The sequence below is a fragment of the Xanthomonas arboricola pv. guizotiae genome (assembly GCF_002940205.1).
GTDB lineage: Bacteria > Pseudomonadota > Gammaproteobacteria > Xanthomonadales > Xanthomonadaceae > Xanthomonas > Xanthomonas arboricola_C.
The window spans coordinates 1-51323 of sequence record NZ_MDSK01000035.1; the positions used below are offsets into that span (position 1 = coordinate 1).

47 protein-coding genes, 2 other RNA genes and 4 pseudogenes are annotated in these 51323 nt (G+C 66.8%); 29 read left to right on the forward strand and 24 right to left on the reverse strand.

The window, feature by feature from the left end; translation table 11 throughout:
• Nucleotides 1-90: 90 nt before the first annotated feature.
• The gene (locus tag XarbCFBP7408_RS17760) at nucleotides 91-702 is read right to left on the reverse strand and encodes a TetR/AcrR family transcriptional regulator (RefSeq protein WP_104564081.1); all 612 of its coding nucleotides are present in this window, start codon (nucleotides 700-702) and stop codon (nucleotides 91-93) included.
• Between the two features lie 217 nt (nucleotides 703-919).
• Here XarbCFBP7408_RS17760 and XarbCFBP7408_RS17765 point away from each other — a divergent pair, with 217 nt between their 5' ends.
• The 5 genes and pseudogenes from XarbCFBP7408_RS17765 (at nucleotide 920) to XarbCFBP7408_RS17785 (ending at nucleotide 7104) form a co-directional block, all read left to right on the forward strand.
• Nucleotides 920-2131 (forward strand): MFS transporter, encoded by a 1212-nt coding sequence (locus tag XarbCFBP7408_RS17765; protein WP_181106839.1) that lies wholly within the window; start codon nucleotides 920-922, stop codon nucleotides 2129-2131.
• A 132-nt stretch (nucleotides 2132-2263) separates the two neighbouring features.
• Nucleotides 2264-2476 (forward strand): ParD-like family protein, encoded by a 213-nt coding sequence (locus tag XarbCFBP7408_RS17770; RefSeq protein WP_104564083.1) that lies wholly within the window; start codon nucleotides 2264-2266, stop codon nucleotides 2474-2476.
• The gene (gene map, locus XarbCFBP7408_RS17775; RefSeq protein ID WP_104564084.1) at nucleotides 2473-3249 is read left to right on the forward strand and encodes a type I methionyl aminopeptidase; all 777 of its coding nucleotides are present in this window, start codon (nucleotides 2473-2475) and stop codon (nucleotides 3247-3249) included. Before XarbCFBP7408_RS17770 ends, map begins: the two co-directional genes overlap by 4 nt.
• A gap of 167 nt (nucleotides 3250-3416) precedes the next feature.
• A complete protein-coding gene (locus tag XarbCFBP7408_RS17780) occupies nucleotides 3417-5216 on the forward strand; it encodes a chloride channel protein (RefSeq protein WP_104564085.1) in 1800 nt (599 codons plus the stop codon).
• A 417-nt stretch (nucleotides 5217-5633) separates the two neighbouring features.
• Nucleotides 5634-7104 (forward strand): annotated as a pseudogene (locus XarbCFBP7408_RS17785) (SulP family inorganic anion transporter).
• Here XarbCFBP7408_RS17785 and XarbCFBP7408_RS17790 read toward each other — a convergent pair.
• The gene (locus tag XarbCFBP7408_RS17790) at nucleotides 7057-7302 is read right to left on the reverse strand and encodes a hypothetical protein (RefSeq protein ID WP_104564086.1); all 246 of its coding nucleotides are present in this window, start codon (nucleotides 7300-7302) and stop codon (nucleotides 7057-7059) included. The pseudogene XarbCFBP7408_RS17785 and the gene XarbCFBP7408_RS17790 overlap by 48 nt on opposite strands.
• A 176-nt stretch (nucleotides 7303-7478) precedes the next feature.
• Between XarbCFBP7408_RS17790 and XarbCFBP7408_RS17795 the strand changes: the two genes are divergently transcribed.
• The 4 genes from XarbCFBP7408_RS17795 to XarbCFBP7408_RS17810 all read left to right on the forward strand — a co-directional run bounded on the left by XarbCFBP7408_RS17795 (nucleotide 7479) and on the right by XarbCFBP7408_RS17810 (nucleotide 8667).
• On the forward strand, nucleotides 7479-7685 hold the full coding sequence (locus XarbCFBP7408_RS17795) for a hypothetical protein (RefSeq protein WP_104564087.1): 207 nt from the start codon (nucleotides 7479-7481) through the stop codon (nucleotides 7683-7685).
• A gap of 123 nt (nucleotides 7686-7808) precedes the next feature.
• Nucleotides 7809-8042 (forward strand): DUF1653 domain-containing protein, encoded by a 234-nt coding sequence (locus XarbCFBP7408_RS17800; RefSeq protein WP_054592652.1) that lies wholly within the window; start codon nucleotides 7809-7811, stop codon nucleotides 8040-8042.
• 51 nt (nucleotides 8043-8093) lie between these two features.
• Entirely contained in the window at nucleotides 8094-8435 is a 342-nt protein-coding gene (locus tag XarbCFBP7408_RS17805) for a hypothetical protein (RefSeq protein WP_104564088.1), read from the forward strand.
• A 156-nt stretch (nucleotides 8436-8591) separates the two neighbouring features.
• Nucleotides 8592-8667: non-coding RNA, sX9 sRNA (locus XarbCFBP7408_RS17810), on the forward strand.
• Nucleotides 8668-8706: 39 nt separating this feature from the next.
• Here the strand turns inward: XarbCFBP7408_RS17810 and XarbCFBP7408_RS17815 are convergent.
• Entirely contained in the window at nucleotides 8707-9444 is a 738-nt protein-coding gene (locus tag XarbCFBP7408_RS17815) for a DNA/RNA non-specific endonuclease (RefSeq protein WP_104564089.1), read from the reverse strand.
• A 579-nt stretch (nucleotides 9445-10023) separates the two neighbouring features.
• Here XarbCFBP7408_RS17815 and XarbCFBP7408_RS22475 point away from each other — a divergent pair.
• Complete coding sequence (locus tag XarbCFBP7408_RS22475) at nucleotides 10024-10347, forward strand: hypothetical protein (protein WP_146093786.1); 324 nt, start codon at nucleotides 10024-10026, stop codon at nucleotides 10345-10347.
• 153 nt (nucleotides 10348-10500) lie between these two features.
• Here XarbCFBP7408_RS22475 and XarbCFBP7408_RS17820 read toward each other — a convergent pair whose 3' ends face one another.
• The gene (locus XarbCFBP7408_RS17820; RefSeq protein ID WP_104564090.1) at nucleotides 10501-10902 is read right to left on the reverse strand and encodes a Rid family hydrolase; all 402 of its coding nucleotides are present in this window, start codon (nucleotides 10900-10902) and stop codon (nucleotides 10501-10503) included.
• Nucleotides 10903-11029: 127 nt separating this feature from the next.
• Here XarbCFBP7408_RS17820 and XarbCFBP7408_RS17825 point away from each other — a divergent pair, with 127 nt between their 5' ends.
• Entirely contained in the window at nucleotides 11030-11956 is a 927-nt protein-coding gene (locus XarbCFBP7408_RS17825; RefSeq protein ID WP_429001410.1) for a LysR substrate-binding domain-containing protein, read from the forward strand.
• A gap of 148 nt (nucleotides 11957-12104) precedes the next feature.
• On the opposite strand, the gene XarbCFBP7408_RS17830 is transcribed toward XarbCFBP7408_RS17825, so the two are convergent.
• Nucleotides 12105-13952, reverse strand: a complete 1848-nt coding sequence (locus XarbCFBP7408_RS17830; protein ID WP_429001411.1) for a M14 family metallopeptidase — start codon at nucleotides 13950-13952, stop codon at nucleotides 12105-12107.
• Between the two features lie 418 nt (nucleotides 13953-14370).
• On the opposite strand from XarbCFBP7408_RS17830, the gene XarbCFBP7408_RS17835 reads away from it, so the two are divergent.
• The 4 genes from XarbCFBP7408_RS17835 (at nucleotide 14371) to XarbCFBP7408_RS17850 (ending at nucleotide 20057) form a co-directional block, all read left to right on the forward strand.
• Nucleotides 14371-15111 carry an ABC transporter ATP-binding protein gene (locus tag XarbCFBP7408_RS17835; RefSeq protein WP_104564092.1) on the forward strand — a complete coding sequence of 247 codons (741 nt, stop codon included), beginning with the start codon at nucleotides 14371-14373 and terminating at the stop codon, nucleotides 15109-15111.
• Entirely contained in the window at nucleotides 15108-16559 is a 1452-nt protein-coding gene (locus tag XarbCFBP7408_RS17840; protein ID WP_104564093.1) for an ABC transporter permease, read from the forward strand. The genes XarbCFBP7408_RS17835 and XarbCFBP7408_RS17840 overlap by 4 nt, the downstream gene beginning before the upstream one ends.
• Nucleotides 16559-17827 carry a DUF3526 domain-containing protein gene (locus tag XarbCFBP7408_RS17845; RefSeq protein ID WP_104564120.1) on the forward strand — a complete coding sequence of 423 codons (1269 nt, stop codon included), beginning with the start codon at nucleotides 16559-16561 and terminating at the stop codon, nucleotides 17825-17827. The genes XarbCFBP7408_RS17840 and XarbCFBP7408_RS17845 overlap by 1 nt, the downstream gene beginning before the upstream one ends.
• Before the next feature lie 85 nt (nucleotides 17828-17912).
• Nucleotides 17913-20057: a TonB-dependent siderophore receptor gene (locus XarbCFBP7408_RS17850; RefSeq protein ID WP_104564094.1), complete on the forward strand. Its 2145-nt coding sequence runs from the start codon at nucleotides 17913-17915 to the stop codon at nucleotides 20055-20057.
• 193 nt (nucleotides 20058-20250) lie between these two features.
• Here XarbCFBP7408_RS17850 and XarbCFBP7408_RS17855 read toward each other — a convergent pair whose 3' ends face one another.
• The 5 genes from XarbCFBP7408_RS17855 to XarbCFBP7408_RS17880 all read right to left on the reverse strand — a co-directional run bounded on the left by XarbCFBP7408_RS17855 (nucleotide 20251) and on the right by XarbCFBP7408_RS17880 (nucleotide 26481).
• Nucleotides 20251-20901 carry a DUF2894 domain-containing protein gene (locus XarbCFBP7408_RS17855; RefSeq protein ID WP_104564095.1) on the reverse strand — a complete coding sequence of 217 codons (651 nt, stop codon included), beginning with the start codon at nucleotides 20899-20901 and terminating at the stop codon, nucleotides 20251-20253.
• Nucleotides 20898-21572, reverse strand: coding sequence for an OmpA family protein (locus XarbCFBP7408_RS17860; RefSeq protein WP_104564096.1), 675 nt, complete (start codon nucleotides 21570-21572; stop codon nucleotides 20898-20900). The genes XarbCFBP7408_RS17855 and XarbCFBP7408_RS17860 overlap by 4 nt, the downstream gene beginning before the upstream one ends.
• Nucleotides 21569-24241, reverse strand: a complete 2673-nt coding sequence (locus XarbCFBP7408_RS17865) for a DUF802 domain-containing protein (RefSeq protein ID WP_104564097.1) — start codon at nucleotides 24239-24241, stop codon at nucleotides 21569-21571. The genes XarbCFBP7408_RS17860 and XarbCFBP7408_RS17865 overlap by 4 nt, the downstream gene beginning before the upstream one ends.
• Before the next feature lie 10 nt (nucleotides 24242-24251).
• Nucleotides 24252-25001 (reverse strand): DUF3348 domain-containing protein, encoded by a 750-nt coding sequence (locus XarbCFBP7408_RS17870; protein WP_181106843.1) that lies wholly within the window; start codon nucleotides 24999-25001, stop codon nucleotides 24252-24254.
• Between the two features lie 280 nt (nucleotides 25002-25281).
• Nucleotides 25282-26481, reverse strand: a complete 1200-nt coding sequence (locus XarbCFBP7408_RS17880; protein WP_181106845.1) for an MFS transporter — start codon at nucleotides 26479-26481, stop codon at nucleotides 25282-25284.
• 103 nt (nucleotides 26482-26584) lie between these two features.
• On the opposite strand from XarbCFBP7408_RS17880, the gene XarbCFBP7408_RS17885 reads away from it, so the two are divergent.
• On the forward strand, nucleotides 26585-27496 hold the full coding sequence (locus XarbCFBP7408_RS17885) for a LysR family transcriptional regulator (RefSeq protein WP_104564100.1): 912 nt from the start codon (nucleotides 26585-26587) through the stop codon (nucleotides 27494-27496).
• Between the two features lie 277 nt (nucleotides 27497-27773).
• Nucleotides 27774-27986, forward strand: a complete 213-nt coding sequence (locus XarbCFBP7408_RS17890; protein WP_104564101.1) for a hypothetical protein — start codon at nucleotides 27774-27776, stop codon at nucleotides 27984-27986.
• A gap of 170 nt (nucleotides 27987-28156) precedes the next feature.
• On the opposite strand, the gene XarbCFBP7408_RS17895 is transcribed toward XarbCFBP7408_RS17890, so the two are convergent.
• Nucleotides 28157-28423, reverse strand: coding sequence for a hypothetical protein (locus tag XarbCFBP7408_RS17895; RefSeq protein WP_104564102.1), 267 nt, complete (start codon nucleotides 28421-28423; stop codon nucleotides 28157-28159).
• Nucleotides 28424-28433: 10 nt separating this feature from the next.
• Entirely contained in the window at nucleotides 28434-28685 is a 252-nt protein-coding gene (locus XarbCFBP7408_RS17900) for a YkgJ family cysteine cluster protein (RefSeq protein WP_016900936.1), read from the reverse strand.
• A 430-nt stretch (nucleotides 28686-29115) separates the two neighbouring features.
• Between XarbCFBP7408_RS17900 and XarbCFBP7408_RS22835 the strand changes: the two genes are divergently transcribed.
• Nucleotides 29116-29283, forward strand: a complete 168-nt coding sequence (locus XarbCFBP7408_RS22835) for a hypothetical protein (protein WP_181106847.1) — start codon at nucleotides 29116-29118, stop codon at nucleotides 29281-29283.
• 75 nt (nucleotides 29284-29358) lie between these two features.
• Here the strand turns inward: XarbCFBP7408_RS22835 and XarbCFBP7408_RS17910 are convergent, their stop codons facing one another.
• Entirely contained in the window at nucleotides 29359-30522 is a 1164-nt protein-coding gene (locus XarbCFBP7408_RS17910) for a zinc-dependent alcohol dehydrogenase (protein ID WP_104564104.1), read from the reverse strand.
• 267 nt (nucleotides 30523-30789) lie between these two features.
• Between XarbCFBP7408_RS17910 and XarbCFBP7408_RS17915 the strand changes: the two genes are divergently transcribed.
• Nucleotides 30790-31437 carry a DUF4142 domain-containing protein gene (locus XarbCFBP7408_RS17915; protein WP_104564105.1) on the forward strand — a complete coding sequence of 216 codons (648 nt, stop codon included), beginning with the start codon at nucleotides 30790-30792 and terminating at the stop codon, nucleotides 31435-31437.
• 252 nt (nucleotides 31438-31689) lie between these two features.
• Here XarbCFBP7408_RS17915 and XarbCFBP7408_RS17920 read toward each other — a convergent pair whose 3' ends face one another.
• A complete protein-coding gene (locus tag XarbCFBP7408_RS17920) occupies nucleotides 31690-32556 on the reverse strand; it encodes a glucose 1-dehydrogenase (protein WP_104564106.1) in 867 nt (288 codons plus the stop codon).
• A 212-nt stretch (nucleotides 32557-32768) separates the two neighbouring features.
• Between XarbCFBP7408_RS17920 and XarbCFBP7408_RS17925 the strand changes: the two genes are divergently transcribed.
• The 3 genes from XarbCFBP7408_RS17925 to XarbCFBP7408_RS17935 all read left to right on the forward strand — a co-directional run bounded on the left by XarbCFBP7408_RS17925 (nucleotide 32769) and on the right by XarbCFBP7408_RS17935 (nucleotide 35016).
• Nucleotides 32769-32954, forward strand: a complete 186-nt coding sequence (locus XarbCFBP7408_RS17925; protein WP_104564107.1) for a hypothetical protein — start codon at nucleotides 32769-32771, stop codon at nucleotides 32952-32954.
• A 554-nt stretch (nucleotides 32955-33508) separates the two neighbouring features.
• Nucleotides 33509-34789, forward strand: coding sequence for a sigma-54-dependent transcriptional regulator (locus tag XarbCFBP7408_RS17930; RefSeq protein ID WP_181106849.1), 1281 nt, complete (start codon nucleotides 33509-33511; stop codon nucleotides 34787-34789).
• On the forward strand, nucleotides 34789-35016 hold the full coding sequence (locus XarbCFBP7408_RS17935; protein WP_181106851.1) for a hypothetical protein: 228 nt from the start codon (nucleotides 34789-34791) through the stop codon (nucleotides 35014-35016). Before XarbCFBP7408_RS17930 ends, XarbCFBP7408_RS17935 begins: the two co-directional genes overlap by 1 nt.
• A gap of 2 nt (nucleotides 35017-35018) precedes the next feature.
• On the opposite strand, the pseudogene XarbCFBP7408_RS17940 reads toward XarbCFBP7408_RS17935, so the two are convergent.
• The 3 genes and pseudogenes from XarbCFBP7408_RS17940 to XarbCFBP7408_RS17950 all read right to left on the reverse strand — a co-directional run.
• A pseudogene (locus tag XarbCFBP7408_RS17940) lies at nucleotides 35019-35234 on the reverse strand (response regulator); the annotation flags it as partial.
• 67 nt (nucleotides 35235-35301) lie between these two features.
• A complete protein-coding gene (locus tag XarbCFBP7408_RS17945) occupies nucleotides 35302-36201 on the reverse strand; it encodes a manganese catalase family protein (RefSeq protein WP_104564109.1) in 900 nt (299 codons plus the stop codon).
• A gap of 134 nt (nucleotides 36202-36335) precedes the next feature.
• Nucleotides 36336-36842, reverse strand: coding sequence for a ferritin-like domain-containing protein (locus XarbCFBP7408_RS17950; RefSeq protein WP_104564110.1), 507 nt, complete (start codon nucleotides 36840-36842; stop codon nucleotides 36336-36338).
• A 536-nt stretch (nucleotides 36843-37378) separates the two neighbouring features.
• Here XarbCFBP7408_RS17950 and XarbCFBP7408_RS17955 point away from each other — a divergent pair.
• Nucleotides 37379-37573: a hypothetical protein gene (locus tag XarbCFBP7408_RS17955; RefSeq protein ID WP_104564111.1), complete on the forward strand. Its 195-nt coding sequence runs from the start codon at nucleotides 37379-37381 to the stop codon at nucleotides 37571-37573.
• A gap of 23 nt (nucleotides 37574-37596) precedes the next feature.
• Here XarbCFBP7408_RS17955 and XarbCFBP7408_RS17960 read toward each other — a convergent pair whose 3' ends face one another.
• A complete protein-coding gene (locus XarbCFBP7408_RS17960) occupies nucleotides 37597-38811 on the reverse strand; it encodes an FAD-dependent oxidoreductase (RefSeq protein ID WP_104564112.1) in 1215 nt (404 codons plus the stop codon).
• A 313-nt stretch (nucleotides 38812-39124) separates the two neighbouring features.
• Between XarbCFBP7408_RS17960 and XarbCFBP7408_RS17965 the strand changes: the two genes are divergently transcribed.
• The 5 genes from XarbCFBP7408_RS17965 to XarbCFBP7408_RS17985 all read left to right on the forward strand — a co-directional run bounded on the left by XarbCFBP7408_RS17965 (nucleotide 39125) and on the right by XarbCFBP7408_RS17985 (nucleotide 43656).
• On the forward strand, nucleotides 39125-40420 hold the full coding sequence (locus XarbCFBP7408_RS17965; protein ID WP_104564123.1) for a sensor histidine kinase: 1296 nt from the start codon (nucleotides 39125-39127) through the stop codon (nucleotides 40418-40420).
• Nucleotides 40417-41193 (forward strand): LytR/AlgR family response regulator transcription factor, encoded by a 777-nt coding sequence (locus XarbCFBP7408_RS17970; protein ID WP_104564113.1) that lies wholly within the window; start codon nucleotides 40417-40419, stop codon nucleotides 41191-41193. The genes XarbCFBP7408_RS17965 and XarbCFBP7408_RS17970 overlap by 4 nt, the downstream gene beginning before the upstream one ends.
• 35 nt (nucleotides 41194-41228) lie before the next feature.
• On the forward strand, nucleotides 41229-41600 hold the full coding sequence (locus XarbCFBP7408_RS17975; RefSeq protein WP_065032928.1) for a hypothetical protein: 372 nt from the start codon (nucleotides 41229-41231) through the stop codon (nucleotides 41598-41600).
• A gap of 162 nt (nucleotides 41601-41762) precedes the next feature.
• On the forward strand, nucleotides 41763-43358 hold the full coding sequence (locus XarbCFBP7408_RS17980; RefSeq protein ID WP_104564114.1) for an APC family permease: 1596 nt from the start codon (nucleotides 41763-41765) through the stop codon (nucleotides 43356-43358).
• Between the two features lie 220 nt (nucleotides 43359-43578).
• A non-coding RNA gene (locus XarbCFBP7408_RS17985) (sX9 sRNA) lies at nucleotides 43579-43656 on the forward strand.
• Nucleotides 43657-43759: 103 nt separating this feature from the next.
• Here the strand turns inward: XarbCFBP7408_RS17985 and XarbCFBP7408_RS17990 are convergent.
• Nucleotides 43760-44478 (reverse strand): annotated as a pseudogene (locus XarbCFBP7408_RS17990) (hypothetical protein).
• Nucleotides 44479-44917: 439 nt separating this feature from the next.
• On the opposite strand from XarbCFBP7408_RS17990, the gene XarbCFBP7408_RS17995 reads away from it, so the two are divergent.
• Nucleotides 44918-45844 (forward strand): oxygenase MpaB family protein, encoded by a 927-nt coding sequence (locus XarbCFBP7408_RS17995; RefSeq protein ID WP_104564115.1) that lies wholly within the window; start codon nucleotides 44918-44920, stop codon nucleotides 45842-45844.
• Nucleotides 45845-45947: 103 nt separating this feature from the next.
• Here XarbCFBP7408_RS17995 and XarbCFBP7408_RS18000 read toward each other — a convergent pair whose 3' ends face one another.
• From XarbCFBP7408_RS18000 to XarbCFBP7408_RS18020, 5 genes and pseudogenes are all read right to left on the reverse strand, one after another.
• Nucleotides 45948-48017, reverse strand: coding sequence for a M13 family metallopeptidase (locus XarbCFBP7408_RS18000; protein WP_181106853.1), 2070 nt, complete (start codon nucleotides 48015-48017; stop codon nucleotides 45948-45950).
• A gap of 150 nt (nucleotides 48018-48167) precedes the next feature.
• The gene (locus XarbCFBP7408_RS18005; RefSeq protein WP_104564117.1) at nucleotides 48168-48863 is read right to left on the reverse strand and encodes a glycosyltransferase; all 696 of its coding nucleotides are present in this window, start codon (nucleotides 48861-48863) and stop codon (nucleotides 48168-48170) included.
• A 118-nt stretch (nucleotides 48864-48981) separates the two neighbouring features.
• A complete protein-coding gene (locus XarbCFBP7408_RS18010; RefSeq protein ID WP_104564118.1) occupies nucleotides 48982-49977 on the reverse strand; it encodes an aldo/keto reductase in 996 nt (331 codons plus the stop codon).
• Nucleotides 49978-50253: 276 nt separating this feature from the next.
• Nucleotides 50254-50823 carry a flavodoxin family protein gene (locus XarbCFBP7408_RS18015; RefSeq protein ID WP_039518741.1) on the reverse strand — a complete coding sequence of 190 codons (570 nt, stop codon included), beginning with the start codon at nucleotides 50821-50823 and terminating at the stop codon, nucleotides 50254-50256.
• A gap of 93 nt (nucleotides 50824-50916) precedes the next feature.
• Nucleotides 50917-51231, reverse strand: a pseudogene (locus tag XarbCFBP7408_RS18020) (LysR substrate-binding domain-containing protein); the annotation flags it as partial.
• Nucleotides 51232-51323: the final 92 nt, after the last annotated feature.

A 51323-nucleotide genomic window follows, 5' to 3' on the forward strand; every position in this document is an offset into this window, starting at 1 on the left:
CCATTCTTCGTCGGAAATATCGGTCGGATATGGCTTACGAGGCTTCATCCGTATACGTTAGCGTGACAAGAGCAAAGTTCATAACACGCTCTAGCGCGCCTGGGCGTCCCAAAGGCCCAAGAGCTGCGTGATCGCGGCATCCATCGCCTTGAAGCTCATGCCATCCCGGGCGAGCGTGGATAGCCCGAGCAGGAAACTGTCGAACACGCAGGTCAGTGCGGCGGCGTCCACGGCGGGCCCGAGTTCTCCTCCGGCGATGGCGCGGTCCACGCAGGCGCGGATGCCGGCGCGCGTGCGTGCGCGCGAGCGCGTCAGCGGTGCGCACAGTGCCGAGAGCTCCGGTGACGGCGCGCTCATCACTCCCAGCGTGACCATGCAGCCTTTCGGGTGGCCGCGCTCGCACTGCATCTTGGCGGAGCGGCGCAGCGCAAGCTCCACCGCCTGCCTGGGGCCGAGCGCGGCGTCCCACAAGCAGTGGGTCACCCTGGCGTAGGTCGCCAGGTAGCGGTCCATGCATTCCTTGAAGAGCGCTTCCTTCGAGCCGAAGGCGGCATAGAAGCTGGGCGCGGTGATGCCGCCACCAATCGCGGCCTTGAGCTGGCTCAACGAGGTGGATTCGTAGCCCTGTTCCCAGAACAGGTGAAGCGCCTCTTCCACCGCGGCGTCACGGTCAAAGCTGCGCGGCCTTCCCATTTGCGCCATGGCGCCCTCCGATGTCTACATCAAGACTAGTCGATACGGATGTCATTGACAACGCGGTTGCCCTGCAGATATATATACCGAGCGATACATATACAAACACTCAGTGGTGCCGGTAGGCAGGTCTCAGGACGGAGACCTGTTTTTCTGGTCTTGATGTGTATCGATCGATATATATGTAAAAACCTGGCCGGCATTCCCCCCCAACGAAGGACAGCGTGTGACCTCTCCAACTGCATCCACTGCCAGCGCGATCCCGCCGCCATTGCCCGTCGCCGCGCTGTTGGCGCTGGCCATGACCGGTTTCATCTGCATCGTGACCGAAACCCTTCCGGCAGGACTGCTGCCGCAGATGTCCGCAGGCCTCGGTATCAGCCCGGCACTGGCCGGGCAGACGGTGACCGCCTACGCGCTTGGGTCGGTGATTGCCGCAATTCCGCTGACCATTGCGACCCAGCAGTGGAGGCGGCGTAACGTCCTGTTGCTCACCATCGTCGGCTTCCTGCTGTTCAACTCGGTCACCGCACTGTCGACCAGTTACGGGCTGACCCTGGTGGCGCGCTTGTTTGCCGGCGCAGCGGCAGGCCTGGCGTGGAGCCTGCTTGCCGGTTACGCGCGGCGCATGGTGCAGCCGGCACAGCAGGGCAGGGCCATGGCGATTGCGATGGTGGGCACGCCGGTTGCGCTTTCCCTCGGCGTGCCGCTGGGCACCTGGATGGGCGGCATACTGGGCTGGCGCAGCGCGTTCGCCGCGATGTCCGGACTGACGCTCATCCTGATCGTGTGGGTGCTGCTGGAGGTGCCCGACTACCCCGGCCAGTCCGCAGCGCAGCGGGTACCGCTGCGCAAGGTGCTCGGCACGCCGGGCGTGCGCCCGGTGCTCGCCACCGTGATGGCGTGGATGCTGGCTCACAACATCCTGTACACCTATGTGGCGCCGTTCGCCGCACACGCGGGGCTGGCACATCGCGTGGACGTGTTGCTGTTGATCTTCGGCGTTGCGGCACTGGTCGGCATCGGCGTGGCGGCAAGGTTGGTGGAGCAGCACCTGCGTGGCACGGTGTTGGTGTCGTTGGCGACGTTCCTTGCGATCTCAGTGGTGCTGGCGTTGCTGCAAAACGTGCAGCCTGTGGTCTACGGATGTGTGGCGGTGTGGGGCCTGACCTTTGGCGGCGCGGCGACCCTGCTGCAGACCGCGCTTGCCGACAGCGCAGGCGAAGGCGCCGATGTTGCGCTGTCGCTCAACGTGGTTGCCTGGAACAGCGTCATCGCCGGCGGTGGCGTGGTGGGCGGTGTGCTGCTGGACCGATGGGGCGCGCAGACCTTTCCGGTTGCCATGGCCTTGCTGCTGGCAATCGGGCTGCTGATTGCATGGCGTGCCCGACAGCATGGCTTTGCGGCGGGCGCACGCTCGCCGGTTGCCGGTCACTAGCGTTGCTCGGCCTCAAGTCTTCCCAGCTGCGTTTGCCTGGCGCTCAGCGAGCGCGGCTGCAGGCGACTGCCGGCACTGTGTGTGGATATACGTTTCATATGCGATCCGCATATTCATGACATTGGAGCTTGCATGGGCATCGTCACTATCGATGACGAACTGCACGATCAGCTGCGCCGCGCGTGCACGGTGACCAGCCGGTCGATCAACGCGCAGGCCACGTTCTGGATCAAGGTCGGCATGCTGTGCGAGATGCATCCGGAATCCTCGTTCCAGGACATCGTGGCGCAGGAACTGCGCGCGGCAGGCGTGCGGCCGCAATCCCTGAAACCGGCGCGGACATGATCAAGCAGCCGGCGGAGATTGCGTTGATGGCCAACGCCGGTGCGCTGCTGGCGCAGGTGTTCCATGCGCTGGATCAGCTGCCGCTGGCAGGCCGCAGCACGCTGGAACTCAACGACGTCGTCGAGCGGATGATCGTCGACGAGCTAGGCGCGCGGCCGGCCAGCAAGGGCCAGTACGACTTTCCCTTCGTGCTCAACGCCTCGATCGATGATGTGGTGTGCCATGGCGTGCCCGCGGCCGCGGACGTGCTGCGGAGCGGGCAGATCGTCAATCTGGATATCACGCTGGAAAAGGACGGCTATATCGCCGACTCCAGCACGACGTATATGGTGGGCGAGGTGGCGTATCCGGCGCGGCGGCTGGTGCAGGCCACCTATCAGGCGATGTGGAAGGGGATTGCCGCGGTGCGTCCGGGCGCGCGGCTAGGTGATATCGGTCATGCGATCGCGCGGCATGCGCGTGAGCAGGGCTATAGCGTGGTGAAGGAATATTGCGGGCATGGCATCGGCCGGCAGATGCATGAAGAGCCGCAGATCCTGCACTACGGGCATGCCGGCACCGGGATGCAACTGCAGGAAGGCATGGTGTTCACCATCGAGCCAATGATCAATCAGGGCAGCGCGGCGATCCGCGCCGAGCCGGATCAATGGCCGGTGCATACGCGCGACGGCAAGTTGTCGGCGCAGTTCGAGCACACCGTGGCGGTCACGCGTACCGGTGTGCGTGTGCTGACCTTGCGCCCCGGGGAAAAGCCGCTGTGTGCACTGGGGTGAGAGTGTCGTCCCCCGGCGCGTGGCCTGCGCCCGCTGCCGTCGCTGTGTTCGTTGCGTGCACTGTCGCGGCCAGACTGCGGCAGGTCAGCCAGGTTGCTGCACACTAGGCCGCATCGCTGACGTCTCCCGTGCGCCGGCACCCTGATCCGGCGGAGCGCTGGTCTTCCATGCAGCCACTTCCTCACAACCCCACGCACGCCGTGCACCCGGCGGCAGCATCCTGGCGACGGCCGCTGGAGTGGTTGCGCCGGCAGTTGCGTGCCAACGATCTGTGGTTCATCGGGCTGGCAGCCGTGGTGGGGCTGATCGCCGCAGCACTGATGGTGATGCAGGCCGGCATGGCGCACGCGCTGCAGGCCTGGCTGTACGCGCTTGCGCCGGGCGAGCGGCTCAGTACCGCCGAATCGATCACCGCCACCCAGTTGCTGGTGTTGCCGTTGGGCGGCCTGCTGGTGGGCCTGGTGGCCTTGCTGGCGCGGCGGCGCAAGCGGCCGCTGGTGGATGCGGTGGAAGCCAATGCCCTGCACGGCGGGCGCATGTCGATGCGCGACAACCTGATCGTTGCGGTGCAGACGCTGCTGTCCAACGGTTTCGGCGCATCGGTGGGGCTGGAGGCGACCTATACGCAGATGGGCGCAGGCGCCGGTTCGCAGCTGGGCCGTGTCCTGCGGGTACGCCGGGCCGACATGCGCACGCTGGTCGGTGCCGGCGCGGCGGGCGCGATCGCCGGTGCGTTCGGGGCGCCGCTGGCCGGTGCGTTCTACGCGTTTGAGATCGTGATCGGCGCCTATACGCCCTCGGCGCTTGCGCCGGTGGCCGCAGCGGCGCTGGCCGGCGCGTTCATGGCCAACGCGCTCGGTGCCGCGCCGTATTCGTTGCCGGCGGCGGTCGCCTATCAATTGCAGCCGCGTGACTATGCGATCTACATCGCGCTGGGGCTGACCTGCGCGTTGATCGGCATCGCGGTGATGCGGCTGGTGGCCGGTATCGAACGCGCCGTGGGGCGGATCGAGCTGCCGCTCTGGGGGCGCCCGGTGGTGGGCGGGTTGCTGCTGATACCGTTGGCGATGTATTCGCCGCAAGTGCTGTCGTCGGGACATGGCGCCCTGCATCTGGACCTGACCAGCAGCAGCACGCTGCAGGTATTGGCCGGTTTGCTGGTGCTCAAATGCATCGCGTCGGGCATCTCGCTGGGTTTCGGCTTCCGTGGCGGGCTGTTCTTCGCTTCGCTGTTCATGGGCTCGCTGGTGGGCAGCCTGTTTGCGGTGTTCCTGAACCTGCTGGTCGGCGCCGCGGCGGTGGACATCACCAGCGCTTCGTTGGTGGGCATGGCCGCGTTGGCGGCAGCCATTGTCGGCGCGCCGATGACGATGGCCATGCTGATCCTGGAAGGCACGCACGACTTTGTACTGGCGAGCGCGGTGATGGTGGCGGTGCTGGTGGCCAACACCGTGGTGCGCCAGGTGTTCGGCTATTCGTTCTCCACCTGGCGCCTGCATCTGCGTGGCGAGAACATCCGCAGCGCACGCGACGTGGGGTGGGTGCGCAATCTGTCGGCCGGCAAGATGATGCGCAAGGACGCCAACCACACTGCGCACGACACCACGGTGAGCGAGTTTCGCCGGCGGTTTCCATTGGGGTCCACGCAGCGCGTGGTGCTGGAAGACGCCGCCGGCCATTACGCCGGTGTGGTGCCGCTGGCAGTGCTGTATGCGGACAACGTGCAGGCCGATGCGCCGGTGAGCGACTACGCCAAGCACCGCGATGCGGCGTTGCTGGCAGACACCGACATCGTGGCGGTGATGAAGGTCTTCGACGCCACGCAGGCCGACGAGCTGGCGGTGATCGATGCACAACGCAAGGTGCTGGGCGTGTTGTCGGAAAGCTTCGTGCGCAAGCGCTATGCCGAAGAATTGGAAAAGCGCGAACGCGAACTGATGGGCGAGCGTGTGCTCGGCGACGACTGAGCCACGCGCTGCCGGCAGCGGCTGAAGCGACGGGGCGCGTGCTGGCCCGGTAGATCCACTGCGTGCAGACGGTGTCTCACGCAACGCCCTGCGCCCGCGACGCATGCAGCTGGCCCATCGCCAGCGGTAGCACGCGATGCCAGCACGCAGCTTCCAGCGGCCTGCGCGTTGGTGGTGCTCACGCATTGGCAGCGTTGCTCATCCTCCACTATTCGACGCGCGTGCGCAGCAGCATGCCATCGGGTTGTGCAGACCGATAGCAGCGCGTTAGCATGAAGACTCTTCCAAAACGATCTCTTCCGACACATGACACCACCCTGACCTGAGGCATCACGCGCTCGCAGTTGCTGCGAAGGTCCAGGTGTTCGACGTTCATGTATTCGCGCCGTGTGTTTGCCGGTGCGCGGAGTCGTTTCAATGTCCAGAGTTTTCTCATTGCGCCAGCAATGGCTTGGCAACGTGCGTGGCGATGTGCTCGCCGGCATCGTGGTCGCGCTTGCGCTGATTCCCGAAGCCATTGCCTTTTCGATCATTGCCGGCGTCGACCCCAAGGTCGGGCTGTACGCGGCGTTCTGTATTGCGGTGGTGACTTCGATCGCCGGTGGCCGGCCCGGCATGATTTCGGCCGCCACCGGCGCAATGGCGTTGTTGATGGTGGACCTGGTCAAGGACCACGGCCTGCAGTACCTGCTGGCGGCCACCGTGCTGGCCGGCGTGCTGCAGCTGATCGCCGCGGCGTTGCGCCTGGGCGCATTGATGCGCTTTGTCTCGCGCTCGGTGATCACCGGTTTCGTCAATGCGTTGGCGATCCTGATCTTCCTGGCGCAGTTGCCGGAGCTGGTCGGCATGCCATGGCCGGTGCATGCGGTGTGTGCAGCGGGCCTGGCCATCATCTATCTGCTGCCGCGCTTCACCACGGCGATTCCCTCGCCGCTGGTCGCCATCGTGGTGCTGACGGCGGTGTGCGCGTATTGGCATATCGACATCCGCAGCGTGGGCGACATGGGCCGTCTGCCCGACAGCTTGCCGGTGTTCCTGCTGCCGGACGTGCCGCTGACGTGGGACAGCGTGCGCATCCTGCTGCCGGTGTCGACGACGTTGGCCGTGGTGGGCCTGCTGGAGTCGTTGATGACCGCGCAGATTGTCGAAGACCTCACCGACACCCCGTCGCAGCGTCACCGCGAATGTGCAGGGCAGGGGCTGGCGAACTGGCCGGGTGCTTCGGTGGCATGGCCGGCTGCCTGATGATCGGGCAATCGGTGATCAATGTGCGCTCGGGCGGGCGCGGTCGCCTGTCGTGCCTGGTGGCCGGCTTCGTCCTGCTGCTGATGGTGGTGTATGGCGCGCCCTGGGTGCGCCAGATCCCGATGGCGACATTGGTGGCGGTGATGATCATGGTCAGCATCGGCACCTTCAGCTGGGGCTCGCTACGCGATCTGCGCACGCACCCGGGGAGTTCGTCGGTGGTGATGCTGGGCACCGTCGTGGTCACGGTATGGACGCACGCTCTGGCCCGCGGCGTGCTGGCCGGAGTGCTGCTGTCGGCGCTGTTGTTTGCGCGCAAGGTCGGGCGCATGTTGCAGGTGCAGGCCAGCGAGCGTGACGACGGGGGGTGCGTGTATGCGGTGCGCGGCCAGGTGTTCTTTGCATCGGCCGGGCAGTTCGTGGCCAGCTTCGATTTCCCGGGCACGCCGGAAGGTGCTGATCGATCCGAGCCACGCGCACTTCTGGGACATCAGTGCGGTGGCGGCGCTGGATCGGGTGGTGCTCAAGCTGCGCGCGCACGGCGCCAAGGTCGAGGTGATCGGCGTGAGTCAGGCCAGATACGCTGATCGAAACCCTAGGAACCCATCGGCGCGATGACGCGCGCCTGCAGCTGGGGCACTGAGCTCGGCTGCTCGTGCGCGGCCAGTTCGGCCGTCGCCGCCGCGGCGTGGCATGCATGTTCGTCCAGCAACGCGGACAGGCGACGGTGGCAGTCGCGGAAGGCCAGCGCGGAGGCCGGCATGTCGCAGGCATCGAAGGTTCCGGCCTCGGCCTTCCAGGCGGCGAGCAGGTCTTTCAGGTCGCAGATCAGGCTCGGCATGCGGGTGACTCCGTGGGCGTTCTCATCACTACGGCCACAGGCGCCGGCCGGATGCAGTCGCGCTCGTTCGTCTCACGCGTGGTCGCACGGGGGCGCTGCAATCGTGCAGGACACACGTGCGCGTCACATCGGTGGGAGGAGGGTGGTTGTGCGGTCTTTTACCGCTGGAGCAGACCATGAGCAACGACGAAAACGGCAACCGCGGCGTAGACGATCCGACCCCGCCCGATGGCGTCAAGGCGCCGGGCCGGGAGAATGCGCCGATCCAGGAAGGGCCTGCGCAGGACAGCGAGATCGATGACGACGATGGCATCGAAGACCCGGTCGACGACGACGACGACCTGGGCGCGGAAGACGACGAAGAAGAAGAGAACGACCAGTAGGCGCGTGGCAGCGTTGCACGCAGCCGTGCATCGCTGAACCGGCAGGATGCCGGTTGCGCGGCATGTGCTGGCTGCGGCCGGCCATGCTGCCTAGACTTGCGGATTGCCCATCCTGTGACATCCATGGACACCTCCCTGTCGCCATTGCCCAGCATCGCGCTGGGCCAGTACCGCCACTTCAAGGGCGGCCGTTATGACGTGCTCGGCGTCGTGCGCTGCAGCGAAACGCTGGCCCCGCTGGTGCTCTATCGCCCGTTGGACAGCGAGGTCGGTCTGTGGGTGCGGCCGTATGCGATGTTCGTCGAGCAGGTCGAGGTGGACGGCGTTGCGCGTCCGCGCTTTGCGCGGGTCGAGTAGGCACGGCTTGGTCTGCCCGACGTTACAGGGCCGTTTGCGAGTGCGTTGGCAATGACGGCCGCCGCCGCTGCACCGGTCACCACGCCCGATGGCCGGTATCTGATCGTGCGTGGCCGGCTCTGGCGTACCGCCAACCCGCATCTGCGCGAAGACGTGCGTGCCGGGCTGGTCGGCGCCTTGATGGACGCGCGACGCGCGGTCAAGGCGGCCAGGCGCGACGAGGATGCCGGGCGGCTGGCTGCAGCGCGTGCGGCGGTCGATCGTGCCAAGACGGCGCTGGGAGAGCGCGGCCCGGTGTGGTGGAGCGATGGTGCCAAGGACTTCAATCGCCATCTGGTCAAGAACACGCCGTACGCTGACTGGTTTGCGGCGCTTGCCGCGCCCGATGCCTGAGTGCGCGTTGCCGCAGGCCAGGCGTGCCGCTGCCTGCAACGACAAGGCCCGGGAATCCCGGGCCTTGTCTGCTGGATCAATGCCCAGCGATGTAGAGCGGCTGGCCAGGCTGCTGCGCTCAGCGCCAGGCGGGCATGGCCGGTGCCCGGCATCGGCAAGGGCCATTCGGGCACTCTGGTTTCGGACGCGCCATCCGCACCCACCTGACGACTGCTCGCAAATGGCGTCAGCCGCTCTTCATCGACGTGGCTGGAGAAGCGGGCAGCCGCCCTCAACCCAGGTCGCAATTGCTCGGCTGCGGCCAGGTGGTGGCGGGCAGCATGGCCTTGACGGCGGCCGGTGCGGTGATGCCGATGGTGCTGGCGCCGTGGAGGTCTTCCAGTTCGTCGATGCTGAGGATGTAGCTGTCCAGCGAACCGAGGTTGGCGCTGTTGGGAATCAGCCAGCTGATCGCGCGGGTGCCGCCGCCCGGGTTGGCGGTGATGATCGTCTTCCAGAAGAAGTCCGGGGTGCGGATGCCGTGGCTGCTTAGGAAGTAATCGTTGGTCGTGTCGCTGTAGATCACACCGCCGTAGACCTGCACGCTGGCGATGTCGCGGTAACACTCGGCCACGTTTTCGGCGCGCACCCAGATGCCCTGGTTGAAGCTGGACACCTGCGGCACGATGTTGGACATCAGGTTGGCGCGACGGATGTAGGTCGCGTTGTAGTCCATGTGGTTGGAGGTCACCAGGTGCCCGCGATCGTAGCCGGTGCGCACGCTGGCGTAGGAGGCGGTGGAGGTCTGGCCGGCGCAGCCGCTGGGCAGTTCGGTGTCCAGATTGAAACTGGACGGGCGCGCGGCCGAGCCGGTATCGGCCTGCAGCACGTACTCGTAGCTCAACGCGGTGTGGTTGGTGCAGTCGTAGCGCAAGGTGTAGCCGCCCTTGTTGAGGGTGACGACCTGGGCGTTTGCGCTGGCACTGGCAGCGGTGAACAGCAGAACGGCGAAGAAAGTCCGGAAGCGCATGGGCAGTGAATCTCCTGGAAAATCAATCGGACGCACGACGCCATCGCCGGCTGCCGGGGGCAGATCGACGCTCAGCGGAACGCGCGCTGATGGGGGACAGTTGGCTCGCTGTCTTAGCGAGCGCGACAGCTATCGCATGCAAATGCTGCTTGGTGGTGACGTAGGCGTGAGGAATGTGCGGCCGCGCCAGTTTTTCCGGCAAAACTGTGACCAGTTTTGCGCATTGGTTGGCATACGGCTGTCAGGCAATAAGCGAGTGGTTATGCCTGGAGCGCACCAATGCGCCGGCCGCGTCGGTCTTTTGCGATGGCGCATAGCTGCGCCATCAGCAGGGCGCGGTCGCTGCTGTCGGACAAGCACCCGCGTGGAGGTCGGGGTATGCCGGCACCCGCGGTCAGATAGACGGCTGCGGGGATGCAGTCGCGAACACCGTAGTGCCGGTCCTCGGCACAGGACGCGCGTGGCTCGCTTTGCAACGGTGCCGGGCCTGCGCTGCGTTCGCCACCGGCGGACACAAAAAACCCCCCCTCCTGCAGTCCATGCAGAAGAGGGCATCGGATACGTCGCGAGACGATCCGCTTGGTCGACTATGCGACCTCTTTTTCCAGTCGCGGTGCGCTCGCAGGCTGCAGCTGGAACAACGAGACCAGCTGGGTCAGGGGGCTGGAAAAACCGGTTAAGCATCGACAGCGCCACAAGCGTTTGACGATAGTTTTGCCCTATCGAGGCGCCCGATTTGCGTGTTTGAAACAGCTGCCATCAGCATCTTCGGACATAATCGTCCGCACCCAGGGCCTGCCGATGACCGGCGCAACCGGTGAGGGGAGAGGCAAGGAAAAGCCGAATTTTTCAGCTGGAAATGGACAAACGCCGCGTTTGCTCTGGGTGCACGCACAAAAATAAAGCCACGCACTGGCGAGCCAGGCGTGGCGTTTTCTTGAGTTACTTCGAGCGGGCGTGGCAGTTACTTATTGCCAGCGCGTTGCGGCCAGCGAAGATTTTGGTTCGGCTGCATGCAGAGGCGACGCGAGACAACCGGCAAGTTACTGGAAACGTTTACTGCTGTCGTGTTGGGAGTTTTACCACGACCTTGATCTCGAGCCGGAAGCCGGCCAGCCAGGTCACGCCCACTGCGGTGACGGTGGGGTAGGGTGCCGGGCCCCAGTAGCTCACCCATGTGTCCCACATGGCCTCGAACACCACGTCGGGGTCGAGCATGAACAGCGTGACGTCGACGACGTCCTGCGTGCTGCAGCCGGCTGCGGCGAGGATGGCATCGAGATTGGCGAAGGCGCGGGCGATCTCTGCCTCCAGCTCCGGTTCCGGCGAGTCGTCTTCGCGGCTGCCGACCTGGCCGGCGACGAACAGCAAGCCATCGGCGCGGACTGCCGGCGAATAGCGGTGGCGCTCGTACAGGGCGTGCCGCCCCTGCGGAAAAACTGCCTCACGTGTTGCCATGGTGACCTCCGTCGGGTGTCGAATCGGAACAGGCAGGCAGCGTAGGTGCTTGCCTGCGCGCGATAAATCGGCGATGCCGACCAGCACTGTTTGTAGAATCCAAACAATCTTGGAGTCGGGAGTGGCGATGGACCGGTTCGACGCGATGCAGGCGTTTGCGCGGGTGGTGGAGACCGGCAGCTTTACCAAGGCGGCCGAGACCTTGCACATGAGCCGGGCCAGCGTGACCCAGTTGGTGCAGCAGCTGGAGGCACGCCTGCGCGTGGGGCTGCTCAACCGCACCACGCGGCGGGTGCATGTCACTGCCGATGGCGCGGCGTACTACGAGCGCGTGCTGCGGCTGCTGGCGGACATGGACGATGCCGAGACCAGCCTGTCCGATGCATCGGCGCTGCCGCGCGGCCGCCTGCGCGTGGATGTGCCCAGCCCGCTGGCGCGCCTGATCCTGATGCCGGCACTGCCGGCCTTTCATGCGCGTTATCCGGATATCCAGCTGGACATGGGCGTAAGCGATCGCCGCGTGGACCTGATCGGCGAGCACGTGGATTGCGTGGTGCGCGGCGGCACCATCACCGATCAGTCGCTGATCGCGCGCCGCGTGGGCGACCTGCAGGCGGGCATATACGCGGCGCCGGCGTATCTGCAGCGGCTGGGCATGCCGGCACATCCGCGCGAACTGGAAAACACCCGGCACCGCTGTGTCGGCTTCATGCGCTGGCGCAGCGGCAAGACCGTGCCCTATGTCATGCAGCGCGGCAGCGAAGCGGTGCACCTGCAAGGGCGTTACGTGGTGGCGTCCGACGACGGCAATGCCTATCTGGCCGCGGGGCTGGCCGGCATGGGCGTGCTGTGGTTGCCGGTGTACATGGCCAGGGCGCATGTGGCCAGTGGCGAACTGGTGCCGCTGTTCGAGGACTGGCGGATGCAGCCGATGCCGCTGTCGATCGCGTTCCCGCCCAACCGGCATGTCAGCGCCAAGCTGCGTGTGTTCATCGAGTGGGTGAGTGCGTTGATGGCCGAGCATGCGCCGGTGGAAGCGCCGGCGCTGCGCTGAGCGCGCTGCGGTGCGTGGCTGATGTGATCGATGCCGATGCGGTCGCCTTTGCCGTCGCCACTGGCCTTGCACGATGCGCGATGCGCGATGCGAAAGAAACTCGAGCCGCATTGCCGATCCCACAGCGTGCAATCGGCAATGCGCAGGGTCACTCCGCCAGCTGACGCCGCACCGGATAACGCCAGCCGGTGATCGCCGCATACGGCGAGCGCGCATAGATCCATTGCAGCCGCGCATCGCCATCGGCGCGGAATGCGGCATCGTCTGCGAGCTTGCGTTCGAAGGCGGCGCGCAGGGCGGCATCGTTGCGCAGCACGCGCTCGCTGACGTCCACCAGCTCGGCGCCGTACAGGCCGCTGTCGGGGCTGCCGGCATTGCGGAAACGTCCGCTGGCCAGCAACGAGTCGCTGCTCTGCGGCTCCAGCAACGCGGCCGCCAGCATGCGCATCGGTTGATCGGCAGGTACGCGGACGCTGCCGGCGGCGAAGGTTTCTTCCACGTGCTCGGCATGCGGCGTTTGCATGCCGGCATCCTTCACTACGCGGATCTGCTGCACCTGGAGCTGGCGCGGCTGCTGCAGGCGTTCGTAAGTGATGCCGTGCGCCTTGAGCAGTTCCACCACATCGTCGTTGCCGGGCGGGATCCACCAGGCCAGCGGGTAGCGCACCGCCTGGGTCTGGCGATAGCCGATCACCGGCATGGTCCAGGTTTCATCGCGACCCTCCCAGCGCAGTTCCTGCCGCCCGGACACCGGCGACAACGCGCGGGTGTGGCTCACGCCCTTGAACGGCACCTGGGCAATCGGCTGTGGCAGGCGTTCCCAGGCCACCATCAGTTCCTGCGGGCCGGCGGCGCGATCGGCGCGCTTGGCCGCATCGATGTTGCCTGCATCGCGGGCAACCACGCGCAGTGCTGCTTCCAGCAGCACATAGTCGCCCAGCACGCGCTGCCGGTACGGCTTCAGGCGATGGTTCTCCACCAGCACGGTGGGGATGCCGGCGAAGTCGCCATACCCGGTGGAATAGCGCGGGCCTTCCGGCGCGTAGCGCAGGCCCGAGCGCGGCTCGTCCTCGTCGATCAGGCTCGGGTAGATGGCCGGTTCGTGGCCCTGTTTGCGTAATGCGGTGTTCACCGCCGGCGTAAAGCCTTGCCGCAGCCAGTCGGCAGTGGCGCGCGAGCGCGCATAGGTGCCCCAGCCGGCGAAGGTGAAGGTGATGTCGTACTGATGATCCAGCCCACCGCTGACATGCAGGTCGATATACAGCGCCGGATCCAGGCGATGCAGCAACGCGACCATCGCGCGCGTTTCCGGCGCTTCCAGGGTGAGGTAGTCGCGGTTGAGATTGATGCCGCGCGTGGTGGTGTTCCAGCCCAGTTGCTGCGGGCCACGCAATGCGGCGCCAATCAGCGGGCCGCGCTGCTCGTGGCCGTCGGCATTGAAGATCGGCACGAACACCAGATCCACCTGGTCGAGCAGGTGATCCTTGCCGCGTTGCGCGATATCGCGCAGCAGCATCAGGCCGGCCTCCTTGCCATCGATCTCGCCGGCGTGGATGCCGGCCTGCGCCAGCACCACCGGTTTGCCGGGCGCGCCCTTGTGTGCGCGGACCAGCAGCAGGTCGCGGCCCTCGCTGCTCTTGCCGAACACCTCCAGCGACAGCAGCGGCGAGGCGGCGACCAGGCGTTCCAGCCACGCGCGCGTCTCGTCATAGCTGGGGGTGCTGGCGAAAGCGTTGCGCTCTGCCGGCGTGCTCCACGGATCGTCCGGTGTGACGATCAACGCCTCGCTGGCCCCGTGCCAGGCGCGTACCGGCGGCAGTGGCGCGCGGGTGTCGATGGGCTGCGCGCTGGCCTGTGCAGCGCTGAACAGGGTTGCGGCGAGCAGGCCGGCAGCGGCACGCGTGGTGCTGCGGCTGGCGGGCCCGGCGGCGTTGTCGGAAGCGGGTGCGGGAGGGTGCGAGGCGTGTGGGGCAAAGGGGCGTGTATCGGAGGTCATGTGGGACGTACGGGATCTCGATTGAGGGGGAACGTGGCAAGGCTTGCTGCTCCTGGGTGGCGGCACCGGCAGCGGCGTTCGGCGGGCGGCATGCCGCATCGATCTGTTGCAGCGGGCTGCGTGGGTCGGAGGGCTGGTCATTCCCTGGGCGCGGGTCGCGCGGTGCAGGGAGTTCCCTGTCTCCGGCGCTGCAGCAACAGCAGGACATTTTCGTAATACAGTAACGTTTGACGGGCCGCGCCCGCGTCGACGGTCGCGCAGCCGCACCGGGCAGCCTGCTTCCTGTGGTGCTGTCGTCCGAGCGGGATCGCACCGCGCGTTCGCCGCTCCGGTTGGCGCTTACGCGGCGTCGCCCGGTTTACTGCAAGCGTTGAAAGCAATGTGATAACGTATCATTTTGTTAAGCCATTGCCTTGCCATGCTTTCCAGTTCTCAAGCCGCCCCCGCCATCTCGATCAGCAACCTGCACGTGGCCTACCGCGGCCGCGCCGTGCTGCAGGGGCTGGATCTGCAGGTCGCCCCTGGCAGTGTCTACGCCTTGCTGGGCGGCAATGGCGCCGGCAAGTCCTCCACGCTTTCCAGCTTGCTCGGCTTCGTCAAACCCACCTCCGGCAGCCTGCGGGTCGATGGCATCGACCCGGTCGCCGACCCTGGCGGCGCGCGTGCGCGGCTGGCCTATCTGCCGGAAAACGTCGCGCTCTACGAGCACCTGAGCGCGCTGGAAAATGCCGACTACCTGCTCGCGCTGGCCGGCCAGCGCCGCGGCCAGGCCGAGATCGGCCAGGCGCTGGCCGCTGCAGGTCTGCAGCATGAGGCCTGGCGCCAGCGGCTGGCGGGGTTTTCCAAGGGCATGCGCCAGAAGGTGGCGATTGCGGTGGCCACACTGCGCCAGGTGCCGGTGCTGCTGCTGGACGAGCCCACCTCTGGTCTGGACCCGCGCGCCATTGGTGACTTCAACCGCTTGGTGAGCAGCGTGCGCGAGCGCGGTGGCGCGGTGCTGATGGTGACGCATGACCTGCTCGGCGCAGTGGATGTCGCCGACCGGATCGGGTTCCTGGAACACGGGCGCATTGCCGAAGACATCGGTGCCGGCGACAGCGGCTTCGACGTACGCAGCTTGCATGCGCGCTTTGCGCGTGAGCAGGATCGGGCTGCATGAGTCCTGTGCTGTTGGTCGCGCGCGAGGAACTGCGTTTCATGGCGCGCAACCGTTCCGCTGCCATCGGTGTGGTGCTGCTGATGCTGCTGACGCTGGTGGCGGCATTGACCGCCGCGCATCATCAGCGCGAGGTGGCCGAGTTCCGCGCGCGCCAGCAACTGGCCGCGCAGCAGTCCTTCGACGCGCAGCCGGACCGCCACCCGCATCGGGTGGTGCATTACGGCCATTTCATCTATCGCCCGTTGCCGGCGCTGGCCGCCTTCGATGCCGGCGTGGATGCGTTCACCGGCAACAGCATGTTCCTGGAAGGCCATCGTCAGAACACCGCCAACTTCGGCGACGTGCGTCAGAGCTCGCTGCTGGTGCGCTTCGGCCAGCTCACCCCGGCGTTCGTGTTGCAGGTGCTGGCGCCATTGCTGCTGGTGTTTCTCGGCTATGGCGCGGTGGCGCGCGAGCAGGAGACCGGTACCTTGCGCGCGCTGCTGCTGCAGGGCGCCACGCGGGGGCAATTGCTCGGCGGCAAATATCTCGCGCTCGCGGTGGTGGCCGCTGCCTGCCTGTTGCCGGCCCTGGTCGGGCTGCTGCCGATCGCGTCGTTGCCGATCGCGTCGTTGCCGGGTCAGGCGCTGCGGGTCGCGCTGCTGGTGCTGGCGTACGCGGTGTATCTGCTGGTGTGGTGCGCGCTGGTGCTGTCGGTGTCGATGCTGTGCCGGCGCGGCCGCGACGCGTTGCTGGTGTCGCTGGCAGTGTGGGTGTGGCTGGCCCTGCTGGTGCCGCGCGTGGCGCCGGATGTGGCCAGTGCGGGGTACCGCCTGCCGACGCGGCTGGAGACCGACGTGGCGATCCAGCGCGACCTGCGCACGCTCGGCGACAGCCACAACCCGGATGATCCGCACTTTGCGCAGTTCAAGCAGCAGACGCTGGCGCGCTATGGGGTGCAGCGGGTGGAACAGCTGCCGGTCAACTACAAGGGCCTGCTGGCGCTGGAAGGCGAGCGGCTCACCGCGAGCCTGTTCGAGCGCTATGCCGCGCGTGATTCGGCCATCCAGCAGCGACAGCATCTGCTGGTGCGCACGTTCGCCTTGCTGAGCCCCACGGTTGCGCTGCGCGAGCTGTCGATGACGCTGGCAGAAACCGACCTGCGTGCGCACGAGCGGTTTCTCGCCCAGGCCGAGCATTACCGCTACACGCTGGTGCAGCAGCTCAACCAGCTGCAGGCCGATGCGGTGAGCATGGCCGACGACACCGCGCAGGATGCCGGTGCCGACCAACGCAAGCGCATCTCCTCCGCGCATTGGCGTGCGATCCCGGTGTTCGTATTCCAGCCGCCGGCCAGCACCGAGGTGCTGCGCGCCGCAGGCGCGGCGCTCGGCCTGGTCGCTGCCTGGCTGCTGGCGGCGCTGTGCATGCTGGTGGTGGCCGGCCGGCGTGTGGGAGTGGCGCGCTGATGCTGCTGTGGAAATACGAACTGCTGCTGTTGCTGCGCGCACGCGCCGCGCTGGCCGGCCTGCTGTTGCTGGCGGTGTTGACGGTGTGCAGCCTGCTCTCCGGCCAGCACCTCATCGCTGCGCAGCGCGCCAACATCGCCCGCATTGCAGCGCTGCAGCAGGAGGACAGCGCAGCGGTGCAAGACGATGTGGCGCGCTCCAACGACGCCGGCAGCGCGGCCTACTACAGCTTCCATCCGACCTGGGATGTGCCCACGCCACTGGCATTTGCCGCGGTGGGCATGCGCGATGTGTCGCCCTACATTTTGCGTGTCCGCGCGCTGGGCCTGGAAGCGCAGATCCACGATGGCGACAGCTACAACCCGGAGCTGGCACTGGCCGGGCGCTTCGACTACGCCTTCGTGCTGGTGTTCCTGCTGCCGTTGTTCGTGATCGCGCTGCTGTTCGATCTGCGTTCGGGCGAACGCGAGGCCGGGCGCGCACGCATGCTCGCCGCATTGCCGGGCGCGGGCACCGCGTTGCTGGTGCGGCGCGTGGCGGTGCGTGCCGCTGCGGTGCTGGTGTGTCTGAGCGTGCCGTTTGTCATTGCCGCAACCCTCAATGCGGTGCCGCTGCTGCAACAGCTCGCGGTGCTGGCATTGACCTGCGCCTACCTGCTGTTCTGGGTGCTGCTGTCGGTGCTGGTCGGGCGCCTCCACTGGCGCCCTGCCGCGCATGCCACCGCCCTGGCGACCTGCTGGGTGGTGCTGGCGCTGGTTGCACCGGCGTTGGCGCATGTGGCGATCAATCAGGCAGTGCCGGTCAACCAAGGCAGCGAGATCGCGCGGCTGCAGCGCGAGGCGGTCAACCACGCCTGGGACATTCCGCGCCAGGACACCATGCGGGCCTTCTACGCGCAGAATCCGCAGTGGGCAGACTCGGCGCCGCTGACCGGCGCGTTCCATTACAAGTGGTATTTCGCCTTCCACGAAAACGGCGACCAACAGGTGGCCGCGCAGGTCGCGGCCTATCGCCAAGGTTTGCAGCGACGCGAAGCACTGGCGCAGCGTGTTGCCGGCGCGTTGCCGCCGGTGGCGTTGCAGGCCGCGTTGACGCGCCTGGCAGGCACCGACCTGCGCGCGCAACTGGCGTACCAGGACCGCATCCGCGCCTATCACCAGGCACTGCGGACGTTCTATTACGGCTATCTGTTCCGCGACCGCCCATTCACGCGCGAGGACTTCGGGCGCGCGCCACGTTTCGACGCAAGCGCCGGTCCTGCGTCATAGCGGCAGCCGCGTGTCACCCCTCACCTTCGTTGTCTCACTTGCGACCCGGGCCCAGCGCGCCCGGGTGCTTCAGGAGTCCTGCCCGATGTCCGTGTCCACGCCGCGCCGCCGTCTGTCCAACACGCTGCCTTTGCTCGGTGCACTGAGCTGCGCAGGCGTCAGTCCGCTTGCCGGGGCGGCCGAGCCGCAGGCGCGCGATCTGGATGCGGTGCAGGTGCGCAGCCACTACACGCCGTACCGCGCCTTGAGCGTGACCGGCGCCACCAAGACCGATGCGCCGCTGCGCGATCTGCCGATCAGTGCGCGCGTGCTGGACCAGGCCCTGCTCGAGGACGCCGGCGTCACCGATCTGGCCGGCGCGCTGGAGATGGCCAGCGGCATCACCAAGGCCAACAACCTGGGCGGGTTGTGGGATAGCTACTCGATGCGCGGCTTCACCGGCGACCCGAATTTCAGCTCGGACTACATGGTCAACGGCTTCAATGCCAGCCGCGGCTACAACGGCCTGCGCGATGCGGCCAACACGCAGAGCATCGAGGTGATCAAGGGCCCGGCTTCGGCGTTGTACGGGCGCGGCGAGCCCGGCGGTGCGGTCAATATCGTCACCAAGAAGCCCTTGTTTCAGCCGCAGCACAGCGTGGATCTGTCGGCGGGGCGCTTCGACAGTTACCGCGCCGCGGTCGACAGCACCGGCCCGCTGGGCGAAAACCTGGCCTATCGGCTGAATGTCATGCACAAGGATCAGCACAGCTTCCGCGACACCGTCGACAGCGACAACACGCTGCTGGCGCCCTCGCTGCTGTGGATGCCCACGCCCGATACCACGGTGTCCTACGAGCTGGAATGCGTGCGCATCCATGCGCCGTTCGATCGCGGCGTCACCGCCATCGATGGCGATGCCAATCGGCTGCCGGCCAGGCGTTTTCTGGGCGAGCCGCGCGATGGCGATATCGATCTGCATTCCACCGGGCAGCAGGTGTTCGTGGTGCATGGCTTGAACCAGACCTGGTCGCTGCAGGGCGGGGCGACCTATCGCGACAGCGGCATGCGCGGTTTTTCCACCGAACCGTGGACGCTGCAGGCCGACGAGCGCACGCTGCGCCGCGAGCGCCGCTACCGCGATTACCAGGGCCGCGATATCGCCGCGCGTGCGGAACTGCTCGGCAGCGTGCAGGCCGGCAGCGTCACCCATAACGTGTTGTTCGGCGTGGACGGCAATCGCTTCGACGACAGCCGCTTCCAGCAGCGCGCCCGCTCTGCGGCCACGCCGTACAGCATCGACGTGCTTGCACCGCAGTACGGCGTTGCGCAGCCGGGGCGGCTGGCCACCATCACCGATACCGAGGAGCGTCAGCAGGCGTGGGGCGTCTATGCGCAGGATCAGCTCGATCTTGGCGCGCGCTGGAAGGCCTTGCTCGGCCTGCGCTACGACCACTACCAGCAGGATCTCGACAATCAGCTGCGCGGCGCCACGCAGCGCGCCTCCGATGGCGTGGTCAGCCCGCGTACGGGCGTGATCTTCCATGTCGACGCTGCGCTGTCGCTGTATGCCAGTGCTGCGGCGGGCTTTCGTCCCAACAGCGGCGTGGGGGCCGACGGGCAGAGTTTTGCGCCGGAGAAGAGCCGCTCGCTGGAAACCGGCCTGAAGTACGTGCAGCCCGGCGATGGCCTGGAAGCGACGCTGGCCGCGTTCCGCATCGACAAGAAGAACGTGCTGAGCCTGGATCCGGCCGACACCAGCTTTTCGCTGCCGGTGGGCGAGATGCGCAGCCAGGGCGTGGAGCTGGATCTGCTCGGGCGGCTGACCCCGCGCCTGGCCGCCTCGGTGGGCCTGGCCTATACCGACTCGCAGGTCACGCGCAGCAGTGAGGCCGCCGCCGGTACCGGCCTGGCCGAGGGACGCCGCTTCCCGAACGTGCCGCGCTTCAGCGGCAATGCCTTCGTCAACTACCAGCAGCCGTTGACCGGCAAGCGCAGTGCGGCGCTGGGCGTGGGCGTGTCGCATACCGGTGAGCGGCTGGGCTCGGTGGATAGCAATACCGACTTCGTGCTGCCTGCGTACACGGTGTGGCGCCTGGTCGGGCATTACGACCTGAGCGAGCGCCTACGCCTGTATGCCAAGGTCGAGAACCTCACCGACCGCCGCTACGCCGCGTTCTCCTACAGCGAGCAGTGGGTGTATCCGGGCGCGCCGCGCAGCTGGACGGTGGGTGTGCGGTTGCGGTTTTGATCAGCGCCGGCATGTGATCGACACCGACTGGCGACGTCCGACCATGCGTGCTTGATGGACCACGCCAGCGCTGGTCGGCGGATGCGAGCAACGCCGACCAGCGCACTGGCCGCGATCGTGCTGCACACGTGCGCCATGCGGGTTTCAGCCAGCCGCCGTGTGCGTGCAGCGCCAGCGCGATTGATGGGTCGCGCTAGCTGCGCCGCGTGGAGGCACGCTTGCTGCGCTTCTTGCCCGGCGCCACCGGCGCGGCGTCCTCGCTGACCAACGCGCCACCGCTGTGCAGTTGTTCCAGCCACGACAGCGCATCGACATAGCCGAGGAAGTGCTGCAGATAACCGGGTGAGCACTCGCGCATCAGGCCGATGCAGCGATGCACCAGCACGCTGGAATTGAGCGGGCCGGCATCCTTGGGGGCATCCTGCAGCGACTGCCGCACCTGGCTGGCGGTGCGCACCGTGGTCCAGGTGCGACGAAAATCCTCCAGCGCCGGCAGCTCGGGGAACTGCGTGGCATCGGCGCTGGCGGTCTTTCTGCTGTCCACTTCCATCAACGCCGCATGGCCTGCCATCCGCTCGGCCAGTGCGCCCAGCGCGCTGCGTTGCGACGGCTGTGTAGCGGCGCTGGCGACGCGGCGGCGCGCGGCCTGCTTCACCGTCGCCGCGTACGCATCGACCAGCTTGCCCAGCTTGTCTTCCAGCACCTCGCGCACCGGCTCGGCCTGTGTGCCGGCACGCGCGGCCAGCGTTTCCATCAGGTGGAAACGCACCGGATCCAACTGGTCGGCGCCCTGGCTGCGCCAGCGCTGCAGGCGCGCGTGCGCGGATGTCGCCTGCGTGCTCATCGCGTGCCTGTGGCCGCTGTCGGCTTGGCGGCAAAAGACGCACGCGAGGTGGACGGGCGCGCAATCGGTGCGATCTCCACACGGCGGTTCCTGGCGCGGCGCGTTTCATCGGCATTGGAATCCACCGGCTGTTGCGAGCCGAAGGCCGCGGCAAACACCGATGCGGCTGGCACGCCTTCGGCGATCAATGCACGCGTCACCGTGAGTGCGCGTTGGGCCGACAGTTCCCAGTTGTCGGCGTAGCGCCGGTTGCCGCCCAGCACCGGGCGGTCGTCGGTGAAGCCGCTGACCATCAGGATCTCCTCGCGTGCCGCCAGGTATTCAGTCAACGGCGCGGCCAGCGTCTTCAGCACCTCACGGCCTTCCGGCTGCAACTGATCGGAATTGAAGGCGAACAGCACATTGCCGCGGATGCCGATGCGGCCGTCGACCAGGGTCACGCGGCCGGCGGCCAGCGGCGCCGCCAGCGCCTGCTCCAGCGTCTTGCGGCGCTGCGCTTCGGCCTGACGCTGTTTGACCTCTTCGTCCAGGCGGCTGGACAGCTGCAGCTGCACGCCGATCACCCCGACCAGGATCAGCACGAACGCGCCCAGCAGCACCGACATCAGGTCGCCGAAGGCGGCCCAGATCGGTGTGTCCGATTCGCCGTCGATGTCGATCTCGTCGCTCATGCCGCGCTGGCCTCGCCGGCAGCGGCCTCACCGGCATCGCCGCGGCCGCGATCGAGCTGGCGCAGTTCTTCGATGATCTGCTTCTGCGACAGCATGCTGAGGTCGACCACCTCGCGCGCCTGCGCCACGTAATACGCCAGTTGGTCGTCGCTGCGTGCCAGCGAGGCGTCCAGTGCGCTGGCAACATGCTGCAGGCGCTCGTTGAGTTCGCTGGTGGAGCCGCTGAACAGCTGCACCGCCACGCCGAAGGCTTCGCCCAGGCTGGCCACTTCCACCGCGCTGCCGCTGACATGTGCGGCCACCGCGCCAAGCTTGCCGGTCTCGCTGCCGATCTGCTCGGTGAGCTGGGTGCCCACGCGTTGCAGCAGGTCGGCCGAGGTGGTGACCAGCGCATCGACCGCTGCGCGTTGTTCGGTGGAGGCGTGATTGACCGCGTTGAGCAAGGTGTCCAGGGTGGCGAGCAGCTTGCTGCGTTCTTCCAGCATCGCGGTGTCGCGCACCATGCTCTCGGACAGGTTCTGGCGCAGCTCGGCCACCACATCGGCGGCCGCCTTGGGCGCCTCGGAGGCGATCTGCATCAGGCGCGCCACTTCGCTGATGGTGGCGCTGGCCTGTGCCTGCGCCTGCGTGGACAGCTCGCTGGCGGTGCTGGCCAGGGTGTCGCAGATCGCCTGCTGCTGCTGGGTGACGCGCTCGCCGGTGCGTTCCCACTGCGTGCTCAGGTCCGCGCTCATCGCGCTGAAGCGCTCGCTCCACAGCGCCAGGCGCTGGGTGTCGCGGGCTTCCAGTGCGGCCTGCAGTTCGGTGTGCGATTGCTGCAGGGTGCCGACCAGGGCGGCGGCATGCGCGTCGAAGCTGGCGGTGGCGGCCGCCAGTGCGCCCTGGTGCTGGGCGGCCAATGCGGCGCTGGCGTCCTGTTGCTGCGCCAGCGCGGCGTTCCAGGCGCTGGCGGTCGCGCTGCTGGATTGATCCATGCGCCTGGAGACCGCATCGACCAGGGCGCTGGAGCGTGCGTCGAAGGTGCTGGCGAACTGGGCCAGCGTGCCCTGCAACTCCTGCGTCAGTGCCTGATTTGCGCGTTGCTGTTCGGCCACCGCCGCGGTCCAGGTGGCGGCTGCGGCGGCGGTGCTGCTTTCGAAGCCGCCGCTCAGGCCGTCGAGTTGCTGCTGCACGGCCTGCTGCACGCCGTCCTGCAGCGCGCTGGTCTGCTGGGCGAGCTGTGCGAGCGTGGCCTGCAATTGCGCATTCAACGCCGCGCCTGCGCGTTGCTGCTCGGCGAGCACCGCGGCCCAGTGCTCGGCCGTGGCGGCGTTGCTGCGTTCGAATCCGTCACTGAGTGCGGTCAACTGCTGCTGCACCGCGTGGGTCACGCCGTCCTGCACCGCGAGGCTGCGCTGATCGATCTGCGCCAACGTGGTCTGCAGCTGCTCGGTCAACGCGTGCTGCGCACGTTCCTGCGCGGCCAACACGGCCTGCCAGTGCTCGGCGGCCGTCTGCGCACTGTGCTGGAAGCCGTCGTTGAGCGCGTGCAACTGCTGCTGCACGGCGGTGCCGACGCCGTCCTGCACGGCAGTGGTCTGCTGCGCGATCTGCTCCAGCGTGGCCTGCAGCCGCGTGTCGAGCGCTTGCTGCGCGCGTTCCTGCGCGGCGAGCGCGCTGGTCCAGTGCGCGGCCGCGGCACTGGCGCTGTGCTGGAAGCCGCTGGTGATGCCGTCCAGTTGCTGCCGGACGGCGTGGGTGAGGCGCTCGTGCAGGGCGGCGGTGTCGCGCGCGATGCTGGTCATGGTCGCTTCCATCGCCGGCTGCAAGGCCGCGCCCACCGCGCGTGCGCTTTCTGCCACGCCGCTCTGCAGCGATTGCTCCATCGCCGTGGCCAGGCGCGCATAGGCCGCTTCGCTCCGGGCGTGGAACTCGGCCTGCTGCGCGGCCAGGCGTTCATCGGCGGCGATGCTCTGCTGCTCGATGCTGCCCATCAGCGTCTGCAGGCGATCGATCAGCGCCGGCATCAGCGCGCTTTGCTGCTGCTGCAACTTGAACACTTCGCCACGCTGGTGCGCGTCCGAATGCGGATGCAGCTCCGAGGCGATCTTCAAATCCAGCCGTTGCACCGCCTGCAGCCGCTCGCGCCGGCACAGCGCCGACAACAGCCCCAGCATTGCGGAGCTTGCAACGCCGGCGATCGAGGTGCCGAACGCAAACGCCAGGCCTTCCACCGGCGCGGCCAGCGCGCCGCGGATGGCCTGCAGGTCGGTGGCGCTCTGCAATGCGAAGCCGGTGCCCTTGAGCGTGGCCATCATGCCGAGCAGGGTGCCGAGCATGCCCAGCAACACCAGCAGGCCGACCAGATATGGCGTCAGCACCGGTGCCGGCAACGCCACGCGCTCGCCCTTGATGCGCAGGCGCACCGCATTGCGCAGGCTCGGATGCAGGCGCTCCAGCCATTCGCCCAATGCCGATGGCGCGGTGGTCAACGCGGTGACCGCATCGTCCAGCGTCGCGCTGGCCTGGCGGTAGCGGTACAGCTCCAGCGCGCCGGCCACATAACAGGCGCCGATCACCGCCGCGACGCAGGCGCCGAGCGGATTGGAGCCCAGATAACCGATGCCGACCCAGCAAACCGCCAACAGGCCGACGACAAACACACACAGGTGGACGAGAGTTCTGAACATGAGGTCCCAGTTAGCGGGTACGAAGCGCTGCGAGCAGGCCTTCGATCGGGTGAAAACGGACATCCAGTTCGGCGAGCAACACGCTCTGCATGTCTTTGCGAAACACATCCAGCCAGCCGTCGGAGACTGCGCGTGGCGCGGCCTCGCCGTCGGGTGCCGGGTTGTGCGCCTGCGCGGCATCGCGCAGGCGCTCGAAATGCGCGCCGAGCAGGTTCGGCACATGATTCAGCAGGGTCTGCTCGCGCGGGCTCAAGGTCAGCTCCATCACCGCATCCACCTCGGCCAGCCGCGCCATCGGCGCCGATTCCAGCGCCAGCATGTCGCGCAGGCGGCCACGCAGGTCGCCGGTGGCGGTGCGCATCGCGCGCTGCATCGCCAGGTAGTGCTGGCGGAACGGGGCATAGTCGGGCGCGGGCGGCGCTGCCGCTGCGTCGATGTCGGTAGCGGCGGCGCTGCGCGCATCGCGACGCGCGCGCGCGAGCACGCCATCCAGCTCGACCACGCTGCTGGTCGCCAGCCCGGTGCGCACGCGGGCGCAGGCCTCGGTGTCCAGTCTGCGCGTCTCGGGCAGCGCGTCGATCTCCGGCAGCTTGCCATCCAGCGCCCTGGACACGGCGACCGCGCGCGTCCAGTCGATCCATTGGCTGAGCCGGTCGGCGAGCGCATGGTTGGACTGGGCAACGTGGGCATCGGTGAGGCGAGCAAGCAGGCGAATGAACGCCGGGCCCGACAGGGGCGCCCGTGGAGAAGCTTTCGCCATTGTTCCGGTCAAAGACCGCGCATTTTACACGGGAAGCTGCGCGGTTCGGCGCTTTGCACGGCAGCTGCGGGCTTGGCCGCGCAGGCCGGCCCTGGCGGCATTCAGCCGGCCTGGTGTGGGCGTGCGCGCGATTGCAGCGTGCAGCGCTGCGATCCAGCGGGCGCAGAGCCCATAGCGCAAGTCCATCTGCAGCGGTATCTGGCCTGCGCGCTCCATGGTCATGCGCAGCAAGCGCGACCAACGCTGCGGGCCAGAGGCGCCTGGCCCGCAAGGCGACATCTCAGCCTCGGGCGCGATGTACCAACGGAATCAGCACCACGCCCAGCAGCGCCACCGCGGCGGCCACATAGCCGATGCTGCCCAGCCCCCAGGCTGGAATCACCAGCCCGCCGATGATGGCGCCGATGCCGATGCCGGCATTGGCCGCCGACACATTGGTGGTGCCGGCCAGTGCCTGCGAGTGGGTCACCGAGTTCATCACCCGCACCTGGCTGATCGGAAACAGCGCGGTATAGGCAATGCCCCAGACCGCCAGGGTCAGATAGAGCAGCACGCCGGTCTTGGCCACCGGCACGCACAAGGCCATGCCCAGCGCGAGCAGCAGCAGGAACACCGCCGTGGCACGCAGCGGCGAGCGATCCACCACCCGCCCGCCCAGCCAGTTGCCGATCAGGCCGATCGCGCCGAAGCCCATCAGCCACCAGCCCACATTCGCCGCCGGCACGCCCACGCTGCGTTCCAGCAGGTCGGCCAGATAGGTGTAGGCGGTGAACATGGCGGTGAAGACCACCACCGACAGGGTCACATTGGCCAGGAAGAAGCGCTCGCCGAAGATGCCGGCCTGCTGACGCAGATTTACCCGTTCGCTGCGGGCCACGGTCGGCATCCAGAGCGCCAGTGCCGCGGCCATCGCCAGCGACAGGGCGGCCAGGATCCAGAACGCGCCACGCCAGCCGATGCTGTTGGCGGCCACCGTGCCCAGCGGAATGCCGAACAGCAGCGCCGCTGAAATGCCCAGATACACCCGCGACACGGCGCGCCCTGCGTGCTGCGGCCCGGCCAGTTGCCCGGCGGTTTCGCTGGCGGTTCCCCAGAACACCGGCAATGCCAGTGCCGGCACGAAGCGGGCGAATGCCAGCACCCAGATGTTGGGTGCCAGTGCGGCCACCGCGTTGGAGACCGCAAACACCAGCAGGATCATGACAAACAGGCGCTTGCGATCCAGATGCGACAGCCACGCGGTCAGCGGCGGGCCGAACAACATCACGGTGAAGGCGAACAAGGTCACCAACTGGCCCGCGGCGGAGATGGAGATTTCCATGTCGCGCGCAAGGCCGGGCAGCAGCCCGACGATCAGGTACTCGGTGGTGACGATCACGAACGCGGCAAATGCCAGGATGAAGATCGCCAGGCCGCTGCGTGCAGCGGCCGGCGCCGCGGTGGCGGAAACGGGGGAGGGGGTGGAGCCGACAGCAGACATGGCAGGCGCCGCAGTGTGGGCTGGTCATCATAGGAAAGAATTAAGATCGTATATCGGGAGTATTTTCCGTACATTGCGGACTTCAGTTCTTGAATATGCCGCCATGCATCCGTCCGAACGCGTCAAAGGCATCGATCTCTTCGTCAGTGCCGCCGATGCCGGCAGCTTCACGGCCGCCGCCGAGCGGCTCAGCCTGACCAGCTCGGCAGTGGGCAAGGCCATTGCACGCCTGGAGACGCGCCTGGGCGTGCGCCTGTTCGCACGCACCACCCGGCGGCTGGCGCTGACCGACGCCGGCGCGGCGTTCTACCGGGTCTGCGTCAAGGTGCTCGACGAGCTGGAGGAGGCCGAGCACGTGCTGCGTGCCGAAGGCCAGGCGCCCACCGGCCGGCTGCGGCTGGACCTGCCGGTGAGCTTTGGCCGGCACAAGGTGTTGCCGGTACTGCTGCCGTTCTTCCAGCGTTATCCCGGCCTGCAACCGGTCATTTCGTTCACCGATCGCTTCGTCGACATGGCCGAAGAAGGCATCGACATCGCGGTGCGCATCGGCGGGCCGGATCACTGGCACAGCAGCCTGGGGCACCGCTATCTGGGCCATGAAAAACGCGTGTTCTGCGCCGCGCCGCAGTACCTGGCGCAGCGCGGCACGCCCGACAGCATCGCTGCCTTGCTGGCGCACGATGCGGTGCTCTACGGCAAGGCCGACGGCAGCAGTAGCCCGTGGTTGCTGCGGCACGGCGCAGGGCCGGTGGAACAGCGTGCGATGGACGCGCGGGTGGTGTTCGGCAATGCCGAGGCGCAGGTGGATGCGGTGGTGGCCGGGTTGGGCATCGCACAGCTGCCGACCTGGCTGATCGACCAGCATCTGCAGCGCGGCAGCCTGGTCGCGGTACTGCCGCAGTGCGATACCGAAGGCTTGCCGCTGCATCTGGTGTGGATGCGCGCGCGCCAGTTGCTGCCCAAGCTGAGCCGGTTGCTGGAATGCCTGCAGCAGGGCTTGCAGGATGCGGCGTGAGTGCGGCGCCTGGCGTGGTGTGGTGCAGTGGCGTGCGGGATTGCGGCAGCGGTTGCGCACGGTGTGCATCTAATCGCCGCGATGCAGCGTCAGGTTCGGGTCAGCGCACCTGCCAGCACACCCAGCAGCGGGCTCGATCAAGCGCAATCACGCCGGTCTGCGCCTGCTCTCTGACCAGTTCAGCTACAGCTGCGCTGTCTTACGGCCGACCCTGTTTTGTCAGGTGAACGCGTGTAGGCTGCCGTTCCGGGGACGACTCCCCAACGAGGTGACCGCAATGGACCGCTGCGACATGCAGGTGTCCGATCTCATGGTCCTGGAGTTGCAAGAGTTCCACGCTGCCTATGGCAGTGGACCGGACTTCTGGGACGCGTATCAACGCATCATGACCCTTGCCGCGCAAGCCGGCGGCGACCTGATCAGCCTGGCCAACGAAATGGCATCCCTGGCGCAGGGACTTGGCGCGACCAAGCACGCGCAGCTGCTGTAAGTCGCAACGGTCTGCCTGATGGCGACACGCGTCTGCGTGCCGGGCGCAGGCCATTGTCGAAGAAGACGCTGCCCTTTTCGCCGGCCGCGGTGTCTGCACGCGGCGCGCCATCAATCGCCCAACTCCAGCAGCGACAGCTACACCGCAGGTGCGCTGCCACTGCGACGCGCTCACTCGGCGTCGGTTGTTGCGGTTGTCGCGGTCTCTGCTTCGGACGCGTCGGTTGCCGTGGCAGCAGGTTTTTTGACTGCCTTGGCAGGGGCGGCCTCAGGCTCGCCGCGCTTCTTGTCGCGACGCAGCGGGGTATCGCCCAGACGCTCGATCGCGCCGCCGGATTGCTGGAACGCCTCCAGGTCGGCGGCCAGCCGTTGCTCGGACAAACGCGGCTTGCCTGGCTGATTGCTCACGGTCATCGACTGACGGCGGGAGTTGTTCATGGCGAAATCCTCATGCGTTGTACAGCGTCAAGGGAATGCCCCGCCGGCGTTGGTCGTCGTAGGTGGCACGCACGTCGCGGCAATACGGCCCGGACATGACGAAACGCCGGCAGATTGCCGGCCGCGTCTCGTAAATCGAACAACACATGCGTGCCGCATCGATGGCCACGCACCAACCTTCCTCGTCACGCGCCATCACGTGCCAACCTTGCGGTGTCACGCTGGTCAAGTGGTTGGGGATGCGGTCGGATGGATCGACCATGACGGTGAGCCGGCAACAGACGGCGTCGCAACGTTCGCAGAGATTCTTGATGGAAAAGGCCAGATAGAGTGGGGCGACACCGGAGTCCGGCCGCCCTTGCACCATACACCCTGGGCGCGCCGGGGTGTGAACCGGTCCCCGCCGTGGCTGTAGCAGGCCGCTTGCTTGCGGCGCAAAAACGCGGTGATCGCATTGCCGGCAGTGCCATGCGTTGCGTGTCTGCCTATGGACGCAAGCATCGGCATCCTGCGCGCTCAGTCATGCCGTGGGCCGCGTGCGCACGATCGCTACGTTGCGACACTGTGCCGCTGCATCCGACATTTTCCTAAACGGTTGCCTTTGTCGTGCTAATGCGAAGACCGCTTTCACCTGTGCCATCGGCACGCCGCCGTAGCGTTGAGTGGTCTGCATCAACGCGACAGGAGATCCCATGAACACTGCCCCTCAGCACGCAACTGCGCCCGATCTGGCCGGCGATCACGACGACCACCGCAGCGAGAAGGAAAAGCAGGACGCCTTGCAGGACGATGCGCTGGAAGAAACCTTTCCGGCCAGCGACCCGGTGTCGCCATTCGTGCCGGCCAAGCCGCTGGACTGACCCGGCCACACCAGCCGGGAACGCAAACGGCGCGGTCATCGACCGCGCCGTTTGCGTTTGCAGCGTTGCCTGCGGCTACGGCGTCAACACCACCTTGCGGCAATCGTCCTGCTTCTTGTCGAACAGCTCGTAGCCACGCGCTGCGTCGGCCAGCGGCATGCGATGGGAGATGATCGCGCTGGGCTTGAGCTCGCCGTTGCCGATGCATTCCAGCAAGTGCGGCATATGCTTCTGCACATGGGTCTGGCCCATCTTGAAGCTCAGCCCCTTGTCGAAGGCATCGCCGAACATGAAGGCGTGGATGAAGCCGGCATACACGCCCGGCACGCTGACCACACCGCAGCGGCGCGTCGCCGCGATGCACTGGCGGATTGCAACACCGCTGCTGCCTTCCAGCTTCAAGTTGGTCAGTGCGGTTTCAATCGCGCTGCCTTCGGCCTCGAAGCCCACCGCCTCGATGCTGGCGTCCACGCCGCGGCCATCGGTTTGCGACACGATGACATCGGCCGGATCGTCGACTTCGTCGAAGTTGATCGGAATGATGCCGTAGGCCTTGGATGCGAAGTCCAGCCGGTAGGCATGCCGGTCGACCATGAAGATGCGCTCGGCGCCCAGCATGCGGCAGCACGCCGCCGCCATCAGGCCCACCGGGCCGGCACCGAAGATCGCCACGGTCGAGCCCTGCTTGACCCCGGCATCGATGACGGCCTGATAGCCGGTCGGCAGGATGTCGGACAGGAACAGCACCTGCTCGTCGTGCAAGGCATCGGGCACCACCAACGGCCCGACATTGGCCTTGGGCACGCGCACGTATTCGGCCTGCCCGCCGGATAGACCGCCATACAGATGACTGAAGCCGAACAGCGCCGCCGGTGGCCGCATGTCCTTGTGGTTGAGCGCCGCGCCCTTGCCGGTGTTGGTGGTCTCGCAGGCGGAGAATTCCTGCAGCATGCAGTGGAAGCAACGCCCGCAGGCCACCACGAACGGAATCACCACGCGGTCGCCGCGTTTGACCGCGCTGACGTCTGGGCCGACGTCTTCGACGATGCCCATGAACTCGTGGCCGAGGATATCGCCGTGCCGCAGGTCCGGAATCTTGCCGCGGTACAGATGCAGGTCCGAACCACAGATGGCCGTGGCGGTCACGCGCAGGATGAGATCGTCGCGTTCGACCAGGATCGGATCCGGCACGGTTTCGACCCGGACATCGCGTGAGCCGTGATAGTTGAGGGCGAGCATGGGGGTTTCTCCGGAAAAGGCCGTCGATGTGCGGCAACACACGGCAGTGTCGGTACTGCGCCGTTAAGTCCATCAGCACGGAGCGTGCGCACGGTGTGGACGGGTTCGATTGGCGACGCAGCGTTGATGCGCGTGTCACGTCTGGATAACCCGCGCGCTCGCACCCTCGGGGGTGACACGCCGAATCGTTCGCAGCCCTTGCTTACCGCGAGCATGCGACCGCGACAATCAACGATCGTAGTTTGTGCGATCAACCAGGAGACAACGATGGGAATTTTCAAGATGGTGACCGCCGGCGCAGTGGGCTACGTGGCTTACAAGGCGTGGCAGCGTCGTCAGAATGAGTCCGGTGAAGCGGCCAGCCCAAAGAACAACGATCGCGACATTCAACATCAGACACCCGGTGCAACGGCCAACACGGGCAGCACGCCGCCGCACGGCGACCCGCTACGTGATGCTGCTGCACTCTCCTCCGGCGATCGCAAGCAGGCCCTTGGCGCCCTGGCGGTGTTCAACGAGCACGAGCGCACGCTGGCGCAGCTGGCAGTCGTCAAGGGCCTCGGTGGCGAGACATTGCAATTCGCACGCAAGATGGATGAAGTCCACAGCGCAGCCCTGACCGATCTCAGCCGTTTCGCACCGGATCGCGGCGGTACGCTGGCGCAGGCTGCATCCGCCCGCGCCGACAGCACGCGCAAGCGTCTGCAGGACCTGGACGGCAAGGAGTTCGAAACGCAGTACCTGCAGGCCAGCGTGACCAGTCACGAGCAGGCCTTGACGTTGCTGGACGACCAGCTGGCCAGCGAGCCAGGATCGAGCGATCTGGGCAAGGAACTGCAGCGTGCACGCCAGACCATCGCCCAGCATCTGGATCACGCCAAATCACTGCGGGCCACCTCGAACCAGCCGCACTGACAGCATCGGTGCCGATCGCGCAGCGCATGCTGCGCGGCGCAATGCAGGTAATAGGCAACAGGCAGCGTAGGCTGCCTGTTGCCGTCATGGGCATGCGTGGCGCGAGGTCTCATGGATCGTCTGACCCTGCGTGGCGCCGATGCGCAGGTCCTCCACGGCGCGGATGCACCACCGTGCGCGCCTGGATGCGTGAAAAGCCCAGCTTGCTGAGTCATCAGCGGGCGGACCTTGCAGGCGCAATGCTGGACTGCGTTATAGCGTGACCGCGCCACCGGCGATGGTCAGCAAGGTGCCCGAGGTGTAACTGGCGGTATCGGCTGCCAGCATCACGTACGCCGATGCCAGCTCCACCGGTTGCCCCGGACGGCCCATCGGCGTCTGACCGCCGAAGTTTTCCACCGATTCCTCATCCATGCCCGCAGGAATGAACGGCGTCCAGATTGGCCCCGGCAGCACTGCGTTGACGCGGATGTGCTTGTCGGCCAGTACGCCCGCCAGGCCGATCGTCAGGTTGGCCAGCGCGCCCTTGGTGGCGGCATACGGCAGGATGTTCGGTGTCGGTTTCTTGGACTGCACCGAGGCGGTATTGATGATGGAGCCGCCGTCCTTCATCAGCGGCACCGACAACTGCACCAGGTGGAACACGGCGTGCACATTGGTATCGAAGGTCTTGCGCCATTCCTCCAGCGTGATGTCTTCGAAATTCTGGAAATATTGCTGATAGCCGGCATTGTTGACCAGGATATCCAGACCGCCGAAGGTGGTGTTGACCTGTTCCATCAATACAGCGGCCTGGGCGGGATCGCTGATATCGCAGCCCACCAGCAAGGCCTTGACGCCCCCCTTCTCGATCAATGCGCCGATTCTGGCGGCGTCTTCCTGCTCATCGGGGAGATAGGCGATCGCCACGTCGGCACCTTCGCGTGCATAGGCGATCGCCACGGCCGCACCGATGCCGCTGTCGCCGCCGGTGATCAATGCACGTTTGCCGGTGAGCTGCCCATGGCCGACATAACTGTCTTCGCCGTGGTCCGGGCGCGGGTCCATCTTGGCGGTACGTCCGGGAAAGCTCTGCTGCTGCGGCTTGAATGGTGGACGCGGGTAGTTGGGTACGGGCATTTCGGTCTCCTGACGGTGTGACGCATCACAATGCGTGGCAGTGTGCGTGCGTCAACGTAAACGTGCGGGCTAGGCGATGTCGGCGAGGTGTGTTGAGGCTGCCGCAGCGTGCGCGTGCGCAGATTGCTTCACGCCATTGCGCGGCGTTGTTCACTGCTGTGCAATGCGCACCGGCCTAACGTGGACCCACGACCACAACGCAGGAGACGACGATGGGAAGTGAACCGAAAAAGCCGTGGGGTCCGGATGACGACCAGCAAAAGCCGTTTACGCCACAGGAGCAGGGCAACGAGGATGTCGAGTGGAAGGTCCACGACATGCCAGACGAAGACCGCGATGTAAACAAGGCCGACCCCGAACACGATTACGAACGACCGGACGGCTCGGAGAAACGCTGAGCCGTGCTGACGCTGTCGCTGCGGCGTTCGCCACGCCGGCGCATGCAATGCCGCCGCGGCGCAGCGCCGTTCCGGCAATCCTGCACATCTTCTCCACAGCCGCGGCGTAGGCTATCGGCAGGACAGCGCACCCGCCGGCCTTGCAGCCGGGCTTGCGCAACGCCTGCAAGCGGCGTCGATCCGCAACGGCACGAGCCGGCATTCCAGCAGTCGCGTCGTGGCGCAATTCAAGCGAGCTGATCCGTCGACCCAGCTGCGTGGCGCTCCCGCTCCGGCCACCTCTTCTCCCTGCAAACCTTGCGCTTCTTGGCGTTTCGACCAATTCGAGGCGCTGACCGACCCCGACCATGACGCTTGGCACTGGCGCAAGCCAGCGCGGCCATGCGTACTTCGGTCAACTCTTTGCGGCGAGCTCGACTTGGGGGAGCGGGCGTCACACGGCTCGACGGCCGTGACACGGATGTGCCATCTGGTGTGGTGTGCAGGCGCGTCTTTCGCGCCGCCGTCACAATTCTCTACTGAACATGTACTAGTCATTGCGGACACAAGCGCCCATGGACCGTCTTTCCTGCGCCATCATCGACGACGACGTGGAATTCTGCGATCAGGTGGTCGAGTTAGCCACCGATAGAGGCTTCCACGCCAAGGGTATGCATACCCTTGGCGAAGCCAGCCGTTGGCTGGACAGCAACTTCCCCGACCTGTTGGTGGTGGACGTTGGCCTGCCGGACGGCAGCGGCTTCGATCTCATCGAACGGCTCGACCCGGATCACACGCCGCAGATCGTGGTGGTCTCGGGCGATTACGCTTACGAAACCGAGGGCCGCGCGCAGCAGTTCGGTGTCAGCGAGTTCCTTACCAAGCCGTTCGCGCCCGAGCGGCTGGAACGTGTACTTGGCGACCTGCGCGAGGCGCAGCAGGGCAACCTGGGCATCGTCGGCAACAGCGACAGCATCGTGCTGTTGCGCAAGGACATCCTGCGCGTGGCGCCGACCGATCTGAATGTGCTGGTGACCGGCGAGACCGGCACCGGCAAGGATCTGGTCGCGCGCGCGATCCATCGGGTCTCCGGCCGGCGCGGTCGCTTCGTGCCGGTCAACTGCGGTGCGATTCCCGAGGAACTGCTGGCCAGCCAGTTGTTCGGCCACGAGCGCGGCAGCTTCACCGGTGCCGATCGTCGGCATGCCGGATTCCTGGAGCAGGCGGCCGATGGCACGCTGTTCCTGGATGAAATCGGCGAGATGCCGACCCGGCTGCAGGTTTACCTGCTGCGCGCGATCGAGTCGCGCAGCTTCATGCGCGTGGGCGGCAGCGAGGAGATTCCGCTGGACGCGCGCGTGGTCGCGGCCACCCACCAGCACGTGCAACGCGAGCACGGCGTGTTGCGCGAGGATCTGTTTTACCGACTCAACGAATACCCGATCCAGGTGCCGCCGCTGCGCGAGCGTCGCGGCGACGCGCGGCTGCTGGGCCTGCGCGTGATCGATGAACTCAACGTCAAGTACGGCACCCGCAAGCTGCCGACCAAATCGTTGCTGCGCTACCTGGCCTACCACACCTGGCCGGGCAATGTGCGCGAGCTGCGCTCGTTCATCCGCTATCTGTACCTGCGCTCGGACGGCGATCTGTTGAGCGCGCCGGATGTGGTGCAGACCGTACCGCAGGCCGACGAAGACGGCTTGCTGATTCCGGCGGGGTGGACCATGCGCCAGGCCGAGGACGCCATGATCGAGGCGGCATTGGCGCGCACGCGCTTCAACAAGAAGGCGGCGGCGCGCGAGTTGGGCATCAGTGTACGCACCTTGCACAACCGGCTCAGCGACAAGGACGCCTAGTGGGCGATGCATCCCAGGGGCGGCGGCGCGAGCTGCTGCATCAGTTGCGCAATCGCCTCAACGTGATGGGCTTTGCGTTGTATGCGTTGCGCCACGAGACCTCCAAGCCCATGGAAACCTTGCGCGCCACCCATCAATCGGCGGTGGAGTTGCTCAATCAACTGGGCGAAGAAGAGCGCGCCCTGCGCCAGGACGATGCGATGTCCACCGACGGCATCGATCCGTAACGCTCGGCGGGCTGGGTCTGGTTACCGGGCAGGGCGGTGAGGATGCGCGGGTTGTACGGCTCCATGCAATACGACAGGTGCGCAAACCGCGGCGGTCGCGTGTCACGCTTGTCGCCGCAGCAGAACGAAAACGGCACGCCGCGCTCCAGCAGCGCATCGGCGACCGGAAACACCGCTTGGCCGCGCACATTGACCTCTAGCAATGCGCCGTTGTCTGCAGCGCATCAAAAAAAGCCCGGGTCGCGAACGACCCGGGCCAGTTCCCGCAAACGCTGTGAATGGAGATCAGCGTTGGATGTCGCCGGTGGTGGAGCCGGCACCCGGGCCTGCGCCCAGGTCTGCACCGGTCACCCGATCCAGTTCCGGATTGGACAGCAGGCGCAGCGACATCGCGTCCAGCGCTTCGGTCTGGGTCGCATCCAGCGCAACCGTGGCCGAACCATCGCCACCGTCGACTGCGGACTGCAGCTCACGGTCTGCCACCACCTCCCACTGCTCGCCGGCATTCCACGGGCCGACCATATCGCCTTCGCCCTGCGACATGTTGTAGTAGATGTCGGCGAAGCGCGGGTCGCCCGGCAGCTTGCCGGGCGGGAAGTTCGGCTCGATCGAATACAGCGCCTTCTCGAACGACTTCTGGTGCGCCACTTCGCGCGTCATCAAAAAGCGCAACGCATCCACGATGCCCGGATCATCGGTGACGGTGATCAGGCGCTCATAGACCAGCTTGGCGCGTGCTTCGGCAGCGATGTTGGAGCGCATGTCCGAGGTCGGGCAGCCGATCGAATCGACATAGGCCGAAGTCCACGGCACGCCACTGGAGTTGACCAGGGCTGGGCCACCGCCGTACAGGATCTGCTGGGTGTGGCTGGTGCTGTTCTGGGTCATCGAGCGCATCTCCATGGCCTCTTCCATGCCCTCGGACAACACGGCCTTGGGGCCCTTGTTGAGCATGGCGATGATCGAGCCGATGATTTCCAGGTGGCTCAGTTCTTCGGTGGCGATATCGAACAACAGATCCTTGCGGCCCGGATCGTCTTCGCCCAATGCCTGGGTGAAGTACCGCATCGCTGCAGCAAGCTCGCCTTGCGGTCCGCCGAACTGCTCGAGCATCAACGTGGCCAGATCCGGATTGGGTTCGGCCACGCGAACGGTGTACATGAGACGCTTGTTATGCATGAACATGGATGGTATTTCCTGGCTGGCGCCCGACGACGACTGCAACGCGGCATGCGCGCAGAAACCTGAGGCTGGCTACGGGTGGGGGTTGCCTGTGGAATGCGGGCAAACGCGGGCGGCAGCGCCGCCTGCGCGATGCATCAGGCCGCTTTGCTGGCCTTGGACGCGGTTTGATTGCCGCCTTGCTCGGCGAGCAGGGTCAGCTTTTCATCGGTGGCCTTTTCTTCTTCCAGCGTGGAAAGCAGCAGGCTGACCGCATCGGTATAGCCCAGCTGCTTCGCAATCGCAGCGATGGTGCCGTACGAGGCGATCTCGTAATGCTCCACCTTCTGCGCGCCGCCGATCAGTGCCGCATCGCGTACCGGACCTTCTTCGATCTCGTCGATCACCTCGCGGCTTTCCTCGACCAGGCCTTCCATCGCGGCACACTTGATGCGCTTGAGTTTGATGCCGAGCAGTTCGACGATCTGGTCGATGCGTTCGATCTGGCCCTGGGTTTCTTCCAGGTGCAGCTTGAACGCTTCCACCAGCTTGGGTTCGGTGGCCGCACGTGCCAGGCGCGGCAGCGATTTGGTCAACTGCTTCTCTGCACTATAGATGTCCGACAGCTCGTGGACGAAAAGCTCTTCGATTGTCTTGATCGCCATGGGCGGCTCCTTTGGATGGTTGGATGGATGAACAGTGCGCTGCAGCGTGTCTGCGTCTTGCGTCGATTGCGTGCGAGCCGGCTCGTCATCACTTGGGCATCGCAGTGCCCGGCGTGACGCCGGTGCTGCAATGCGGCGTTGTTGCCGTGCTTGCTCACGCTGCCTCGCATGGTCGCTACGCTAGTCGTCGGCGTGTTAGCGCGATCGCTGGATGCGGTGACACCGGCGCGATGACGAGCTGTGCCGTGGGCGGCGCGCTGTCGATTCGCGCGCTGTCGTTGCATTAACGCCGAGCCGTGGCAATCGCACTGCATCGACCGAGTTGATGCTGACCTGTTGATGCGTGCCAGGCGCATGACCATGACCGTGCATGCCACATCACCGAGACGGCTGTGTTGATCTCGCTCCATTGCATGGAGATGGATGCGGATGCGCAGCGACTGCAACGAGACCGTATGGCATGCACGACGGAGAATGCATGCCGTTGCAAAGCGATGCGCTACAACCGTGGGCTCGTCCTTGTTCCGGGAGCTGCCATGACGCCGTTGGACAAACCGCTACGCCGCCAGCTGCCGATCGGCGAGCTGGCCTATACCTTGATCATCGACCCGCAGGGCTTGAGGCTGGTCGAAAAAGGCCGCCGCAAGGGCGTGGCCTTGCGGTGGGACGAGCTGGTCACTGGCGATGCCGCGCTGGCCCGCGCGCTGCAGGCCTCGCTTGGCGAGTCCTGATCGCGGCGTGCGGGAAACCTGATTCAGCGCGCAGGAAACAATCGTGCCAGCTCGCGGACCGCTGCTGCGGACGCGGCGTGATCCGGCGTGGCATCGGGGTTGTTGAAATCGTGGGCACCTTGCGACTGCACCAGCAAGCCATCGCGACGCGGCACCACATTGAGATTGTGGCCGCGCCAGACCAACCCGTAGGTCACTTCCGGTTGCGGAATCAGGCGTGCGGTCTGCCCACGTACCGGGATGACGCTGTCGTCGCCAAGCAGTGCGCGCGCGCCATAGCCGGTGGCATTGACCAGGATCTTCTCGCGCAGCTGGCCGAACTGGCGCGGATGCTCGAAGTTGCGCGTGTACAGCTCGCCGCCGGCCCGCAGGAAGTCGTCCATCAGCAGGCGCGCGTAGGCGCTGAGGTTGAAGGTCAGCTGGCTGTAGCGGCGCACGAACGGCACCGGAAACGGATGACTGCCGGGCGCGACCGGTTGCGAGCGTGGGCCGAGATCGTCGAGCAGGTCGCGCTCCAGTGGCGGGTAGTTCGGTTCGTGCGCTTCGGCCGACGCGCTCGGTTGATCGAACGGCACATCCGACAACGCATAGCCATCGCGCCATTCGATCGGCTCGCCCGGCAGGCCCAGCAGGGTCTGGTAGCGGCGAAACGAAATGCGCGCCATCTCTTCCCAGCGGGTCCTGAAATCGGCGCTGGCGTGTTCGCTGGTGCACACGCGCGAGTCCGGCGACCACACGCCGGTGGCGTAGAACGAGCGCACATCCGGCAAGCGCTCGCGCGCATAGATGCGCACGCGCAGGCCCGCACGTTGCGCCACCAGCGCGGTGGTCAGTCCGATCGCGCCGCAGCCGACCACTGCCAGCTCGCGCGCATCCGCATCGGCGGCCTGCACCAGCCGCAGCGCATGCTCGGCCGCGCCCCACGACAGCGACCACCCGCTGCCGCCATGTCCATAGTTGTGCACCACCGTCTTGCGGCCGATGCGTTCGGCCTCGATCCGCGGCCCCTGCGCACGGAACGGGCGGGTGCAGCCGTTGATCGCGATGATGCGATCGACCGCCGCACGGATCGGCGCCAGCGGCGGCGCTGCGGCGAACTGGTCGGGCGAGGCGCCCGGCGACGTGGCGGGTAGCGGCGAGGACGGCGTAGCGGCCGCCTTGCCGGTCGCGGCCCAGCTTCCGGTGGAAGCGGCCGCGAGCGCGAGGCCGGCGCCGTGCAGGAAATGACGACGGTGCATGCGGCTCCTGAGCGATGTGCAGAAAGTGATCGGGACGACGGCGCCAGCGCGGCCGGCCACGCGTAGCGCGCGGTGCAGTACCGGTAAACGCCAGGCCCTGCGCTGCGCGCCAGCGACCGGCACCCCCGCAGCATCGTCGGTCGCGCACGCCGAGCATACCGCGCGCATCTGTGCCTGCCACCGTCGACCAGGCAGGTTTTGCACCGCGATCCGGGCCATTGACGCCGCGCCGGTGGCCATTCGTCGCCCGGGGCTTTCGCCCGATCGCTTGCCGGCTATGCTCGCCGCGTCCCAACCCAACGAGCTCCCACCCGTGTCTGCCAGCGTCTTCCTGATCGTGCGTATCGTGTTCGCCTGGGCCGCCGCGTTGCTGGTGGCCGCGATCATGTGGGCGCAGCTGTTCGGCTCCACCGGCGCGTTCTTCGGGCTGATCTGCGTGGTGCTGCTGACGCTGGCCCTGATGAGTGCGATCACGCATGTGCGACGGGTGCGCCTGATCGCCGGGCGGCTGGATCACGACACCTTGTCGACCCGCCAGCGCCGCCAGATCGAGGTGCCGCTGGACGTGCAGGCCAGCTTCGCCGTGGTCGAAGAGGCCGTGCGCGCGTTGCCGCGCGTGCAGGACATCGAATGCGCGCCCGGCAGCCTGCTGATCCGCGCCAAGGTGCGCCGCATCGACCCTTACGAAGGACGTCAGCCCTCGCGCTGGAACCTGTTCGCGCGGTTTGCGATCAAGCGCAACCAGGTGCTGGTGACGATCACGCCGGGGCAGGGCACCAGCAGCGTCACCGTGCTGTGCGAGCCCGACGCCGGTGCCTGGGTGGACCTGTTCGCGGTGGACGAAGGCAGCAATTACGAGAACGCCGAGGCGATCAATCGCGCGGTGGTGCGCCGGGTCGGCGAGCAACGTCGCGACGAACAGGCCGCGGCCGAGCAATCGGTGATGGAAAAGGAACTGGCGGTGGCCCGCCTGAACCTGCTGCATGCCCAGGTCGAGCCGCACTTTCTCTACAACACGCTGGCTAGTGCCCAGGTACTGGCACGCACCGACCCGCCGCGCGCGGAGATCATGATCGGGCACCTGATCCAGTACCTGCGCAGCTCGCTGCCCAGCGCCGACGGGGCCATCTCCACCCTGGGCGAGGAACTCGAACGTACCCAGGCCTATCTGGAAATCCTGCGCATCCGCATGGGCACGCGACTGGTCCTGCAGGTGGAAGTGCCCTACGAACTGCGCGCGCTGCCACTGCCGTCGATGATGCTGCAGACCCTGGTGGAGAACGCGATCAAGCACGGGCTGGAACCCAAGCCCGGCGGCGGCACGATCTGGATCCTGGCGCGTCGCGTCGACGACCATGCCACGCTGACCGTGGCCGACGATGGCCAGGGCTTCGGCACCCACACCCAGGGCACCGGCATCGGCCTGAAGAACCTGCGCGAGCGCTTGCAGTTGATCTACGCCGGCAAGGCCAGCTTTGCCATCGTGTCCAATTTCCCCAGCGGCGTGGCCGCCACCATCAGCCTGCCGCTGCCGGCGCAGATGACCGCCACACGCATGCCGCCGCCGTTGCCCGGCGCGCACAGCTCCACCGCGCAGGTGCAGGCATGAGCGCGCTGCGTGCGGTGATCGCCGAAGACGAAGCGTTGCTGCGGCAGTCCCTGCTCGCGCTGCTGGCCGAGGTGTGCCCGCAGCTGCAGGTGGTGGGCGAATGCGAAGACGGCGCCGGCGCGCTGGAGACCATCGCCACCCAGCAACCGGATGTGGTGTTTCTGGATATCCGCATGCCCGGGCTCACCGGCATCGAGGTGGCGCGTGCGCTGCGCGAGGTCAGCCCGCGTACCCAGGTGGTGTTCGTCACTGCCTACGACCAGTACGCCATCGATGCGTTCGAACACGGCGCGGTGGACTACCTGCTCAAGCCGATCAGCCGCGAGCGCCTGCAGGCCACCTGGCAGCGCGTGCAGCAACGCGCCGCAGCCGGCCAGCCGGACGGCCAGCTGCTGGAGGCCCTGCTGCAGCGCCTGTCCGCGCGCCCTGCTGCCGCCAGCGCCGCGCCGCCGTTGGCCTGGCTCACCGCCAGCAGCGGCCGCGAGACGCGCCTGATCGCGCTGGACGAGGTGGCGTATTTCCAGGCCGACCAGAAATACACCACGGTGATGACCGCCGCTGGCGAGGCGATCCTGCGCACGCCGCTGCGCGAATTGCTCGACGTGCTGGACCCGCAGGTGTTCAAGCAGATCCACCGCTCCACCATCGTCAACATGAAGGCGGTCGCCTCGGTGGTGCGCGAGGACACCGGCAAGGGCCGGCTGGCACTGCGCGGGCGCAGCGAAACGCTCACCGTCAGCCAGCCCTTCATGAGCCTGTTCCGCGGCATGTAATTCCCCCGATCGCATCGACTGAAAGGATTGCTGATATGCGCCTGATCGCCTCCCTCGTGTATTGCCTGCTTGCCTTGGCCGGTTGCCACGACCGCAACGGCACCACCTCCATCACCCGCGCCACCAGCAATGGCCAGGACGTGATCTTCAGCAAGACCCTGGCCACCGCCACCGACCTCAATGTGCATTGCCTGGCCAGCAGCAGCGGTCGCTGCCATTACCTGGTGTACGAGGAACACTGCGCCGCGCCTGCCGCAAGCAACACGACGGGCACGCCGGCCTGCGCACGCAGGACGCTGGACAGCTTTGCGCTGACGCCCGGGCAGGTGCGCGAACTGCGTGGCATTCCGCGTCAGGCGCATACCTGTGTGGATACCAGCGCGCCCAGCGCCGATTGCCATGGCTGAGCGCGCGTTGCAGGCCTGGCTCGGCGGAAACACGTTTCAGCAATGTAGCAAGCCATGCTGCAACCGGACGCAAGCCTGAATACGCACTGACGATCGGCGGCCGCTTCTGCGATCATTGCCGGCTTGTTGCCGGTTCACGGCGTCCTCACTGCCAGGCTTCTCATGTCCGAACACGCGCTACGCCGCGACGTTGGCCCCTTCGCCCTCATGCTCACCGGCCTGGGCTCGATCATCGGTTCCGGCTGGTTGTTCGGCGCCTGGCGCGCGGCCGGCCTGGCCGGCCCCGGTGCGATCTGGGCCTGGGTGCTGGGCGCGGCGATCATCACCACCATCGCGCTGTCCTACGCCGAGCTGGGCGCGATGTTCCCCGAGTCCGGCGGCATGGTGCGCTACAGCCATTACTCGCACGGCTCGCTGGTCGGCTTCATTGCCGGCTGGGCCAACTGGATCGCCATCGTCTCGGTGATCCCGGTCGAGGCCGAGGCCTCGGTGCAGTACATGGCGTCCTGGCCATGGGCCTGGGCGCAAGGGCTGTATGTGCAGGCGCCTGGCGGGGCAGGCGAGTTGTCGGTGCCGGGCCTGCTGATTTCGGCAGTGCTGGTGCTGGTGTATTTCTTCCTGAATTTCTGGAGCGTCAAGCTGTTCGCGCGCTCCAATACGCTGATCACCGTGTTCAAGCTGGTGGTGCCGGCGGCGACCGGCGTGGCCTTGATCGCCAGCGGCTTCCACAGCGAGAACTTCAGCGTCGGCATCCACGGCGACGCGCACGTGCTCGACCTGGCCGCGGTGCTCACCGCGGTGGCCACCGCCGGCATCGTCTTCAGCTTCAACGGCTTCCAGAGCCCGGTGAACCTGGCCGGCGAGGCGCGCAACCCGGGCCGCAGCATTCCGTTCGCGGTGCTGGGCTCGATCGCGCTGGCCACGGTGGTCTACGTGATCCTGCAGGTGGCCTACATCGGCGCGGTGCCGCCGGACCTGCTGGCCAAGGCCGGCTGGCACGGCATCGATTTCCGCTCGCCGTTCGCCGAGCTGGCCATCATCGTCAACCTGCATTGGCTGGCGATGCTGCTGTACATCGATGCCTTCGTCAGCCCCAGCGGCACCGGCATCACCTATACCGCGACCACCGCGCGCATGGTCTACGGCATGGAAAAGAACGGCACCATGCCGTCGGTGCTGGGCAAGCTGCACCCGGTCTGGGGCGTGCCGCGCATGGCGATGTTCTTCAACCTGGCGGTGTCGTTCGTGTTCCTGTTCTTCTTCCGCGGCTGGGGCACGCTGGCGGCGGTGATCTCGGTGGCGACCATCATTTCCTACCTCACCGGCCCGATCAGCGCGATGGCGCTGCGCCGTCATGCCCCGGAGCTGCATCGCCCGCTGCGCATCGCCGCGCTGCCGGTGCTGGCCGGCGTGGCCTTCGTGATGGCGACCGAGCTGCTGTACTGGGCGCGCTGGCCGCTGACCGGCGAGATCATCCTGCTGATGGTCGTGGCGCTGCCGGTGTACTGCTACTACCAGGCCAAGCAGGGCTGGCCGGACCTGCGCCGCAACCTCAAGGGCGCGGCCTGGATGATCTGCTACCTGCCGACGATCGCGCTGCTGTCCTGGGCCGGCAGCAGCGACTTCGGCGGGCACGGCTACCTCAGCTACGGCACCGATCTGGCCGTGGTCGCGGCGGTCGGGGCGGTGTTCTACATCTGGGGCGTGCGCAGCGGTTGGCGCACCCCGTCGGTGGAGAAGGCGGTCGCGCAGGCGTGAGCGCCTGATCGCTGATTGCTGCCGGCGGAACCGGGCGCCTGTCGCCGGGCGCCGCAGGCAGAAACAAACGGCCGGAGCCCTGCAGCGGCCGTTTTTTGTTGGTCGCCACGCACGCCATGGTTGTGCAGCCATTGGCGCCGCCTGGTAGCGCGCACCCAAAGAGCGCCTGACGCGACGACTGCGCCGTGTCAGGCGGCCGCGGCCGGTGCCCGGAATCGGCATGTACCACACCCGTATATTCCGGTTCCTGCGCGCCGTCCGCACCTATCCGATGACTGCTCGCAACCTGGTGTGAGCCGCCACTTCGTTGCGAGCGGACATCGGGCGGATCAATCGGCGCGTTTCGCCAGACACGCCGGCTTGTCGGCGTCTCCCGGCAAGCCTACATCAGTCCTGGAGCGCTACGCCAGCGTCCCCGCCGCGCTCTGGGGAGCGGTATTGGCCACCAGCCGCGGCGCACCGTCGAAGCGATCCAGATCGCGCAACAGTTCGGCGTAGCGACGCAGCCGCCCCATCTCGCGCATGTTGACGATGTCCTCGTGGCGCAATTCGCGCCTGGAGCTGACTTCCTGCTTGTAGCGCAGCACTTCCGGATAGCGGCGGGTCATGTCCAGCGCATCGGCCACGCACTCGACCGAATCGGCATCCGGGGTGACCCGTGCACGGCTGTTGAAGGCGCGCAGCCAGCGTTCGAAACCGGCGCTGTGGTCGAACAGATCGGCGATGTACCACATGACGAACAGGATCGAGGCCCACGAGGTGAAGATGATCACCACGCGGCTGAAGGTGAGGTGGTAGTCGTTCTGCCAGAGCTGGTGGGTGATCACGCCCAGCAACACCAGCGAGATCGCCTGCCAGCCGATGATCGAGGCGATCACCCACTGTTTCTTGGCCACCTTGAGCAGATTGAGCTCCTGGTCGAGCTGTTCGTCGGTCTTTTCGCGCCAGTGCGCGACCTGCTCGTCGAAGGAGCGCCGGTGGAGTGCGTTGTCCTGCAATAGCAGGCCCAAACCCTTGAACAAAGCGATCATGACAAGCTCCTGACGGATGGCTGGTACGAACGACTTGCTGCACCCGGCAACGCGCCGGTGCCCTGGAGCGCCCGCGCAGCGGCTGGCAGTGATGCTGGCCGGTGCGCGGACGGCCCTAGTTCTAGCACTTTCGCTGTGCTTGGCAATGCCTGCTGTGCGCCGATGGCCGCCCAATCCTGCGCAACGGCGCACAAATCGCGGTATTCAGGCGCTTTGCAGCGTTCGCCGGGCGATCGCAGCTGCGGTGCGCCGCCATTCTTGCTGCGCTGCACACTCGCGCCTGCGTGATTGCATCCATGGCGGTTGCGACCGGTGCGCCCCGGTCAGGCGTACAGATCGCGTGAGCGCCGCGCAAGCATGCATGCCGCGCAAGGGCCGGCGACAGGCGGGCAAGCACCTGTCGAGAAGGTCGGCGCGCATGGGGACGAGCAGCGCACACAGAGCCGCCAATCCCCAATCCCCAATCCCCAATCCCAGCCCCTCAAGGCCACGACGCGGTCTTGCAACCGCCTAGGTATCCTTGCGCGCATGTCAGCCGTCCTGCGTACCCTCACTGCTCCCGCCGCCAGGCAGATCCATCGCTGGGTGCTGGGCGCGTTTCCGCGTGGCCAGAGCACCATCGACTACGACCAGCCACTGGGGGATCCCGGTATCTTCGGGCCCGACAGCATCACCTGGCGCGTGCATTCCGAATTCCCCGGCATGTTGTCCGGTGGCCTGTGCGCATTGATGCTGCAGCTGCTGCACCCACGCGCGCTGGCCGGGGTCTACGACCATTCCAACTTCCGCGCCGACCTGATCGGGCGGCTGCGGCGCACCACCAACTTCGTCGCCGGCACTACCTACGCCCCGCGCGCGGAGGCCGAGCGACTGATCGCCCGCGTGCGCAGCATCCATTCGCATATCCACGGCCACACCGCCGACGGCGTGCCTTACGACGCCAACGACCCGCAGTTGCTGACCTGGGTGCACGTCACCGAAGCCTACGGTTTTCTGCAGGGCTGCCGACGTTATTGCCGCGACGTGCCGGCGCACATCGCCGATCGTTACTACGACGAAGCGCGCCGCGTCGCCGAAGCGCTGGGTGCCGCCGATGTGCCTGCCAGCGAAGCACAGGTCGATGCGTATTTCGCCACCGTGCGCGGACAGTTGCGCATGGACACGCGCTCGCGCGAGGTGCTCGACATCCTCACCGGCATCCAGCTGCCGGTGCCGGCGGCCGGTCTGTCGCGCGGGGTGTTCCTCGGTGCCGGTACCGCCCTGTTGCCGGGCTGGGCCAGCGACATGCTCGGCCGCACCACCACGCAGCGCGCACGGGCACATGCGTCGGCGCGGCTGCTGCGCAGCCTGTCGCCGTTGTTCCGCACCGCGCTACGCGATGGGCTGTCCGCACGCGCGTGCCGCCGCATGCAGCTGCCGCAGACGCTGTTGCTGGAGTGGCCAGGGGAGCGATGAGTGCGGGTGCTTGCCTGGGGTGCAGGGCGGTGGTGTGGCGCGGGGATAGTGCCCACGGATCCCGCTCCACGTCACAGGCAGCGGCCATCACCGCAAACACCAGCTACCAGATCCGCACCCGCTGCCCGGGCGGCAGATACAACTGCTCGCCCTGCTGCACATTGAACGCCGGATACCAGGCATCGAGGTTGCGCACGGTCTGCGCGCGGAAGCGTCCGGGTGCGTGCACGTCGGTGAGCACGGCATTGCGTAGCGCCGCGTCGCGGTACTTGCCGCGCCAGGCCTGGGCAAAGCCCAGGAAGAAACGCTGGTCCGGGCTGAAGCCGTCGATGGTCTGCGGTTGCTTGCCCTGCAGCGACAGCTGGTAGGCGTCGTAGGCCGTGGCCAGGCCGGCGACATCGGCGATGTTCTCGCCCAGCGTCAGCCTGCCGTTGACGCTCAGATCGTCGAACGGCTTGTACGCACTGAACTGCGCGGCGAGCGCATTGCCGGCGGCCTCGAACTTTTTCAGATCCTGCGGCGTCCACCAGTTGTGCAGCTCGCCATGTTCGTCGAACTGCGCGCCCATGTTGTCGAAGCTGTGGCTGATCTCGTGGCCGATCACCGCGCCGATGGCGCCGTAGTTCACCGCATCGTCGGCGGCCGGGTCGAAGAACGGCGGCTGCAGGATTGCGGCAGGAAACAGCAGGCGGTTTTCCAGCGGCACGTTCAGCGCGTTGACCTCCTGCGGCAGCATGTACCACTCGCGGTGATCCACGGCTTTGCCCAGCTTGGCCAGATTGCGCCGGTACTCGAACAGCTCGGCGCGCTGCACATTGCCCAGCGCGTCGTCGCGGCGCACATCCAGCGCGCTGTAGTCGCGCCAGGTGTCCGGATAGCCCACCGCCACCGTCAACCCGGAAATCTTGGCCCTGGCATGCTGTTTGGTCTGCGGACTCATCCACTCCAGCGCATCGATGCGTTTGCCGAAGGCGGTGACGATGTTCCTGACCATCTCCTCGGCACGCGTCTTGGTCTGGGCGCTGACGTACTTCTGCACGTAGCGCTCGCCCACCGCTTCGCCCAGGGCCGCGTTGGTGGCGTCGATGCCGCGCTTCCAGCGCTGCCGTTGTTGCGGCGTGCCTTCCAGCGTGGTGCCGTAGAACGCAAAGCGCTCATCGGCGAAGGCCTTGGACAGATACGGCGAGGCGCGGTCCAGGGCGCGAAAGCTCAGGTAATCCTTCCAGGTCTGCAGCGGTTCGGAGCGCACCAGCGCCGACAAGCCAGTCACCGCACCGGGCTGCCAGACGATGAAATCCTGCTGCGCCTTCAGGCCGGCCGCCTCGAAGAACGGCGCCCAGTCCAGGCCGGGTGCGTTCTGCGCGAAATCGGCCTGTTTCCAGGGGTTGGCGCCGGCCTGTACGTTGTTGGTCTGTTCGGCGGTGGCGTGCACGCGCGCCATCGCGGTTTCCAGGGCCAGGACGCGTTCGGCCCTGGCCGCCGCGTCATCGATGCCGGCCAGTTCCAGCAACGTGACGATGTGCGCGCGGTAGGCGTCGCGCATCTGCGTCATGCGCCCGTCGTCCAGATAGAAGCTGCGGTCCGGCATGCCCAGGCCGCCCTGCACAAGATACGGCACGTAGCGCCCCGGGTGATGCAGATCCTGCGAGATCCACAGACCGAACAGCCGGTCGGTATGGAAGTTGGTGGAGTTGAGCAGATCCACATCGGCGCGCAGCTGGCCGCCCAGGGTGCGCGCCAGCGCCTGCTTGTCATCCAGCTGCGCAATCGCGTCCAGTTCCGGTCGTACCGGGCGCACGCCCTTGGCCTCGATCCCGGCTTCGTCCATGTAGGCCGCGTAGTAATCGCCAATCTGCTTGTCTTCGCCGGTGACACGGTCGTTGGCGGCAGCGCCTTCGATGATGTCGCGGCTGTGCTGCTCGGTCTCGATCGCGATGCTGACGAAGCTGTTGAAGCTGGAGCGGTCGTCCGGGATCTGGGTGGTCCTGACCCAGTTGCCGCTGGCGTAGCTGAAGAAGTCGTCGCCCGGTGCCACGCTGCGGTCCATGCCTGCCGCATCGAAGCCGAAATCGCCCAGCTTGGGCGTGGTGGGGGGGGGCGTGGCGTGCGCCGTCGTTGCCGGTGAGGTGCCATCGCGGTGGCACGCGGCGGTGCTCAGTAGGGCAGCCGACAGCGCAGCGATCAGGACAGGACGGTACAGAAGAGCCATGCGGGTGCAACTCGCAAACGAAAACAGACATACCAGTGTAAATTGCCGACGTCGTCACGTCCCGACACGATGGTTGCACGCGGCCGGCACCACGGCCGCGCGGACACGCGCGGTTCAGCGCCGGCGCTGGTACCAGAAACCCAGCGCATCGCGGGTCTGCAGCATGCCGCGTCCATGCCGTAGAAAGCGCAGCAGCAGGCCCAGGTGCTCGCGCTTGGAAAAGCTGCGCAGCTTGCGGTCGGAGGTATGCACGGTCTGGCGCAGGATCACGAACCGGCCGCAGCGTGCCAGCGTGCGACTCAATGCCACGTCTTCGCCGGCGTAGTAACGCGTATCGAAGCCGCCTGCGCTGACGAATGCCACGCGCGTGCAGAACAGGAAGCAGCCCGGGGCAATGCCGCTGACACGAAACAGCCAGCCGAACGTCGCCTGCGCCATGCGTTCGAACCACACGCGCCTGCCCTGCAGATGCACCTGCGCGCCACCGCCGACCGCGCCGGCATCCAGCGCCGCCAGCGCCGCGCCGACCACCTGCGGGTTGATCAGCGTATCGGCGTCGAGAAACAGCAGGCAATCGCCTTGCGCCTGCTGCGCGCCGGCATTGCGGGTGGCGGCGATATGCCGCAGTTGCACCTCCAGCACCTGCGCACCGGCCGCGCGCGCGATGGCGGCGGTGTCGTCCTCGCAGGCATCGGCCACCACGATGACCTCGTAGTCCAGCTGCATGGCCTGCGCACAGGCGTGCAGGCACTGCAGCGTCTGGCCGATCAGCGCGGCTTCGTCATGGGCGGGGATCACGAACGACAGCATGGCAGGACGTGGCACTCGGACGGTGGTGATGCCAAGTGTGCGAGCCATGCCGGCGCGATGGCGTGAGCGCACGCAGTCGTGGCTATCTGCGCGACTGCGTGCACTCACGTGGGCACGCTCAGCGGCTGAGCGCGCCCATCATCGCTTCCGGATACCGCGTACCGGACGCGGCCTGCAGCGGGAAGATCGCATCGATGCGTGCGAGCTCGTCCGGCATCAGCGCCACATCGAGCGCGCCAAGGTTTTCTTCCAGGTAGGCCAGCCGCTTGGTACCCGGGATCGGTACCAGGTCCTGGCCCTGCGCCAGCACCCAGGCCAGCGCCAGCTGCCCCGGGGTGATGCCCTTGTCGGCGGCGATCGCCTTGACCTGTTCCACCAGTTGCAGGTTGCGGGTGAAGTTTTCGCCCTGGAAACGTGGCGAATGGCGACGGTAATCGTCGGCCTCGAAGTCGTCCGGGGAGGCAAATGCGCCGGTCAGGAACCCGCGGCCCAGCGGCGAATACGGAACGAAGCCGATCCCGAGTTCGCGCACGGTGGCGAAGACGCCGTTGTCCTCGGGCTCGCGCGACCACAGCGAGTATTCGGTCTGCACTGCGGTGATGGGATGCACCGCATGCGCGCGGCGGATGGTCGCTGCAGCGGCTTCCGACAGCCCCAGGAAACGCACCTTGCCCTGTTCGACCAGCCGCGACATCGCACCGACGGTGTCTTCGATCGGCACGTTGGGGTCCACGCGGTGCTGGTAGTACAGGTCGATGTGCTCCACGCCCAGGCGGCGCAGGCTGGCTTCGCAGGCCGCTTGCACATAGTCCGGGCTGCCATCGATGCCGCGCACCGACGGGTCATTGGGATCGAGCTTGATGCCGAACTTGGTGGACAGAAACACCTCGTGCCGACGCGCGGCGATGGCCTTGCCGACCAGGATTTCATTGGTGTGCGGGCCGTACATGTCGGCGGTGTCGAGCAGGCTGACGCCGCGATCGAGGGCGCGATGGATCACCGCGATCGAGCCGGCCTCGTCGCTGCGATCGCCGTAGAACGCGCTCATGCCCATACAGCCGAGGCCGAGCGCAGAGACGGTGGGGCCGGAACGGCCAAGCGTGCGGGTTTGCATGGTGGGGGAAACTCCGTGCGGCGAACAAGTCAGGGGAGGATGCGGCGGTGCGCGTTAGCACGTTGTGGCCCGTGCGATGACGTGCCATGGGCGGCTGGCGGGCTGCCGTAGCGCCCGCTGAGCGCACAGGCGAGCGGCGCACAGGCAAGCATCGGCGTTACAAGGCGCAAGACCCGAACGCGCGCTGCGACGCCACGCAGAAACCCGCGCATGTCGGCAGACCAGGGCCCACCGCCATGCACGGGTGTTCTTACGCAGGCGCTACCACTGGCCGCTTCAGCCCTTGAGCTTGCCGGCGAATTCGGCCACGCGCTTGCCGAGCAGCTTGGCGGTTTCCAGATCGCCGCTGCGCGGCGCTTCTTCCGGCGAGGCATCGGAGGGCGAGATCGCCAGTGCGCCTGCCGAACCGGCGGTCCAGTTGATGTCCTGCGGACCGTGCGCCTTGGTGTTGGACGGCAGCAGGCCGGTCCCCACCCAGACCTGGCCGTGCTGCTGCGACAGCGTCCAGAAATACTGGATGGTGGCGTACTTGTCGCCGTTCACCGAGGCCGAGTTGGTGAAGCCGGCGGCGATCTTGTCCTTCCAGGCCTGCGCAAACCACGGCTTGGAGCTGGCGTCGGCAAACTTCTTGAACTGCCACGCCGGCCCGCCCATGTAGGTGGGGCTGCCGTAGATGATGGCATCGGCTGCGCCGATCGCCTCCCAGGCATCGTCGGGCAGGTTGCCGTCCTGATCGATGCGGTACAGCGTGGCCTCGCCGACACTGGCGGCGCCGGCGTGCACGGCTTCGGCCAGTTTGACGGTGTGGCCGTAGCCGCTGAAGTAGATGATGGCGATCTTGCTCATGCGCAGTCCTGTGGGTCGAGGGGACCCCGATTGTGACCACACATGCCGTGTCAGGTTAATGACCATCGACGGGACGTACTGTTGCCGGGCTCATCAGCGCCCGGGATCGCCCATGCTGTCGACCAGGTAGTCGATGAAGCTGCGCACCTTCGGGGCCAGGTGGCTGCGGCTTGCATAGACGGCAAAGATGCCGATCTCCCCCAGTGCATACTGCGGAAGGATGCGCACCAGCCGGCCGGCGGCCAGGTGCTCGTCGGCCAGGAAGTCCGGTTGCATCGCGATGCCCAGACCGGCCGCCGCCGCCGCGCTCAGCACATGCCCGTTGTTGGCGCGCAGGCTGCCGTGGATGCGCACATCGCTATCGCCATCGGGCCCATGGAAGCGCACCTCGTCGCCGTTGGGCGAGTAGAGCGTGTTATGAACTTTGCTCTTGTCACGCTAACGTATACGGATGAAGCCTCGTAAGCCATATCCGACCGATATTTCCGACGAAGAATGGG

Bases quoted from the DNA above. Each gene is read 5' to 3' on its own strand.
- XarbCFBP7408_RS17760 (WP_104564081.1), bottom strand. From the start codon at position 702: ATGGCGCAAATGGGAAGGCCGCGCAGCTTTGACCGTGACGCCGCGGTG.
- XarbCFBP7408_RS17770 (WP_104564083.1), top strand. From the start codon at position 2,264: ATGGGCATCGTCACTATCGATGACGAACTGCACGATCAGCTGCGCCGC.
- map (WP_104564084.1), top strand. From the start codon at position 2,473: ATGATCAAGCAGCCGGCGGAGATTGCGTTGATGGCCAACGCCGGTGCG.
- XarbCFBP7408_RS17780 (WP_104564085.1), top strand. From the start codon at position 3,417: ATGCAGCCACTTCCTCACAACCCCACGCACGCCGTGCACCCGGCGGCA.
- XarbCFBP7408_RS17790 (WP_104564086.1), bottom strand. From the start codon at position 7,302: ATGCCGAGCCTGATCTGCGACCTGAAAGACCTGCTCGCCGCCTGGAAG.
- XarbCFBP7408_RS17795 (WP_104564087.1), top strand. From the start codon at position 7,479: ATGAGCAACGACGAAAACGGCAACCGCGGCGTAGACGATCCGACCCCG.
- XarbCFBP7408_RS17800 (WP_054592652.1), top strand. From the start codon at position 7,809: ATGGACACCTCCCTGTCGCCATTGCCCAGCATCGCGCTGGGCCAGTAC.
- XarbCFBP7408_RS17805 (WP_104564088.1), top strand. From the start codon at position 8,094: ATGACGGCCGCCGCCGCTGCACCGGTCACCACGCCCGATGGCCGGTAT.
- XarbCFBP7408_RS17815 (WP_104564089.1), bottom strand. From the start codon at position 9,444: ATGCGCTTCCGGACTTTCTTCGCCGTTCTGCTGTTCACCGCTGCCAGT.
- XarbCFBP7408_RS17820 (WP_104564090.1), bottom strand. From the start codon at position 10,902: ATGGCAACACGTGAGGCAGTTTTTCCGCAGGGGCGGCACGCCCTGTAC.
- XarbCFBP7408_RS17825 (WP_429001410.1), top strand. From the start codon at position 11,030: ATGGACCGGTTCGACGCGATGCAGGCGTTTGCGCGGGTGGTGGAGACC.
- XarbCFBP7408_RS17830 (WP_429001411.1), bottom strand. From the start codon at position 13,952: ATGACCTCCGATACACGCCCCTTTGCCCCACACGCCTCGCACCCTCCC.
- XarbCFBP7408_RS17835 (WP_104564092.1), top strand. From the start codon at position 14,371: ATGCTTTCCAGTTCTCAAGCCGCCCCCGCCATCTCGATCAGCAACCTG.
- XarbCFBP7408_RS17840 (WP_104564093.1), top strand. From the start codon at position 15,108: ATGAGTCCTGTGCTGTTGGTCGCGCGCGAGGAACTGCGTTTCATGGCG.
- XarbCFBP7408_RS17845 (WP_104564120.1), top strand. From the start codon at position 16,559: ATGCTGCTGTGGAAATACGAACTGCTGCTGTTGCTGCGCGCACGCGCC.
- XarbCFBP7408_RS17850 (WP_104564094.1), top strand. From the start codon at position 17,913: ATGTCCGTGTCCACGCCGCGCCGCCGTCTGTCCAACACGCTGCCTTTG.
- XarbCFBP7408_RS17855 (WP_104564095.1), bottom strand. From the start codon at position 20,901: ATGAGCACGCAGGCGACATCCGCGCACGCGCGCCTGCAGCGCTGGCGC.
- XarbCFBP7408_RS17860 (WP_104564096.1), bottom strand. From the start codon at position 21,572: ATGAGCGACGAGATCGACATCGACGGCGAATCGGACACACCGATCTGG.
- XarbCFBP7408_RS17865 (WP_104564097.1), bottom strand. From the start codon at position 24,241: ATGTTCAGAACTCTCGTCCACCTGTGTGTGTTTGTCGTCGGCCTGTTG.
- XarbCFBP7408_RS17870 (WP_181106843.1), bottom strand. From the start codon at position 25,001: ATGGCGAAAGCTTCTCCACGGGCGCCCCTGTCGGGCCCGGCGTTCATT.
- XarbCFBP7408_RS17880 (WP_181106845.1), bottom strand. From the start codon at position 26,481: ATGTCTGCTGTCGGCTCCACCCCCTCCCCCGTTTCCGCCACCGCGGCG.
- XarbCFBP7408_RS17885 (WP_104564100.1), top strand. From the start codon at position 26,585: ATGCATCCGTCCGAACGCGTCAAAGGCATCGATCTCTTCGTCAGTGCC.
- XarbCFBP7408_RS17890 (WP_104564101.1), top strand. From the start codon at position 27,774: ATGGACCGCTGCGACATGCAGGTGTCCGATCTCATGGTCCTGGAGTTG.
- XarbCFBP7408_RS17895 (WP_104564102.1), bottom strand. From the start codon at position 28,423: ATGAACAACTCCCGCCGTCAGTCGATGACCGTGAGCAATCAGCCAGGC.
- XarbCFBP7408_RS17900 (WP_016900936.1), bottom strand. From the start codon at position 28,685: ATGGTCGATCCATCCGACCGCATCCCCAACCACTTGACCAGCGTGACA.
- XarbCFBP7408_RS22835 (WP_181106847.1), top strand. From the start codon at position 29,116: ATGAACACTGCCCCTCAGCACGCAACTGCGCCCGATCTGGCCGGCGAT.
- XarbCFBP7408_RS17910 (WP_104564104.1), bottom strand. From the start codon at position 30,522: ATGCTCGCCCTCAACTATCACGGCTCACGCGATGTCCGGGTCGAAACC.
- XarbCFBP7408_RS17915 (WP_104564105.1), top strand. From the start codon at position 30,790: ATGGGAATTTTCAAGATGGTGACCGCCGGCGCAGTGGGCTACGTGGCT.
- XarbCFBP7408_RS17920 (WP_104564106.1), bottom strand. From the start codon at position 32,556: ATGCCCGTACCCAACTACCCGCGTCCACCATTCAAGCCGCAGCAGCAG.
- XarbCFBP7408_RS17925 (WP_104564107.1), top strand. From the start codon at position 32,769: ATGGGAAGTGAACCGAAAAAGCCGTGGGGTCCGGATGACGACCAGCAA.
- XarbCFBP7408_RS17930 (WP_181106849.1), top strand. From the start codon at position 33,509: ATGGACCGTCTTTCCTGCGCCATCATCGACGACGACGTGGAATTCTGC.
- XarbCFBP7408_RS17945 (WP_104564109.1), bottom strand. From the start codon at position 36,201: ATGTTCATGCATAACAAGCGTCTCATGTACACCGTTCGCGTGGCCGAA.
- XarbCFBP7408_RS17950 (WP_104564110.1), bottom strand. From the start codon at position 36,842: ATGGCGATCAAGACAATCGAAGAGCTTTTCGTCCACGAGCTGTCGGAC.
- XarbCFBP7408_RS17955 (WP_104564111.1), top strand. From the start codon at position 37,379: ATGACGCCGTTGGACAAACCGCTACGCCGCCAGCTGCCGATCGGCGAG.
- XarbCFBP7408_RS17960 (WP_104564112.1), bottom strand. From the start codon at position 38,811: ATGCACCGTCGTCATTTCCTGCACGGCGCCGGCCTCGCGCTCGCGGCC.
- XarbCFBP7408_RS17970 (WP_104564113.1), top strand. From the start codon at position 40,417: ATGAGCGCGCTGCGTGCGGTGATCGCCGAAGACGAAGCGTTGCTGCGG.
- XarbCFBP7408_RS17975 (WP_065032928.1), top strand. From the start codon at position 41,229: ATGCGCCTGATCGCCTCCCTCGTGTATTGCCTGCTTGCCTTGGCCGGT.
- XarbCFBP7408_RS17980 (WP_104564114.1), top strand. From the start codon at position 41,763: ATGTCCGAACACGCGCTACGCCGCGACGTTGGCCCCTTCGCCCTCATG.
- XarbCFBP7408_RS17995 (WP_104564115.1), top strand. From the start codon at position 44,918: ATGTCAGCCGTCCTGCGTACCCTCACTGCTCCCGCCGCCAGGCAGATC.
- XarbCFBP7408_RS18005 (WP_104564117.1), bottom strand. From the start codon at position 48,863: ATGCTGTCGTTCGTGATCCCCGCCCATGACGAAGCCGCGCTGATCGGC.
- XarbCFBP7408_RS18010 (WP_104564118.1), bottom strand. From the start codon at position 49,977: ATGCAAACCCGCACGCTTGGCCGTTCCGGCCCCACCGTCTCTGCGCTC.
- XarbCFBP7408_RS18015 (WP_039518741.1), bottom strand. From the start codon at position 50,823: ATGAGCAAGATCGCCATCATCTACTTCAGCGGCTACGGCCACACCGTC.